Source organism: Nocardioides sediminis (assembly GCF_003047295.1).
GTDB lineage: Bacteria > Actinomycetota > Actinomycetes > Propionibacteriales > Nocardioidaceae > Nocardioides > Nocardioides sediminis.
The window spans coordinates 1-54,758 of sequence record NZ_PZYZ01000012.1 but is presented as its reverse complement, the minus strand read 5'-3'; the positions used below and the strand labels follow the sequence as shown (position 1 = coordinate 54,758).

General features: G+C 73.9%; 57 protein-coding genes, 1 pseudogene and 1 riboswitch (1 of these 59 running past the window's edge). Of the genes and pseudogenes, 13 read left to right on the top strand and 45 right to left on the bottom strand.

All coding sequences use genetic code 11. From position 1 onward, the window contains the following. The 7 genes from folP to dacB form a co-directional block, all read right to left on the bottom strand. Nucleotides 1-706 carry the 5' portion of a dihydropteroate synthase gene (gene folP / locus DAI17_RS20000; RefSeq protein WP_107775003.1) on the bottom strand. It extends 146 nt beyond the left edge of the window, so 706 of the gene's 852 nt are visible here — the first part of the coding sequence; the start codon lies at nucleotides 704-706; the stop codon falls past the left edge of the window. Further along, entirely contained in the window at nucleotides 703-1,314 is a 612-nt protein-coding gene (gene folE, locus DAI17_RS19995; protein WP_107775002.1) for a GTP cyclohydrolase I FolE, read from the bottom strand. Before folE ends, folP begins: the two co-directional genes overlap by 4 nt. 4 nt (nucleotides 1,315-1,318) lie before the next feature. After that, nucleotides 1,319-3,385 (bottom strand): ATP-dependent zinc metalloprotease FtsH, encoded by a 2,067-nt coding sequence (ftsH, locus tag DAI17_RS19990; protein WP_107775001.1) that lies wholly within the window; start codon nucleotides 3,383-3,385, stop codon nucleotides 1,319-1,321. Between the two features lie 97 nt (nucleotides 3,386-3,482). Continuing rightward, on the bottom strand, nucleotides 3,483-4,034 hold the full coding sequence (gene hpt / locus DAI17_RS19985; RefSeq protein ID WP_107775000.1) for a hypoxanthine phosphoribosyltransferase: 552 nt from the start codon (nucleotides 4,032-4,034) through the stop codon (nucleotides 3,483-3,485). A gap of 175 nt (nucleotides 4,035-4,209) precedes the next feature. Next, nucleotides 4,210-5,205 carry a tRNA lysidine(34) synthetase TilS gene (tilS, locus tag DAI17_RS19980; protein ID WP_107774999.1) on the bottom strand — a complete coding sequence of 332 codons (996 nt, stop codon included), beginning with the start codon at nucleotides 5,203-5,205 and terminating at the stop codon, nucleotides 4,210-4,212. Next, nucleotides 5,202-6,266: a zinc-dependent metalloprotease gene (locus tag DAI17_RS19975; RefSeq protein WP_234412624.1), complete on the bottom strand. Its 1,065-nt coding sequence runs from the start codon at nucleotides 6,264-6,266 to the stop codon at nucleotides 5,202-5,204. Before DAI17_RS19975 ends, tilS begins: the two co-directional genes overlap by 4 nt. Before the next feature lie 110 nt (nucleotides 6,267-6,376). Beyond that, nucleotides 6,377-7,849: a D-alanyl-D-alanine carboxypeptidase/D-alanyl-D-alanine endopeptidase gene (dacB, locus tag DAI17_RS19970; protein WP_107774997.1), complete on the bottom strand. Its 1,473-nt coding sequence runs from the start codon at nucleotides 7,847-7,849 to the stop codon at nucleotides 6,377-6,379. Between the two features lie 122 nt (nucleotides 7,850-7,971). On the opposite strand from dacB, the gene DAI17_RS19965 reads away from it, so the two are divergent. Further along, on the top strand, nucleotides 7,972-8,499 hold the full coding sequence (locus DAI17_RS19965; RefSeq protein ID WP_456093758.1) for an inorganic diphosphatase: 528 nt from the start codon (nucleotides 7,972-7,974) through the stop codon (nucleotides 8,497-8,499). A gap of 9 nt (nucleotides 8,500-8,508) precedes the next feature. Here the strand turns inward: DAI17_RS19965 and DAI17_RS19960 are convergent, their stop codons facing one another. The 4 genes from DAI17_RS19960 to DAI17_RS19945 form a co-directional block, all read right to left on the bottom strand. Next, entirely contained in the window at nucleotides 8,509-9,381 is an 873-nt protein-coding gene (locus tag DAI17_RS19960) for an RNA polymerase sigma-70 factor (RefSeq protein ID WP_107774996.1), read from the bottom strand. Next, nucleotides 9,378-9,956 carry a carboxymuconolactone decarboxylase family protein gene (locus tag DAI17_RS19955; protein WP_107774995.1) on the bottom strand — a complete coding sequence of 193 codons (579 nt, stop codon included), beginning with the start codon at nucleotides 9,954-9,956 and terminating at the stop codon, nucleotides 9,378-9,380. The genes DAI17_RS19960 and DAI17_RS19955 overlap by 4 nt, the downstream gene beginning before the upstream one ends. 75 nt (nucleotides 9,957-10,031) lie before the next feature. Continuing rightward, complete coding sequence (locus tag DAI17_RS19950) at nucleotides 10,032-10,688, bottom strand: class I SAM-dependent methyltransferase (protein ID WP_107774994.1); 657 nt, start codon at nucleotides 10,686-10,688, stop codon at nucleotides 10,032-10,034. Next, nucleotides 10,685-12,676, bottom strand: a complete 1,992-nt coding sequence (locus DAI17_RS19945; protein WP_107774993.1) for an acyl-CoA dehydrogenase family protein — start codon at nucleotides 12,674-12,676, stop codon at nucleotides 10,685-10,687. Before DAI17_RS19945 ends, DAI17_RS19950 begins: the two co-directional genes overlap by 4 nt. Before the next feature lie 23 nt (nucleotides 12,677-12,699). Here DAI17_RS19945 and DAI17_RS19940 point away from each other — a divergent pair, with 23 nt between their 5' ends. Further along, complete coding sequence (locus DAI17_RS19940) at nucleotides 12,700-13,578, top strand: sulfotransferase domain-containing protein (RefSeq protein ID WP_107774992.1); 879 nt, start codon at nucleotides 12,700-12,702, stop codon at nucleotides 13,576-13,578. A gap of 101 nt (nucleotides 13,579-13,679) precedes the next feature. Here DAI17_RS19940 and DAI17_RS19935 read toward each other — a convergent pair whose 3' ends face one another. From DAI17_RS19935 to DAI17_RS19915, 5 genes are all read right to left on the bottom strand, one after another. Next, on the bottom strand, nucleotides 13,680-15,209 hold the full coding sequence (locus DAI17_RS19935) for a C40 family peptidase (RefSeq protein WP_159081662.1): 1,530 nt from the start codon (nucleotides 15,207-15,209) through the stop codon (nucleotides 13,680-13,682). Nucleotides 15,210-15,519: 310 nt separating this feature from the next. Further along, nucleotides 15,520-16,566, bottom strand: coding sequence for a phosphatase PAP2 family protein (locus tag DAI17_RS19930; RefSeq protein ID WP_234412623.1), 1,047 nt, complete (start codon nucleotides 16,564-16,566; stop codon nucleotides 15,520-15,522). Between the two features lie 45 nt (nucleotides 16,567-16,611). Then, on the bottom strand, nucleotides 16,612-17,586 hold the full coding sequence (locus DAI17_RS19925; protein WP_107774989.1) for an ABC transporter ATP-binding protein: 975 nt from the start codon (nucleotides 17,584-17,586) through the stop codon (nucleotides 16,612-16,614). After that, nucleotides 17,586-19,220 carry an ABC transporter permease gene (locus DAI17_RS19920; RefSeq protein WP_234412622.1) on the bottom strand — a complete coding sequence of 545 codons (1,635 nt, stop codon included), beginning with the start codon at nucleotides 19,218-19,220 and terminating at the stop codon, nucleotides 17,586-17,588. Before DAI17_RS19920 ends, DAI17_RS19925 begins: the two co-directional genes overlap by 1 nt. Next, nucleotides 19,217-20,302: a thiamine ABC transporter substrate-binding protein gene (locus tag DAI17_RS19915; protein WP_107775013.1), complete on the bottom strand. Its 1,086-nt coding sequence runs from the start codon at nucleotides 20,300-20,302 to the stop codon at nucleotides 19,217-19,219. The genes DAI17_RS19920 and DAI17_RS19915 overlap by 4 nt, the downstream gene beginning before the upstream one ends. After that, nucleotides 20,293-20,399, bottom strand: a riboswitch (TPP riboswitch). It overlaps the preceding gene by 10 nt. A 78-nt stretch (nucleotides 20,400-20,477) precedes the next feature. Here DAI17_RS19915 and DAI17_RS19910 point away from each other — a divergent pair. Beyond that, entirely contained in the window at nucleotides 20,478-20,906 is a 429-nt protein-coding gene (locus DAI17_RS19910; protein ID WP_107774988.1) for a GNAT family N-acetyltransferase, read from the top strand. On the opposite strand, the gene DAI17_RS19905 is transcribed toward DAI17_RS19910, so the two are convergent. Together DAI17_RS19905 and DAI17_RS19900 are read right to left on the bottom strand one after the other, a co-directional pair. Then, nucleotides 20,834-21,940 (bottom strand): MBL fold metallo-hydrolase, encoded by a 1,107-nt coding sequence (locus tag DAI17_RS19905; protein WP_199905227.1) that lies wholly within the window; start codon nucleotides 21,938-21,940, stop codon nucleotides 20,834-20,836. The genes DAI17_RS19910 and DAI17_RS19905 overlap by 73 nt on opposite strands. A 123-nt stretch (nucleotides 21,941-22,063) precedes the next feature. After that, a complete protein-coding gene (locus DAI17_RS19900; RefSeq protein ID WP_159081661.1) occupies nucleotides 22,064-22,870 on the bottom strand; it encodes a glycerophosphodiester phosphodiesterase in 807 nt (268 codons plus the stop codon). Nucleotides 22,871-22,990: 120 nt separating this feature from the next. On the opposite strand from DAI17_RS19900, the gene DAI17_RS19895 reads away from it, so the two are divergent. After that, entirely contained in the window at nucleotides 22,991-23,656 is a 666-nt protein-coding gene (locus DAI17_RS19895) for a hypothetical protein (protein WP_107774986.1), read from the top strand. A 6-nt stretch (nucleotides 23,657-23,662) separates the two neighbouring features. Here DAI17_RS19895 and DAI17_RS19890 read toward each other — a convergent pair whose 3' ends face one another. From DAI17_RS19890 to DAI17_RS19875, 4 genes are all read right to left on the bottom strand, one after another. Beyond that, complete coding sequence (locus tag DAI17_RS19890; protein WP_107774985.1) at nucleotides 23,663-24,064, bottom strand: hypothetical protein; 402 nt, start codon at nucleotides 24,062-24,064, stop codon at nucleotides 23,663-23,665. Between the two features lie 52 nt (nucleotides 24,065-24,116). Next, entirely contained in the window at nucleotides 24,117-25,013 is an 897-nt protein-coding gene (locus DAI17_RS19885) for a cation diffusion facilitator family transporter (protein WP_107774984.1), read from the bottom strand. A gap of 68 nt (nucleotides 25,014-25,081) precedes the next feature. After that, complete coding sequence (locus tag DAI17_RS19880; protein ID WP_107774983.1) at nucleotides 25,082-25,909, bottom strand: hypothetical protein; 828 nt, start codon at nucleotides 25,907-25,909, stop codon at nucleotides 25,082-25,084. A gap of 172 nt (nucleotides 25,910-26,081) precedes the next feature. Then, nucleotides 26,082-26,372: a DUF1330 domain-containing protein gene (locus tag DAI17_RS19875; protein WP_107774982.1), complete on the bottom strand. Its 291-nt coding sequence runs from the start codon at nucleotides 26,370-26,372 to the stop codon at nucleotides 26,082-26,084. Between the two features lie 51 nt (nucleotides 26,373-26,423). On the opposite strand from DAI17_RS19875, the gene DAI17_RS19870 reads away from it, so the two are divergent. Next, nucleotides 26,424-26,765, top strand: coding sequence for a TraR/DksA family transcriptional regulator (locus DAI17_RS19870; protein WP_107774981.1), 342 nt, complete (start codon nucleotides 26,424-26,426; stop codon nucleotides 26,763-26,765). Between the two features lie 6 nt (nucleotides 26,766-26,771). On the opposite strand, the gene DAI17_RS19865 is transcribed toward DAI17_RS19870, so the two are convergent. The 8 genes from DAI17_RS19865 to DAI17_RS19830 form a co-directional block, all read right to left on the bottom strand. Further along, entirely contained in the window at nucleotides 26,772-27,905 is a 1,134-nt protein-coding gene (locus tag DAI17_RS19865; protein WP_107774980.1) for an NAD(P)/FAD-dependent oxidoreductase, read from the bottom strand. Between the two features lie 41 nt (nucleotides 27,906-27,946). Next, entirely contained in the window at nucleotides 27,947-28,534 is a 588-nt protein-coding gene (locus DAI17_RS19860; RefSeq protein ID WP_107774979.1) for a LutC/YkgG family protein, read from the bottom strand. Next, nucleotides 28,531-30,066: a lactate utilization protein B gene (locus DAI17_RS19855; protein WP_107774978.1), complete on the bottom strand. Its 1,536-nt coding sequence runs from the start codon at nucleotides 30,064-30,066 to the stop codon at nucleotides 28,531-28,533. The genes DAI17_RS19860 and DAI17_RS19855 overlap by 4 nt, the downstream gene beginning before the upstream one ends. Next, nucleotides 30,063-30,848, bottom strand: a complete 786-nt coding sequence (locus tag DAI17_RS19850) for a (Fe-S)-binding protein (protein ID WP_107774977.1) — start codon at nucleotides 30,846-30,848, stop codon at nucleotides 30,063-30,065. Before DAI17_RS19850 ends, DAI17_RS19855 begins: the two co-directional genes overlap by 4 nt. Before the next feature lie 136 nt (nucleotides 30,849-30,984). Next, complete coding sequence (locus tag DAI17_RS19845; protein WP_107774976.1) at nucleotides 30,985-31,365, bottom strand: universal stress protein; 381 nt, start codon at nucleotides 31,363-31,365, stop codon at nucleotides 30,985-30,987. Nucleotides 31,366-31,411: 46 nt separating this feature from the next. Further along, nucleotides 31,412-33,460: a tripartite tricarboxylate transporter permease gene (locus DAI17_RS19840; protein ID WP_107774975.1), complete on the bottom strand. Its 2,049-nt coding sequence runs from the start codon at nucleotides 33,458-33,460 to the stop codon at nucleotides 31,412-31,414. A gap of 8 nt (nucleotides 33,461-33,468) precedes the next feature. Continuing rightward, nucleotides 33,469-34,665 carry a type 2 periplasmic-binding domain-containing protein gene (locus DAI17_RS19835; protein ID WP_107774974.1) on the bottom strand — a complete coding sequence of 399 codons (1,197 nt, stop codon included), beginning with the start codon at nucleotides 34,663-34,665 and terminating at the stop codon, nucleotides 33,469-33,471. Nucleotides 34,666-34,722: 57 nt separating this feature from the next. Continuing rightward, nucleotides 34,723-35,814 carry a PrpF domain-containing protein gene (locus DAI17_RS19830; protein ID WP_107774973.1) on the bottom strand — a complete coding sequence of 364 codons (1,092 nt, stop codon included), beginning with the start codon at nucleotides 35,812-35,814 and terminating at the stop codon, nucleotides 34,723-34,725. A gap of 211 nt (nucleotides 35,815-36,025) precedes the next feature. Here DAI17_RS19830 and DAI17_RS19825 point away from each other — a divergent pair, with 211 nt between their 5' ends. Beyond that, on the top strand, nucleotides 36,026-36,928 hold the full coding sequence (locus DAI17_RS19825) for a LysR family transcriptional regulator (protein WP_107774972.1): 903 nt from the start codon (nucleotides 36,026-36,028) through the stop codon (nucleotides 36,926-36,928). Between the two features lie 6 nt (nucleotides 36,929-36,934). Here DAI17_RS19825 and DAI17_RS19820 read toward each other — a convergent pair whose 3' ends face one another. Further along, nucleotides 36,935-37,261 (bottom strand): putative quinol monooxygenase, encoded by a 327-nt coding sequence (locus tag DAI17_RS19820; RefSeq protein ID WP_107774971.1) that lies wholly within the window; start codon nucleotides 37,259-37,261, stop codon nucleotides 36,935-36,937. A gap of 54 nt (nucleotides 37,262-37,315) precedes the next feature. Continuing rightward, a complete protein-coding gene (locus DAI17_RS19815; protein WP_107774970.1) occupies nucleotides 37,316-37,999 on the bottom strand; it encodes an SGNH/GDSL hydrolase family protein in 684 nt (227 codons plus the stop codon). A 146-nt stretch (nucleotides 38,000-38,145) separates the two neighbouring features. On the opposite strand from DAI17_RS19815, the gene DAI17_RS21110 reads away from it, so the two are divergent. Further along, entirely contained in the window at nucleotides 38,146-38,298 is a 153-nt protein-coding gene (locus DAI17_RS21110) for a hypothetical protein (protein ID WP_159081660.1), read from the top strand. A 7-nt stretch (nucleotides 38,299-38,305) separates the two neighbouring features. Beyond that, a complete protein-coding gene (locus tag DAI17_RS19810) occupies nucleotides 38,306-38,674 on the top strand; it encodes a DUF1622 domain-containing protein (protein WP_107774969.1) in 369 nt (122 codons plus the stop codon). Between the two features lie 202 nt (nucleotides 38,675-38,876). Here the strand turns inward: DAI17_RS19810 and idi are convergent, their stop codons facing one another. From idi to DAI17_RS19765, 9 genes are all read right to left on the bottom strand, one after another. After that, on the bottom strand, nucleotides 38,877-39,458 hold the full coding sequence (gene idi, locus DAI17_RS19805) for an isopentenyl-diphosphate Delta-isomerase (protein ID WP_107774968.1): 582 nt from the start codon (nucleotides 39,456-39,458) through the stop codon (nucleotides 38,877-38,879). Further along, nucleotides 39,455-40,495 carry an NAD(P)/FAD-dependent oxidoreductase gene (locus tag DAI17_RS19800; protein ID WP_107774967.1) on the bottom strand — a complete coding sequence of 347 codons (1,041 nt, stop codon included), beginning with the start codon at nucleotides 40,493-40,495 and terminating at the stop codon, nucleotides 39,455-39,457. Before DAI17_RS19800 ends, idi begins: the two co-directional genes overlap by 4 nt. Beyond that, on the bottom strand, nucleotides 40,488-41,057 hold the full coding sequence (locus DAI17_RS19795) for an isoprenylcysteine carboxyl methyltransferase family protein (protein ID WP_234412621.1): 570 nt from the start codon (nucleotides 41,055-41,057) through the stop codon (nucleotides 40,488-40,490). Before DAI17_RS19795 ends, DAI17_RS19800 begins: the two co-directional genes overlap by 8 nt. After that, a complete protein-coding gene (locus DAI17_RS19790) occupies nucleotides 41,054-42,109 on the bottom strand; it encodes a type III polyketide synthase (RefSeq protein ID WP_107774966.1) in 1,056 nt (351 codons plus the stop codon). The genes DAI17_RS19795 and DAI17_RS19790 overlap by 4 nt, the downstream gene beginning before the upstream one ends. A 67-nt stretch (nucleotides 42,110-42,176) precedes the next feature. Continuing rightward, on the bottom strand, nucleotides 42,177-43,004 hold the full coding sequence (locus tag DAI17_RS19785) for a UbiA family prenyltransferase (RefSeq protein ID WP_107774965.1): 828 nt from the start codon (nucleotides 43,002-43,004) through the stop codon (nucleotides 42,177-42,179). 97 nt (nucleotides 43,005-43,101) lie between these two features. Next, nucleotides 43,102-43,470 (bottom strand): hypothetical protein, encoded by a 369-nt coding sequence (locus DAI17_RS19780; RefSeq protein ID WP_107774964.1) that lies wholly within the window; start codon nucleotides 43,468-43,470, stop codon nucleotides 43,102-43,104. Between the two features lie 34 nt (nucleotides 43,471-43,504). Further along, entirely contained in the window at nucleotides 43,505-44,287 is a 783-nt protein-coding gene (locus DAI17_RS19775) for an SDR family NAD(P)-dependent oxidoreductase (RefSeq protein ID WP_159081659.1), read from the bottom strand. 71 nt (nucleotides 44,288-44,358) lie between these two features. Further along, entirely contained in the window at nucleotides 44,359-45,015 is a 657-nt protein-coding gene (locus tag DAI17_RS19770; protein ID WP_107775010.1) for a DedA family protein, read from the bottom strand. 391 nt (nucleotides 45,016-45,406) lie between these two features. Then, nucleotides 45,407-46,189: a SurA N-terminal domain-containing protein gene (locus tag DAI17_RS19765; RefSeq protein ID WP_159081658.1), complete on the bottom strand. Its 783-nt coding sequence runs from the start codon at nucleotides 46,187-46,189 to the stop codon at nucleotides 45,407-45,409. Nucleotides 46,190-46,403: 214 nt separating this feature from the next. Between DAI17_RS19765 and DAI17_RS19760 the strand changes: the two genes are divergently transcribed. Then, nucleotides 46,404-47,090, top strand: coding sequence for a GAF and ANTAR domain-containing protein (locus DAI17_RS19760; protein WP_107774961.1), 687 nt, complete (start codon nucleotides 46,404-46,406; stop codon nucleotides 47,088-47,090). 9 nt (nucleotides 47,091-47,099) lie between these two features. On the opposite strand, the gene DAI17_RS19755 is transcribed toward DAI17_RS19760, so the two are convergent. Continuing rightward, a complete protein-coding gene (locus tag DAI17_RS19755; RefSeq protein ID WP_107774960.1) occupies nucleotides 47,100-48,272 on the bottom strand; it encodes an enolase C-terminal domain-like protein in 1,173 nt (390 codons plus the stop codon). Between the two features lie 91 nt (nucleotides 48,273-48,363). Between DAI17_RS19755 and DAI17_RS19750 the strand changes: the two genes are divergently transcribed. From DAI17_RS19750 to DAI17_RS21735, 3 genes and pseudogenes are all read left to right on the top strand, one after another. Beyond that, the gene (locus tag DAI17_RS19750; RefSeq protein WP_107774959.1) at nucleotides 48,364-49,041 is read left to right on the top strand and encodes a GntR family transcriptional regulator; all 678 of its coding nucleotides are present in this window, start codon (nucleotides 48,364-48,366) and stop codon (nucleotides 49,039-49,041) included. A 125-nt stretch (nucleotides 49,042-49,166) separates the two neighbouring features. Then, nucleotides 49,167-49,535: pseudogene (locus DAI17_RS21640) on the top strand (VOC family protein); the annotation flags it as partial. 269 nt (nucleotides 49,536-49,804) lie between these two features. After that, nucleotides 49,805-49,951 carry a VOC family protein gene (locus DAI17_RS21735; protein ID WP_325049884.1) on the top strand — a complete coding sequence of 49 codons (147 nt, stop codon included), beginning with the start codon at nucleotides 49,805-49,807 and terminating at the stop codon, nucleotides 49,949-49,951. A 10-nt stretch (nucleotides 49,952-49,961) separates the two neighbouring features. Here the strand turns inward: DAI17_RS21735 and DAI17_RS19740 are convergent, their stop codons facing one another. Beyond that, nucleotides 49,962-51,833, bottom strand: a complete 1,872-nt coding sequence (locus DAI17_RS19740) for an alpha-amylase family protein (RefSeq protein ID WP_107774958.1) — start codon at nucleotides 51,831-51,833, stop codon at nucleotides 49,962-49,964. Nucleotides 51,834-51,920: 87 nt separating this feature from the next. On the opposite strand from DAI17_RS19740, the gene mmuM reads away from it, so the two are divergent. Further along, entirely contained in the window at nucleotides 51,921-52,844 is a 924-nt protein-coding gene (gene mmuM / locus DAI17_RS19735; RefSeq protein WP_107775009.1) for a homocysteine S-methyltransferase, read from the top strand. Between the two features lie 42 nt (nucleotides 52,845-52,886). On the opposite strand, the gene DAI17_RS19730 is transcribed toward mmuM, so the two are convergent. Together DAI17_RS19730 and cofH are read right to left on the bottom strand one after the other, a co-directional pair. Next, nucleotides 52,887-53,504 (bottom strand): hypothetical protein, encoded by a 618-nt coding sequence (locus DAI17_RS19730; protein ID WP_107774957.1) that lies wholly within the window; start codon nucleotides 53,502-53,504, stop codon nucleotides 52,887-52,889. After that, nucleotides 53,501-54,758: 5-amino-6-(D-ribitylamino)uracil--L-tyrosine 4-hydroxyphenyl transferase CofH (gene cofH / locus DAI17_RS19725; RefSeq protein WP_107774956.1), on the bottom strand; the 1,258-nt coding region annotated here is incomplete at its 5' end. The genes DAI17_RS19730 and cofH, both read right to left, overlap by 4 nt.

The following is a 54,758-nucleotide window of genomic DNA, read 5'->3' as shown; positions in this document are numbered from 1 at the left end:
GCCCCGTCGGCGGCCGGGGGGTGCCATCGGGACCGGCCAGCACGGCCCCCAGGAACGTCTTTCGGCTCGCGCCGACGAGGAGCGGCAGCCCCAGCGCGGTGAGCTCGTCGAGGTGGGCCAGCAGCTGCCAGTTGTGCTCGCCGCGCTTGGCGAAGCCCAGGCCGGGGTCGAGCACCAGCCGGTCGCGGTCGATGCCCGCCGTCGTCGCCGCCTCGACCCGCTCGGACAGCTCGCGCACCACCGCGGCTACCACGCCGCCGGGCTCGTCGTAGGTCGCGAAGTCGGCCATCCGGTCGCTGTGCGCCCGCCAGTGCATGGCGACGTACGTCGCGTCGGAGGCCGCGACGACGTCGAGGACGGCCGGGTCGGCGAGCCCGCCCGAGACGTCGTTGACGATGCGGGCGCCGGCGTCGATCGCCGCGGCCGCCACCTCGGCGCGCATGGTGTCGACGGAGACGATCGCACCCTGCGCCGCCAGCCCGGTGATGACCGGGACGACCCGGTCGAGCTCCTCGGCGACCAGCGGCCGGGTGGCGCCGGGCCGCGTCGACTCGCCGCCGACGTCGAGGATGTCCGCCCCCTGGGTCAGCAGGTCGCTGCCGTGCGCGAGCGCCGACTCCGTGTCGGCGTACAGCCCGCCGTCGCTGAAGGAGTCCGGCGTGACGTTGACGATCCCCATCACCAGGGGTCGCACGACGGTGCTCATCCGCGCCGGGAGTGGATCAACGCCATCGCCTCGGCCCGGGTGGCGGCGCTGTGCATCTGGCCGCGGACCGCCGAGGTGATGGTGCGGGCGCCGGCCTTGCGCACCCCGCGCATGGTCATGCACAGGTGCTCGGCCTCGATGACGACGATGACGCCGCGGGCCTCGAGGAGCTCCATGAGCGCGTCGGCCACCTGCGTGGTCAGCCGCTCCTGCACCTGCGGGCGCTTGGCGTAGACGTCGACGAGCCGGGCGAGCTTGGACAGGCCGGTGATCTTGCCGCTCTCGGCGGGGATGTAGCCCACGTGCGCCACGCCGGTGAAGGGCACGAGGTGGTGCTCGCACATCGACCACAGCTCGATGTCGCGCACCAGCACCATCTCGTCGTGGCCGATGTCGAACGTGGTGGTCAGCACCTCCTCCGGCCGCTGGCGCAGGCCGGCGGTGAGCTCGGCGTAGGCCCGCGCGACCCGTGCGGGGGTGTCGGCCAGCCCCTCGCGGTCGGGGTCCTCGCCGATGGCGTGCAGCAGCTCGCGCACGGCCGCCTCGGCGCGGGCGTGGTCGAAGGGCGCGAGGTCGTCGCGCTCCTCGAGGCTGATCGGGTCGGTCATCGGCTCAGGTCGACGAGGGGGTCGGGGGCGTGGGCTCGTCGCCGCCGCCCACCGTGTCGCCGTGGGTGTCGCCACCGGCGCCGGGCGGGGTCAGCACGATGCCGCCCTCCTGCCGCTCCGGCGACGTCCCGTTGGACGCCTTGGCGCGCTCACGGATCTCCTGGGGGATGTCCACCGGCGGGATCGTCGAGGGGACGCGCTGGGGCGATCCGGTCCAGGCCGGACGGGACGGGCGCAGGCGCAGGGGCTCGAAGATCCGGGCGACCTCGGCCTTGTCGAGCGTCTCCTTGTCGAGCAGCGCGAGCACGAGCGCGTCGAGGACGTCGCGGTTCTCCTCGAGGATGTCGAAGGCCTCCTGGTGGGCGTTGCCCAGCAGCGCCTTGACCTCGGCGTCGACGACGGCGGCGACCTCCTCGGAGTAGTTGCGCTGGTGGCCCATGTCGCGGCCCAGGAACGGCTCGGAGTTGCTGTCACCGAGCTTGATCGCGCCGAGGCGCTCGCTCATGCCGTACTGGGTGACCATCGCGCGGGCGAGGTTGGTGGCCTTCTCGATGTCGTTGCCCGCGCCGCTGGTGACGTCGTGGAAGATCAGCGCCTCGGCGGCCATGCCGCCGAGCATGTAGGCCAGCTTGTCGAGCATCTCCGAGCGGGTCTGGCTGTACTTGTCCTCGTCGGGCAGCACCATCGTGTAGCCCAGCGCACGGCCGCGCGGGAGGATCGTGACCTTGTGCACCGGGTCGGTGCCGGGCACGGCGGCGGCGACGAGGGCGTGGCCGCCCTCGTGGTAGGCGGTGATGAGCTTCTCCTTCTCGCTCATCAGGCGGGTACGCCGCTGGGGCCCGGCGATCACCCGGTCGATGGCCTCGTCGAGCGACGAGTCGGTGATCAGCTTCTCGTTGCTGCGGGCGGTCAGCAGGGCCGCCTCGTTGAGGACGTTGGCCAGGTCGGCGCCGGTGAAGCCCGGCGTACGACGGGCGACGCTCAGCAGGTCGATCTCGGGGGCCATCGGCTTGCCGCGCGAGTGCACCTTGAGGATCTGGTGGCGACCGTTGAGGTCGGGGGCGTCGACCTGGATCTGGCGGTCGAAGCGGCCCGGTCGCAGCAGCGCCGGGTCGAGGACGTCGGGGCGGTTGGTCGCGGCGATGAGGATGACGCCGCCGCGGACGTCGAAGCCGTCCATCTCCACGAGCAGCTGGTTGAGGGTCTGCTCGCGCTCGTCGTGGCCGCCGCCCATGCCGGCACCACGGTGCCGGCCCACGGCGTCGATCTCGTCGATGAAGACGATCGCCGGAGCGTTCTCCTTGGCCTGCTCGAACAGGTCGCGGACCCGGCTGGCGCCGACGCCGACGAACATCTCGACGAAGTCGGAGCCGGAGATGGAGAAGAACGGAACCCCGGCCTCGCCGGCGACCGCGCGGGCCAGCAGCGTCTTGCCGGTGCCGGGCGGGCCGTAGAGCAGGACGCCCTTGGGGATCTTGGCGCCGACGGCCTGGAACTTGGCGGGCTCCTGGAGGAACTCCTTGATCTCCCCGAGCTCCTCGACGGCCTCCTCGGACCCCGCGACGTCGGAGAACGTCGTCTTGGGCATGTCCTTGGTGATCAGCTTGGCCTTGCTCTTGGCGAACTGCATCACGCCGCGGCCGCCGCCCTGCGCCTGGTTCATCAAGAAGATGAACAGCAGCACGATCAGCGCGAACGGGAGCAGCGTCACCAGCAGCGACCCGATCACGCTGGGCTGCGGGTTCTCCGAGGTGGAGTCCTCGATGGTGCCCTCGGTGACCTGCTCGTCGACGGCCGCGAGGATCGACTCCTGCTGGCCCTGGATGTAGTAGGTGACGACCTTGTCGCTGCCCTCGCGCACGCCCTCGTCCAGGGTCGCGCGGATCTCCTGGTCACCGTCGATGAAGGTGATCTCCTTGACGTCGCCGTCCGCGATCCAGGCGTTGAGCTCGGAGGTCTTGACCTCGTCGTACCCGCCGTTGGGGATGAGGAACTGGATGGCGAAGAGGGCGGCGACGCCCGCCACGAGCGCCACCAGCCATGGGCCCTTGAATATGCGCTTCACAAGCATCTTTCGCGACGAGGGGTTCGGGGGTTGTGACCGTACATCGTCACGACCGTCCGTGGTTCTGACCCATCCTCTCAGGCGGGGTGAAGCCCGGGGGCGCTCAGGAGTAGACGTGGGGGGCGAGGGTCCCGATGTCGCGCAGGTTGCGGTAGCGCTCCTGGTAGTCCAGCCCGTAGCCCACGACGAACTCGTTGGGGATGTCCCAGCCGACGTACTTGGGCTCCACCGGCATGCTCAGCGCCTCCGGCTTGCGGAGCAGCGTGGCGATCTCGACGCTGGCCGGGCCGCGGCTGCCGAGGCTGTTGACCAGCCAGCTCAGGGTGAGGCCGGTGTCGATGATCTCGTCGACGATCAGCACGTGCCGGCCCGTGATGTCGGTGTCGAGGTCCTTGAGGATCCGCACCACGCCGCTGGACTTGGTGCCCGAGCCGTAGGAGCTGATCGCCATCCAGTCCATCTCCACGTGGCGGCCCAGCGACCGGGCGAGGTCGGCCATCACCATGACCGCGCCGCGCAGGACGCCGACCATCAGGAGGTCGTGGCCCTCGTAGTCGGCCTCGATCTGCTCGGCCATCTCCTTCAACCGGGCCTGGATCTGCTCCTCGGTGAAGAGCACGTTGACCAGGTCAGACTCCACGTGGGACGCGTCCATGCCGAGCAGCCTAGGTGCACCGGCCGCTCCGGCGTCGGGGTGGTCGCGGATCAAGTGCCACCGCGCCGTAGACGCGCGGACACAACCCCGGTCGTGCACGGTGTCCCCCGCCTGGCGCGACCGGCCCGCGCGACTTGTGCCCGCGTGCCTACGCCGGCGCGTCGTCGCCGGGCGGTCAGGCGGGGCGGTCGGGCGCGGACGGCGCGCGCTCGAGGACGAGCAGGCCGTCACGGCGTACGGCGCGCAGGTGGCCGGGCAGGTCGATCCACTTCTGGCCCCGCCAGTCGGTGAGCAGGGCGTCCACGGCCAGGACGTGCTCGTGGTGCACCTCGGAGGCCGGCGCGCCGGCGGCCAGCACCGCGTTGCGCAGCACCCGGCGCCGCAGGGAGGGGTGCTGGCCGGCGAGGGCATCGACGGCCAGGCCGTCGTCGGTCGTCACCACCGCTGCGACCTCGGCGGCGAACTCATCGAGCAGGCCCATGTCGTCGCGCAGCTGGTCGGCCGTGCGGGCCAGCGTGGCCGCGACCCCGGGACCGAGCTCGTCCTCGAGGAGGGGCATCACCCGGCGGCGCACCCGCACCCGGGTGAACGAGGGGTCGGTGTTGTGGGGGTCCTCCCAGGCCCGCAACGCCTCGACCTGGCACGCGGTGACGGTGTCGTCGCGGCGTACGTCGAGCAGCGGGCGCGCGAACACGTCGAACCGCCGGCGCATCCCGGCCAGCGACCGGCCGCCGGAGCCCCGGGTCAGGCCCAGCAGCACCGTCTCGGCCTGGTCGTCGAGGGTGTGGCCGAGCAGCACGACCGCTGCCCCGGTGCGGGCGGCGACCTCCTCGAGCACGGCGTAACGCGCCTCGCGGGCGGCGGCCTCCGGCCCCAGCCCGGCGGCCTCGACGACCACGGTCGCGGTCATGGTCTCGTCGGCCCCGATGGCCGCCATCTGCTCGACCACGCGGGCCGCGGTGTCGGCCGAGCCGTGCTGGAGGCCGTGGTCCACGGTCACGCCGACCACCCGCTGGGCCCGCTTGTGCCCCTCGAAGACCGCGGCGCTGAGCAGGGCCAGGGAGTCGGCGCCGCCGCTGCAGGCCACGACGACGGTCGACCCGGCGGGCAGGTCGGCGAGGACCGCCCGCACTCCCCGGCGCACGGCCGCGACGGCGGGGTGGAGGCTCACAGCACGCGGGTGATCCAGGCGTCCGGGTCACCGATCTCGGACTTGCTCGGCAGGTGCGCGGGCTCGGCCCACACGGCGTTGAAGTCATCCATGCCGACCTTGTCGACGACGTGGCGCACGAACGCGGCGCCGTCGCGGTACTGCGCCATCTTGGCGTCCAGCCCGAGCAGGCGGCGCAGGATGCGGTCGAGGGTGCCGACGCCCTTGCGGCGCTCGTTGAAGCGGGCGCGGATCCGGTCGACGCTGGGGATGACGCTCGGTCCGACGCCGTCCATCACGACGTCGGCGTGGCCCTCGAGCAGCGACATGACGCCGGTGATCCGGTCGAGGATCTCCTTCTGCTCCGGGGTCCCCATGACGTCGATGAGGCTGCCGCCGCCCCCGCGCAGCGCCTCGGAGGCGCGGCGCACGAGGTCGTCCATCATCCGTGACGGCTCGACGGTGCCGGTGAGCGCGATCATCTCGGAGTAGAGGTGGTCCCGCATCCAGGGCACGGCGGTGAACTGCACCCGGTGGGTCTCCTCGTGGAGGCACACCCAGAGCCGGAAGTCGGTCGGGTCGACGCCGAGCTCGCGCTCGACGTGGACGATGTTGGGGGCGACGAGGAGCAGGCGGCCGGTGTCCGTGGACCCGCTGCCCGTGGTGCCGTCGGCCTCGTCCGCCAGGCCGTGGAAGGGGTCGAACTGGCCCAGCACCTTGGTGCCGAGGAACCCGAGCAGGAGCCCGACCTCGGCGCCGGTGACCCGGGACCCGATGGCCAGGGAGAGCCCGTTGGGCGTGCCCTTCTTCTCGGTCAGGCGCGCGACGACGGGCTCCAGGATCCGCGCGAAGCCGTCGGCGTTGGCCTGCACCCAGCCACGACGGTCGACGACGAGCACCGGCGCCGTGTTGTCCTGCGCCACCAGCCCGGTGAACTCACGGACCAGGCCGGTGGACCGGTCGGCGTCGGCGCGCAGCTCGGTCACGGCGGCGGCCGCGTCGGCCGCGGTCACCTCGGGTCCGTCCCCGGCGACCTTGGCGCCGAGGTTCACCGCGAAGTCCCAGTCGACCATTGACGTCATGGGGCGACCCTAGCCCGGCACCCCATCCCGGGCGCCCGTCCAGCCGACAGGCCGGGCGAGAGGCCAGGCGACCGGGCAGCCGGCAGGTCAGCCGACCGGCCGGCCCACCGTCAGCCCGCGGTGCAGCGGCAGGCGGCAAGGTCGCCGGCGAGCCGGTCGACGGCCTGCTGGGCGTCGAGCTTGTCGTCCTCGCCGGCCCTGTCGACGGCGACGACGAAGGCCATCGGCGTCCCCTCACGGTCGGTGGTGACCCCGGCCAGCGAGTGGACGCGGCTCAGGGTGCCGGTCTTGGCCCGCACCCTCCCCGGCGCCTGCGCCGAGCCGGTGTCGAAGCGGTAGGCCAGGGAACCGGTGAACCCGGCGACGGGCAGGCCGGACAGCACGGGTCGCAGGGCGGGGTTCTCGGGTGCCGCGGCGACCTGGACCACCTGGAGGAGGGTGGTGGCGGAGACGCGGTTGAGCCGGGACAACCCGGAGCCGTCGTGGATGACGTCGGTGCCGGTGTCCACACCCAGGCTGCGCAGGGTCGCCAGCACGGCGGCCGAGCCCGCCTCGAAGGACCCCACGCCGTCGACGGCGAGCCCCACGTGGCGGGCGAGGACCTCGGCCGCCTCGTTGTCGCTGACCTCGAGGACCCGCTCGACGATGTCGGCCACCGGGGCGCTGGTGACGCTGGCGAGCTCACCGGCGTCCGGGGCGGCCGTCGTGGGCGCCGGGTTGCCGCGCACACGCACCCCGGCCTCCCGCAGCGCGTCCGCGAAGGCGTCGGCGGCCGCGGCGCTCGGGTCGTCGACGTACCCGTAGCCGGTGGGCGACGCGCCGCGGTCGACCCACAGCGCGGTGATCGGGCTGACGATGTCGTCGGGCACGTAGTCCGCGCGCCACTTCGGGTTGTCGCTCGGGCCGGTGAAGAGCGAGTCGTCGTACTGCACCCGCACCCGGGCACGGTCCCCGAGGGCGTCTGCGGTCTCGCGGGCGAGCGTCACGACGTCCGCGCGCTCCGGGTAGGTCGTGCGGGCCTCCTCGGGCGTCAGCGGCCTGCTGGCGAGGTAGGGGTCGCCGCCGCCGACGAGCACGACGTCGCGGGGGGTCGCCCCGGCCACGACCCGCGTCGTGAACCGGGTGTCCGTCCCGAGCGCCTCCAGCGCGGCGGCGCCGGTGAGGAGCTTGGTGGTGGAGGCGGGGATGACCGGGCCCTCGCCGTACGTCCAGACCGGACCGTCGCCGTCGAGGTCGCCGACGGCGGCGACCACGTGCCGGCCCAGGTCCTCGTCGCGCAGCCCGGGCGCCAGCGCGGCGGCGACGGCGGCCTGGTCGACGTGGCCGCTCCGGGCCGGAGGCACGACGGACGCGACGGGCTCCGGGGTCCCCCACTCGGGGAGCTCCACCCCGGGCGGGGGTGCGATCGCCGCCGGCTCGGACTGCGGGTCGACCGAGAGCCACGGGAGGTAGCGGGGTCCGAGGTCGAGGCGGTACGACGCGAACGCGGCGGCCACGATGGCCAGCACCAGGAGGGTCGGCAGCCAATGCGCGAGCCGCCCGGGACCGCTCGGCCCCGAGGAGTGGCGTCGGTCACGTCCCACCCGTTTTCACCCCTCGCTTTGGTCGTCGGGGGCCATTGTGCGCGACACTGGCCGCCGATCACCCAACGCCCCAGGAGAGAACCGTGCCCGACGAGCAGGTAGCCGACGACGTCCGCGACGAGATCGCCGAGAGCGACGTCCACCCTCCCGAGGACGGCCAGCTGCTCTTCGACGTGCTGATCGAGATCCCCAAGGGCTCGCGCAACAAGTACGAGGTCGACCACGACACCGGCCGCCTGCGGCTGGACCGGATGCTGTTCACCTCGACGGCCTACCCCGAGGACTACGGCTACATCGAGAACACCCTCGGCCAGGACGGCGACCCGCTCGACGCGCTCGTGCTGCTCCAGGCACCGACCTTCCCCGGCTGCCTCATCGAGTGCCGCGCGATCGGCATGTTCCGCATGACCGACGAGGCCGGCGGCGACGACAAGGTCCTGTGCGTCCCCTCGCACGACCCGCGCCTGCAGCACCTCCAGGACATCGGCGACGTCTCCAAGTTCGACCGCCTGGAGATCCAGCACTTCTTCGAGGTCTACAAGGACCTCGAGCCCGGCAAGTCCGTCGAGGGTGCCAACTGGGTCGGCCGCGCCGAGGCCGAGGCCGAGGTCCGCGCGTCGTTCGACCGCTTCAAGAGCAACGGCCACTGAGCCCGTCCCTCAGCGGGCCAGGGGGACCGGTTCCCCCACCCGGCTGAGCTTGTCGGGGTTGCGCACGAGGTAGAGCCGGGTCACCACCCCGTCCTCGACCAGCATGGTGCCGACGCCGTCGCGGCGGCTGCCGACGACGAACTGGACCCCCGGGGCACCGTTGAGCCACACCGGGACCAGCTCGAGGGCGTCCGGGGTGACTGCGGTGAGGAACCGCAACACCTTGTCGCGCCCGCGGATCGGGTTGAGCGCCGCCTTGACCTTGCCACCCCCGTCGGTCATCAGCACCACGTCGGGCGCCAGGACGTCCATCAGCACCTGGAGGTCGCCGGTCTCGGCGGCCAGCCGGAAGCGCTCGATGACCGCGTCGCGCTCCGCGACGGTCACCGAGGAGCGCGGCCGGCGCGCCTGGACGTGGGAACGGGCACGGTGCGCAACCTGGCGCACCGCGGCCTCGGACTTGTCCACGGCGGCCGCGATCTCGTCGTACGGCAGGTCGAAGACCTCGCGGAGCACGAACACCGCCCTCTCGACCGGCGGCAGCGTCTCCAGCACCAGCAGCATGGCGGTGGAGACGCTGTCGGCGAGCTCGACGTCCTCCGCGACGTCGGGGACCGTCAGCAGCGGCTCGGGCAGCCACGCGCCCACGTAGTCCTCGCGCCGGCGCGCTCCGCCGCGCAGGTGGTTGAGGGCGAGCCGCGTAGTGATGCGCACGAGGTAGGCCCTGCGGTCGCGGACCTCGTCGTGCGCGACGCCCGACCAGCGCACCCACACCTCCTGCAGCACGTCCTCCGCGTCGACGGCCGAGCCGAGCATCTCGTAGGCGACCGTGAAGAGCAGGTTGCGGTGGGCGACGAACGCCTCGGTGGCCGGCGCGCTCATGGGGTGGAGGGTACGGCGAGCGGCGCCAGGTCGCAGCGGTCGGCGTAGCCCTGGCTGGCCAGTCCCAGCGCGGCGTTGAAGCGGGAGCGCTCGTTCTCGACGGCGATGATCATCGTGAGCTCGACCATCGCCTCGTGGCCCAGCGCCGCGTCGAGCCCGGCGACCATCTCGTCGGTGACCGTCGGCGGGGTCGTCGTCATCGCCTCGGCGTAGGCCATCACGTCCCGCTCGAGGTCGGTGAAGACCTCCGACTCGCGCCAGCGGGGCACCTCGCGGACCTTGTCGAGGGTGAGTCCCTCCTCGTGCGCCAGGAAGTAGCCGAAGTCGAGGCACCACGAGCACCCGATCCGGGCGGCGGCGGCCAGCTGGGCGTAGGTCTTGAGGTGCGGGTCGAGGGCCTTCCAGCGGGCGACCCGCTGCTCGAAGCCGAAGACGGCGCGGGTCACGGGCTTGTGGTGGAACAGGACGTAGGCGTTGTCGGGCACCTCGCCCCACATGCGCTCGGCGACCCTGGTCATGACGCGGCCGTAGACGCCGTCGATGCGGGCCTTCGGGATGCGGAACGTGCTGGGCATGGTCACTCCTTCGTCAGGTGGGCCTGCTGACCCTTGCTGACATGGAGACACCGGCCGAGCCGGTCCTGTGACAGGTCAGGACGCCACGGCGCGGAAGTAGCCGAGGCCGCCGCTGAGGTGCAGGTCGATCTCGCGGCACCCCTCCCGGGCCAGCTGGTCGACGAGCTCGCGGGTGCTGCACATCGGGCCCAGCACCCCGGCGAGCGTGCCCATCCGTCGCGCCGGCGCGTGCGCGAGGCCGGTGTCGGTGAACATCGAGCTGCCCGTGAGGACCCCGCCGGGACGCAGCACGCGCACCATCTCGGCCACCGCGCGGTGCGGGTCGGGGAAGCAGTGCAACCCGGTGAAGCTGGCCACCAGGTCGACGGTCCGGTCCTCGAGCGGGAGGTCGCCCGCGTCCGCGACCACAGGGGTCACCTGGTCGTCGACGCCGAGTCGTCGGGCGGTGGACAGTGCCCTTCCCAGCATGGGCGCGGAGATGTCGACGGCGAGGTAGTCGAGCCCCTGGCCGGGCACGATCCCTCGCATCGCGACGCCGTTGCCCGTGGGGACGTCGAGCACCCGCGACCCGGCGGGCAGCCGGCCGACCTCGCGCACGGCGTCGTACAGCAGGCCGAGGTCGGTGCCGAGGCCGAGCCGCCACGCCACTCCCCCGACGCGCCGGTGCTCGACGAGCCAGCCGTAGACGCTGGCCCACAGCGGGTCCTCGTGCCACCCGCCGAGGATCCTCATCGGCCCAGGATCTCCTCGGACCGCAGCATCTCGCGGGGTACGCCGAACGCGTCCACGAGGTCGACGGCGAGCGGGCGGAGCTTGCGGCACAGGTCGTCGACCTCGCGGCTGATCGCCTTGGAACGGGCGGCGGTGAGCCGGCCGTGCTCCATGAACCAGGCGCGGTCGGCCTCGATGGTGGCCAGCGCGTGCAGGTCGCACAGCAGGTTGAGAGCGACCTTGGTGTCGCCGTCGGGCAGCGCGCGCGTCTTCTCCACGAAGGCGTCCAGCACGAGCCGCTCCACGTGCGCGCGCGCCGCGGCGATGACGTGGGGCTGGACCCTCGAGAACACCTCGCCGGGGTTGAGCCCGGTGTCGATGCCCCGCTTGAGCCGGCGGGCGGCGCCGCCGAGCACGTGCTCCTCGCGGAAGCGCAGCATCGCCTGCTGGTAGGCCGGGTCGAGCAGGCCGGCCTCCTGGTCCCACTCGTCGCCGCCGGGCAGGGCGTCCTTGAGGGCCGAGAAGAGCTTGCGGGCGCTGGTCCGCTCGAGGACCGTCTCGACCGCGAGGCCGGCCACGAACCGGACCATGCCGAACTGGTCCATGTCCTCGAACTCGCTGGCGTAGTCGGTCAGCAGTCCCTTGGCGACGAGCTGGAGCAGGACGTGGTTGTCGCCCTCGAAGGTGGTGAAGACGTCGGTGTCGGCCTTGAGGGCGTCGAAGCGGTTGGCGCTGAGGTAGCCGGCGCCGCCGCAGGCCTCGCGGCACTCCTGGATGGTGCGGGTGGCGTGCCAGGTGCCGAGCGCCTTGGTGCCGGCGGCCAGCGCCTCGAGCCGGCGGCGGGCCTGCTCGTCGTCGGTGAGGCCGGAGAAGACGTCGTGCAGCTGGCCGGCGACCTGCTCCTGGGCGAAGTGCAGCGCGTAGGTGTGCGCCAGCAGCGGCAGCAGCCGGCGCTGGTGCATGCCGTAGTCGAGGAGCAGGTCCTCCAGCGGCGGCTCGGTGGCCTCGAACTGCCGGCGCCGGTCGGCGTAGCGGATCGCGATCGCCAGCGCGACCTTGGACGCGTTGATGGCCGCCCCGCCCACGCACACGCGGCCCTGGACGAGGGTGCCGAGCATGGTGAAGAAGCGCCGGTTGGGGTTGTCGATCGGGCTGGAGTAGGTGCCGTCCTCGGACACCGTGGCGAACTGGTCGAGGAGGTTGTCGCGCGGGATGCGCACGCCGTCGAACCAGATGCGTCCGTTGTCGACGCCGTTGAGGCCCATCTTGGGGCCGCAGTCCTCGATGCGTACGCCGGGCAGCACCGCGCCGTCCTCGCGGAGCGGCACCACGAAGGCGTGCACGCCGCGGGACTCCCCGCCGACCTCGAGCTGGGCGAAGACCACCGCGACGTCCGCGTGCGCGGCCGCGTTTCCGATGTAGTCCTTGCGGCTCGCGTCGTCGGGCGTCGTGATGACGAACTCGCCGGTCCCCGCGTCGTACGTCGCCGTGGTGCCGAGAGCCTGCACGTTGGAGCCGTGCCCGGTCTCGGTCATCGCGAAGCAGCCCATCAGCTCGCCGCTGACGGTCCGCGCGAGGTAGGCGTCGTGGTGGCGCCGGGTGCCGAGCTGGAGGATCGCGCCGCCGAAGAGGCCGAACTGCACCCCGACCTTGACCAGCACGCTCAGGTCACCGAGGGCGAGGGTCTCGAAGGCCGCGACGGACGCGCCGATGTCGCCGCCCCCGCCGTGCTCCTCGGGGAAGCCCATGCCGGTCTGGCCGGTCGCGGCCATCTCGAGGACGACGTCCCGGACGCGGTCGCGGAAGGCCGCGGTGTCGAGGGACTCGGCCTCCTCGAGGATGTCGGCATACTCCACCAGGTTGGTGCGGACCAGGGCGCGCACGTCGGCGTACCGGCCGTCGAGGAGCGCGGTCAGCGCGGCCACGTCAACCTCCGGCTGGGCGTAGCCGCTCGGGGTCCCCTCGGTGGTGTCGTCGGTGGCCTGCTCGGTGGCCTGCTCGGCGGTCATGGGCACAAGGTAGCGTCGCGCGCGTGAACCGCCCCGAGCCCGACGTCGATCTCGGTCGGATGCCGTACAACTTCTCGATCGTCGGCGTCCAGAAGAGCGGCACCTCCACGCTGTCGGGGACGATCAGCCAGCACCGTCTCGTGTGCCGGCCGCCCCGCAAAGAGGCGCACTTCTTCAACGACGAGACCTACGACTGGGCGCACCCCGACTACGAGCGCGACTACACCGCGCCGCGGCGCGCCAAGGTGCACACGATGGTCGGGGACTCGACGCCGGTCTACCTGTTCTGGCCCAACGCGCTGGAGCGGATGCGCGACTACATGCCCGACATGCCGCTGATCGCGGTGTTCCGGGACCCGCTCGAGCGGCTGTTCTCGCACTGGACGATGCTGCGCACGCGGCACCCGGACTGGCCCGACTGGCCGGGCTTCCTCACCGAGTTCCGGCCGACGTCGCTGCCCGACTCGGTGCCGACGGACGTCAAGCCGATGCGCTACAAGCACATGTCGGGGATCGCGCGCGGCTACTACGGCGCCCAGCTCGAGCGCGGGTTCGCGGTCTTCCCCCGCGAGCAGTGGCTGCTGCTGGAGTTCCGCTCGATGCTCGCGTCCTTCGACGCCTCCGTCGACCGGGCGACCGACCACCTCGGGCTGCCCCGCTTCGAGCAGCACCCGCCGCTGCGCAACCGGTACGCCGGCGCGGAGCTGGTCACGGGCACCGCGCCGACCGCCGAGGACCTGCAGTCGCTCGCCGAGCTGTACGCCGCCGACCTCGCCGTCTTCGACCGGCTCTCGGGCCTGGACACCTCGGAGTGGCCGACGACCCGGATCCTCGCAGGCACCCTGGACCCCGGGGAGCTGGCCGCTCGGTTCACGACCAAGGTGGCGCCGCTCCCGGCCTGACCCTCCCCCGGTGGGTAGTTTGGGACGATCTCGGTGGAGATTCGGCGTTCCGACCTACGAGTTGATCCCAAACTATCCGCGGGACCACGCCTCGGTCGGGGTCAGGGGCGGGCGAAGAAGTTGGGTGTGGTCCAGGACCAGATCGACTCCCGCACGACGGGACGGCCCGTGCGCGGGGCGTGGATCATCTGGCCGCCGCCGACGTAGAGGCCCACGTGGTAGATCGAGCTCGGGTTGCTGCTCGACCCCCAGAAGACCAGGTCGCCCGGCGCGAGCTGGGCGGCCGTGATCCGGGTCGAGCCGGTGAACTGCGCGACCGAGTAGTGCGGCAGTGACTTGCCGCCCCTGGCCCACGCCCCCGCGGTGAGGCCGGAGCAGTCCCACGCGTCGGGGCCTGAGGCACCCCACTTGTAGAGGTCGCCGATCTGGGCGGCGGCGAAGGCGATCGCCGCCTCCGCGCCCGAGCTCGCCGGTGGCGGGGGCACGGGGGCGGGTGCCGGTGGGACCGGAGCCGTGGGCGCGGGCGTCGTCGGGGCGGGAGCCGGCGGCGTCGTCGGGGCCGGGGTCGTGGGCTCGGGGGTCGCCGGGGCCGCCGGGGCCGTGGGCTCGGGCGTCGTGGGAGAGGGCGCCGGGACCTGCGTGGGCACCTTCGTCGGGGCAGGCGATGGAGTCGGGCTCGGGGACTTCGTGGGCGACGGCTCGGTGGTCGCCGCCTCCTCGGCCGCCTCGTCGGCAGCCTGGTCCGCGGCCTCCTGGGCGGCCTGCTCCGCTGCTTCTTGGGCCGCCTGCTCGGCCGCCGCCTGCTCAGCGGCCTCTTGGGCGGCGGCCTCCTGGGCCGCCTTGGCCGCGGCCTCGGCTGCCGCCTGCTCGAGGGCCGACTGGCGCTTCTCGGCCAGCCGCACGCTGATCCCCTGGAGCTCGGCGAGCTCGGCGATCAGGATGGTCTTGGAGGCTGCGATCGCCTCGGCGGTCGCGCCCGCCTCCGCCTCCGCGGCGGCCGCACCGGCCCGGGCCCGCTCGGCCTCCTCCTCGAGGCGCTCGGCCTCGGCGAGGGCGTCCTCGGCGCGGCGGCTCGCCACCTCGGCGAGGGTGGCGGCGGCGCGGAAGGCGTCGTACCGGCCGTCGAGGGCGTCCTCGGCGTTCTGCATCGTGGCCGTGCGGTCGATCATCGTCTCGATGCCGTCGGAGCCGACGACGGCGGCGAAGCCCTGCAGGCTGGGCGAGATCTCGTAGCTGCGGACCAGCGCGTCGCTGTAGTCCTCCTGCTGGCGGACCACGTCGGCCTCGGCCGACTCCGCGGCGACGGCCGCCTCGCGGGCCGCCCGTCGCGCCTCGCCAGCCTGCCACCGGGCACCGTTGTAGGCCTCGGCGGCCTGGGCCGCGGCCACGGCGGCCGCGCGCATGCGCTCGTTGGCCATGACCAGGTCTGCCTGCACGGCCGCCACGTCGCGGGCCTTGTCGCTGGCGTTGCGCTCGGCGACGGCGACGTCCTCGCGGGTCGGCACCTCGTCGTCGGCGACCGACGCGGTCATCACGCCGCCGGCGAGCACGAGGCTCAGGGCGGCGGCACCGGACCAGCGCAGTCGCCGGGACAGCCACGACGTACGTGTGGGTGCAGGCAGGGCTCGCACAGCTTGTTCCCCTCGGCTCTCACTCCGGCCTCGGGTGACTTCCCTTTCACCCGTGACACTCGCGGCACGTTAGTGCTCACGAGCCCCAAAGGGAACAAGAATCCCAACTTTTTCACGAAGTGTCGGCGTGTCGCCTTGACGTGCTACACCGTTGTAATTCGCGCGCGTCGGTCGCGACGCGGCCGACATGCTGGCCGATTCGTCCGGTTGCTGGCCGTTGCGGCGGCCAGCAAGCGCCAGATTCACCGCTGAAGCGGTGACTCCGACGGGGGTCGACGCCCGTCCCCGACCGGTCGCGGGCGTACGACGGTCAGTCGGCGTCGACGGGCACCTTGGAGGTGGTGGTCGTCGGGTGCGAGGCGAGCCCGCCGCGGTCGAACTTCTGGCCGCTGGCCAGCCCGCCGAGCCAGAAGGCGACCAGCGCGATGGCCACGCCGGCGATGTCGTCGGCGACGTAGTGCCAGCCGAAGTAGAGCGTGGCGACGACCGTGATCGCGAAGTTGGCCCAGAAGACCCAGTGGAGGACCCGGTTGCGCAGCGTGTACTGCACCATGAGGGCCACGAGCAGGGTGATGGCGACGTGCAGGCTCGCGAAGCCCGCGACGGACTGCACGGCCCCCTCGACCCCGTCCCTGAGCACGCCCTTGCGGGCGTAGAACAAGGAGTCCATCAGCGCCCCCGACCCCGTGTCGGGCAGGTCGTTGTAGAGCCACGAGTAGGCGAAGCCGGGGCCCAGGGTCGGCAGGGCGTAGTAGGACGCGGTGCCCAGGGCCCAGGCCAGGCACTGGGAGGTGGCGAACCAGTAGCCGAAGCTGATGTTGCGCGACCACACCAGCCAGGCGGCGAGCGCGAGCGGCACCAGCGGGAGGAACCACAGGTAGATCGAGGACAGCACGTGCGCGCTCCACCCGGTGCCGAAGACGGCGTGCAGCACGTTGGCGGGCTCGTGGCCGAAGAACAGCGCCCGGTCGATGAGGTGCAGCTCGCGGTCGTACTTGCCGTCGCCGAGGACGAAGGGCAGGAACGACTTGAGGTTCCGGTAGCTGACGTAGGTGATGTAGAAGCACACCAGGCCCAGCACCACCAGCGTCATCCGCTCGCGCGTCCAGTGGCTGCGGACCCGGTCCTTGGCGATGTCCGGCATCAGTCGCGGGTTGAAGCGGGACTGCCACAGCGTCCGGGGCAGCATGTCGAGGAGGAACGCCCCCAGCACCAGCATCGGCAGCCGCAGCCACGAGGGGCCGAGGAAGCCTTCGGGGTCGACGAGGGGACGGTCCAGCGTCACCGAGGCAAGCACGGCGAGCAGACCCATGACAGCGGCGACTCCGACGAGGAGCGCGTAGGCCGGGCGATACACGCAGGCCAGTCTAGGGACGCTCGGGCAAAGCGGCCCGATCGCCAGTCAGGTGATGGTGGCCACGCGGGTCGGGTCGACGTGCAGCCGCACCGGCTCCCCCGGCGCCGCGTGGCTGCCCAGGGGCGCCACGGCGTCCAGCTCGCCGAGCCCCTCCACCGCCACCACGAGCCGCAGGGTCTCGGGGGTCGCCCGGGCCGACACGACCGTCCCGGCCAGGGGGCCGTCGCCCGCCACCAGGGCGGACCGGCGCAACGCGACGCTGCTGGCGGGCGGCAGGCCGGCGGCGGCGAGGAGCCGTTGGGCGGGCACGCCGGCCAGCACGCGTGCGTAGCCCAGGAACAGGGCCGTGGGCTCGTCGACCGGCGCCGCCCACACCTCACCGATCGGGCCCGCCTGCACCACCTCCCCGGCCCGCATCACGGCCAGCCGGTCGGCGACGGTGAACGCCTCCTCGTGGTCGTGGGTGACCATCAGCGCGGTGGTGCCCGCGGCGCGGAGGATCTCGCGCAGGTCCAGGGCGAGGCGCTCCCGCAGCGAGGCGTCCAGGGCGGAGAGCGGCTCGTCGAGCAGCAGCAGCCGCGGTTCGACGGCGAGCGCCCGGGCGAGGGCGACCCGCTGTCGCTCGCCGCCCGAGAGCGTGGCGGGGAGGCGGTCGTCGTACCCCTCGAGGCCGACGAGGGCCAGCAGCTCGCGGACCCGGTCGGCGGACGGGCGCCGACGCAGCCGCAGGGCGTAGCCGACGTTGCGGGCCACGGTGAGGTGTCCGAAAAGTTGGCCGTCCTGGAACATCAGCGCGAACCCGCGCTTGTGCGTCGGCAGGTGGTCGACGGGCTCGCCGTCGAACGCGATGCGCCCGCCCGCCAGCGGCTCGAGGCCGGCCACCGACCGCAGGAGCGTCGACTTGCCGCACCCGGACGGTCCGAGCACCGCGAGCACCTGGCCGTCGGGCAGGTCGAGGTCGACGTGGCGGACGGCGGGGACGCCGTCGTACGACACCGAGACGTCGGTGAGGCTCAGCATCAGACGGCTCCCAGGCTGGGGACGCGGAGGCGCTCGACGGCCAGCACGACGACCGCCGTGGCGACGGCGAGGACGACCGAGGCGGCCAGCGCCATGCCGTAGTTGTGCTCGCCGGGGTGCCCGAGGAGGCGGAAGATCACCACCGGCACCGTCGGGCGCTCGTCGCGGGCCAGGAAGGCGGTCGCCCCGAACTCGCCCAGGGACGCCGCGAAGGCAAAGCCACTGGCGGCCAGCAGCGGCTTCCACACCACCGGCAGGTCCACGGTGAGCGAGGCCCGCCACGGCGACGCCCCCAGCGACGCCGCCGCCTGGCGCTGCTTGTCGTCGATGCCGCCCAGGACGGGGGCGATGGTGCGTACGACGAGGGGCAGGGCCACCAGGGCCTGGGCGATCGGCACGAGCATCGGGGAGTCGCGCAGGTCCAGCGGCGGGCGGTCGAGGCTGATCAGGAAGCCGAAGCCGATCGTCACGGCGCTGACCCCGAGCGGCAGCATGAAGAACAGGTCGAGCGCCCCGCGCACGCGACGCTCGGCCCGGGTCCGCGAGCGCCGGGTCACCAGCAGCGCGACCGCGAGCCCCATCAGGAGCGCCATCCAGGTCGCGTCGACCGCGGTCCGCAGCGAGGTCACCAGGGCGGTGGTCACCGGCACCAGCAGCGCCTGGTCCTCACCGGGGGTGGTGAGGCGGCGGTAGTTCTCGAGGCTCCACGCCCCGTCGACGTGCAGCGAGCCGGCGACCAGGGTGACGATCGGCAGCGCGACCAGGCCGAGCAGGAGGGTGGTCGCGAGCAGGACCGGTACGTCGCGTCGCCGGGGTCGGCGGGGACGCGGCGCGGTCCGTGCGGTCGACGCGTCGGGGGTGGCCCGGAGCCGGGCGGCGACGACGAGCAGCACGACCACCACGACGAGCTGGACCAGCGACAGCGCGGCCGCCGCCCGCAGGTCGAACAGCGTCGTGGTGAGCAGGTAGATCTCGGTCTCCACGGTCGCGTGCCGCACTCCACCCAGGGTCAGCACCACGCCGAAGGCGGTCGCGCAGAAGAGGAAGACGACGCTCGCCGCGCTCACGATGGCCGGCCGCAGCGCGGGCAGGGTGACCGTGAGGAAGACCTGCCAGGGCGCGGCGCCGAGGGCGGCGGCCGCCTCGCCGGGACGCGGGTCCAGCGACTCCCAGGCGGCGCCGACGGCGCGGATCACCACGGCGACGTTGAAGAACACGAGGCCGGCGACGATCGCGACCGGGGTGCCGTCGAGGCCGAGGAAGCCGAGCGGCCCGGACTCCCCCAGCAGCTGCCGGAAGGCCACGCCCACCACGACGGTGGGCAGCACGAACGGCACCAGCAGCGCCGCCCGCACCACGCGACGGCCGGGTAGCGCCAGCCGGTGCAGCGCGTGGGCGGCGGGCATCCCCAGCAGCACCGCGACCACCGTGGCGACGGTCGAGGACCACACCGTGAACCACGCGACCCGCAGCACCCGGGGCCGGGTGAGCACGTCGAGCACCCCGCCCACGTCGAGCCGCCCGTCGACCCAGAAGCCACGCGACACCATGCCGCTCACCGGCAGCACGAAGAAGACGCCGAGCAGCAGCACCGGCCCGAGGGCCAGTGCCGCCAGGGCGACGAGCCGCCTCACCTGCTGATGACGTCCGTCCACTCGGTCAGCCACTGCTCGCGGTTGGCGGCGATCTCGCCGGGGTCGACCTCGTAGGGGTCGGCCGGCTGCTCGGCGTGCCGAGCCCAGTCCTCGGGAACCTCGACGGCGTCGCTCACCGGGAAGACGTACATGCTCGTCGGCAGCGCCGCCTGCACCTCGTCGGAGAGCAGCCAGTCGACGACCGCCTCGGCGCCCGCCGGGTTGGCGGCGCCCTCGAGCACGCCGGCGTACTCCACCTGCCGGAAGCAGGTGTCGAGCAGCGCGGCCGTGGTCGAGCGGCCGCCCTTGACGGTGAAGGCCGGGGAGGAGTCGTACGACAGGACGATCGGGCGCTCGCCCCCGCCGCCGCCCTGGGTGAAGTCGCCGTAGTAGGCGTCCTCCCAACCGTCGACGACCTTGGCGCCGTTGGCGAGCAGGTCGGCCCAGTAGTCCTGCCAGCCGTCCTCGCCGTACTCCGCGATCGTGCTCAGCAGGAAGGCCATGCCGGGGCTGCTGGTCGACGCGCCGGAGGTGACGAAGAGGCCCTCGTACGTCGGGGCGGCGAGGTCGTCGAGCGTCTGCGGCGGCTCGATCCCCTCCCTCTCGAACCACGTGGTGTCGACGTTGACGCACACGTGCCCGACGTCGACCGGGGTGAGGCGGTCCTCGCCCTCGAGGGCGTACTGCTCGGCACCGTCGGGCAGCTCCGCGGCGTACGACGCGAACACGCCCTCGTCGAGCGGCCGGGAGGCGAAGGTGTTGTCGACCCCGAACGCCACGTCACCGGTCGGGTCGTCCTTGGTCAGCGACAGCTTGGCGGTCAGCGTGCCGCCGTCCCCGGCGGAGCGGGTCTCCAGGTCGAGGCCGGTCTCGGACTCGAAGTCGCGGACGAGTCCCTTGGGCAGCGAGAAGGACGAGTGCGTGACGAGCACGACCTTCCCGGTGGGCTCGCCGTCGGCGCTGGTGGAGGGGCTCGACGGCTCGCTGGCCGACTCCCCGCCCATCGTGCTGCAGCCGGTGACGGCGAGCAGCAGTGCTGCGGTGGCGGTGCTGGTGAGCGCGCGTGCGCGCACGGTCTTCATCATGGACTCCCTATCGCCGGTGCTAGCCGGATCAGGTTCGGAGGGTCTGCGGTCTCCCGCACTCTCAGCACGCTGGCGTGCTCCCCTGTCTGTGTGCTGAGGACTCTACGCCGACCACGGGCGCGTTCCCCGCCTCGCCCGCCGTCCCGCGGAAGGCCGGCCGTAGGGTCGCGCCGTGGCGACGATCGACACCCTGGCCTTCGACGACCTCGACGCGCGGACGGCGTACGCGCTGTGGCGCCTGCGCCAGCAGGTCTTCGTCGTCGAGCAGGCCTCGCCCTACCCCGACCTCGACGGCCGCGACCTGGATCCGGCGACCCGGCACGTGCTGGCCCGCGACGGCGGCGAGCTGGTCGGCTGCCTGCGCGTCCTGGACGACGGGTCGCACGCGCGCATCGGCCGGGTGGCGGTGACCCCGTCGGCCCGCGGTCGCGGGCTGGCGCGCGACCTGATGGACGTGGCCCTGGCCGGCATCGGCGAGCGGGACGTGCGGCTGGACGCGCAGACGGGGCTGACGGCGTTCTACGAGTCCTACGGCTTCGCGGTGTCCGGTCCGGAGTTCGTCGAGGACGGCGTCGCGCACGTGCCGATGGTGCGGCGGTAGACCTCGACCCCGTCGTCCTCGCCGCGCTCGAGCGTGCCGCGCGCGACCAGCAGCTCGAGGTGGGCGCGCGTCTCGAGGGTGGCGAGCGCCGAGTTGAAGACGTCGAGCGACGCCAGGGTCCGCTCGTGCCGCGTCCAGGGCAGCGCGCCCGCGACGTCGTACGACGACACCGCACCGTCGCCGACCGACTCGAGGCAGAGCGCGAGCCGGTGCTCGTGGTGCGCCAGCAGCTCGTCCACGCGGGCGTGCGAGGACGGCGCGACCGGGCCGTGGGCCGGGAGCAGGGCCAGGTCGGGCAGGCCGCGCACCTTGGTCAGCGACGCCATGAAGTCCCCCAGCGGGTCGTCCGCGAGGGCCGGCTCGAAGCCGATGGACGGCGTGATGGTCGGCAGGACGTGGTCGCCGGCGAAGAGCAGGGACGCGGTCCGGTCGGCGAAGACGTAGTGCCCCCGGGTGTGGCCCGGCGTGTGCACGGCGTCGAGGGCGCGGTCGCCCACCTCGAGGCTGACGTCGCCCTCAAGCCAGGTGTCGGGGTGCTCCCACAGCGCGAGGTCGAGGGTGTGCGTGCGGGTGAACTCGCCCCAGGCGCGGGCGAGGGACGTGGCGCCGGTGCGCGCGAGGAGCGCGACGTGGGGGTCCGTCCCGCCCGGGTCCCGGTCATGGATCAGGTCCAGGGTCGCGCGGTCGCCGATGCCGAGGCTGACGTGCGACCCGACCTCGCGGCGGATGGTGACCGCCTGCGTGTAGTGGTCGCGGTGCACGTGGGTCACCAGGAAGCGCCGGATGTCACCGACCTCGCGGTCGATCTCCTTGAGGGACTGCTCGAGCTGGGTGCGGGAGACGTCGATCGCCCAGCCGCCGTCGATGAGGGTCAGGCCGTCGTCGGTCTCCAGGACGTAGACGTTGACCGCGCGCAGCCCGTCCATCGGCAGGGGCAGCGGGATGCGGTGCACCCCGGGGGCGACCGGCCATGCCCCGGGCTCGGTCCAGTGGGTGCCGGAGTCGGGCGAGATCGCCTGCGCGGTCGAGGTCACCGGACGGACTCTAGGCGGCCGGCGTCGTCGGCTCGGCGGTGAGGCGGTGGCAGGCGCCGCTGGCGGTGAGCAGGAAGGCCGGACAGCCGGACAGCCGGGCGCCACGCGAGCAGGCGCGCGGCCTCAGCCCAGCCAGGCGCGGTAGCCGGCCACGTCCGTGGTGACGACCCCGTCGGCCCCGACGCGCGAGAGCCGGCGCCACTCGGACCGGGTCTGCGCGTAGCCGCCGAGGACGACGACGCCGCGCCGCTGCAGCCGACGCACCCGCTGCTCGGTCAGCACCCGGGCGGGCACGTTGTAGCCGCCGACGAGCCCCCTGGTCTGCCGCACCTTGCGCCAGCCGCCCACGATCAGCTGGTTGCCCATCCGCGGGGAGAGGCGTCGTACGCGCTCCAGCACGGTCGGTCGCAGCGACGAGATCGCGGTCAGCTCGACGAGCCCGGCGTCCTTGACCAGGTTGACCACCCGCCGGACCTGGATGACGGACCAGTTGCTGCCCTTGAGCTCGAGCATCAGCGAGAACGGGCTGCCCCGCTCGGCCCGGACCGCCGCGAAGGCCAGGAGCTCCTCGACGTGCGGGACGGGCTTGCGGGTGGTGCGCTCGACGCAGCGGCGGTCGAGCCGGCGACGCGTCCAGGCGCCGATCGGGCCGGTGCAGGTGGTCGTGCGCCCCACGCCGCTGTCGTGCAGCACGACGAGCTCGTCGTCCTTGGTGCGGCGCACGTCGGTCTCCAGCGCCGTCGCGCCCGAGCGGAGGGAGTGCTTGAACGCCGCCATCGTGTTCTCGCCCAGCGAGCGCGTCGGCCCGCCGCGGTGGGCGGTCACCGAGAAGTCGCGGCCCGCGTCCGCGTCAGCAGCGGCGGCAGAGAGGGGCAGCGCGAGCACGAGGGAGAGGACCGGCGTCAGGAGCAGGGTGAGGGCGCGGGACACGGCGGACATCATGCCCGCCCCGCCGCCGCCCCGATGGACCGACGCCCTTGTCCGCACCCCCGACGAGGCGCAGACTGGGAGGTGGGCAGTGCGTCCGGCCCTGCCCGTCGGGAGTCAGCGATGGACACGCTCGTCCCCGGTCTCCGGGTCACCCACCAGATGCTCGTCGAGCGCCTCGACCTCGCCGCCGTGGCACGCCCCACGACCGATCCGGAGCACCCGCGCGACCAGTACCCGGCCATCGACACGTTCCTGGCCAGCGCCAGCCGGCACAACGCCGCGGCCCTCGCCGTCGTCGTCCCGGCCGCGCGCTCGCACCTGTCCGACGGCCCGGCGCGGGCCCACGACTACGTCGTCCAGAGCCGGCGCCTCGAGGTCGCGCTGTCGCAGGTCAAGGCCAAGCTCTACGGGTCGACGTACGCCGTGCGGCGGCCGTGGTCGTCCATCTGGAGCGACGTACGCCGCGAGCTCGCCGAGACCTGCGAGCTCGAGCGCCAGCTGGTGACGGACCTCGCGGCCGCGCGCCGCGACGACGACCCCGACTGGGGCGAGAAGCTCTACCGCGCCGAGCTGGCGGCCCCGACGCGACCGCACCCCTACATCCCCCACCAGGGCGTCCCCGGCCGGGTGGCGCGCACGGTGGCCAGGCGGATCGACGGCTTCTGGGACGCGGCCGAGGGACGGATGGTGCCCGAGCCGCTGCGCCACCACGAGCGGTCCCACGACGGCCGGTTCACGCAGTACCTGCTGGCCGACCCGCACCTGCCCGACGAGGACGAGGACTGACCCGGGTCAGAGCGAGTCGGGCACCTGCAGCGCGTCCGGGTCGCTGCGCGGCGGCAGCCCGGCGAGGGCCGCCTTCACCAGGGCCACGCGCGCGGCGACGACGACCTTGCGGCGCACCCGGCCGCCCGGGACGTCCCCCAGCGTCTCCTCGACCGCGGCGAGCACCTGGTCGTCGGTGAAGGTGGGACGCGTGCCGCTGGCGACCTCGACGTCGGGCAGGGCGACCAGCGCGGGCAGCAGCTGCCCGCCGAGGGCGTCGAGGAGCTGGTAGCGCTCGTAGCCGCTGAGGCCGTTCCACACCTCGTCGGGGTCCTGGCGGGACTTGCGCAGCCCGCGGCCGCGGGAGGCGGCGACCGGCTTGGCCGCGGCGGTGAGGGCGACGGTCAGCTCGTGCTCGGTGAAGCGCATGCCCCCAGCATGCCGCCCGGGCGCAGCGTCCGCCTCACCAGCCGGGCCCGCGTCACCAGTCGAGCTCGTGGCACTCCCGCGAGGCCTGCGACTCGACCTGCAGGGTCGCGTGGGCGATGGCGTGGTCGCGCCGGAGCAGCTCGCGTGCCTCGTCGAGCACCCGCTGCGTCCGCCCCTCCTCGGCGACGAGGTGCGCGGTGGCGACGAGCATCCCCGACGTCAGCGTCCACACGTGCACGTCGTGGACGTCGGCCACGCCGTCCAGCGCCGCGAGGTCGGCGACGACGTCGTCGACCTCCATGCCGGCCGGCACGTGCTGGCCGAGCACGGCGAGGACCTGGCGGCCGAGCAGCACCGCCCGGACGGCGACGAAGACGCCGATCGCCAGCGCCACGACGGTGTCCCAGACGCCGTCGCCGGTGGTGGCGACCAGCCAGCCGGCGACCAGCACGCCCACCGAGCCGAGGGTGTCGGCGACCACCTCGAGGTAGGCGCCCCGGACGTTCAGCGACTCCCCGGCACCCCCGCGCAGGAGCACCAGCGCGACGAGGTTGACGACAAGCCCGAGCACGCCGACCACCAGCATCGGGGTGGCGGCGATCCCCACGTCCGTGCCCCGGCGTCCGAGCGCCTCAAGGACGACGTACGCCGAGACGCCGAGCATGAGGAGCACCGCGAGGCCGGAGGCGAAGACCTCCGCCCGGTAGGAGCCGTAGGTGCGCCGCCCGGTCGTGTCGGGCCGCGACGCCACCCGGGTGGCGACCAGGGCGGCGCCGAGGGCCACCACGTCGGCGGCCATGTGCCCGGCGTCGGAGAGGAGCGCGAGCGACCCCGAGACGAGGCCGGCGACGAGCTCGACCCCGAAGAAGGCGGCGACCAGGCCGAAGGCGACGGCCAGCCGCCACCGGTGCCGCTCACCGGCGTGGCCGTGGGAGTGGCCTGCGCCCATGTCGCCCTCCCGTTGGTGCCGGTCGCCCGGGTGGTCCCGGTGTCGTGGTCACGGTAGCCAGAAGACGCTCAGTCGCGGCGCCGACCCCAGCGCGATGTACGTGGCTGGGCGGCGCGGAACCGCATGCCCGCCGGTTGGACCGGGACGGGGGCTGCGACCGGCGGCGTCTCGACCGGCTCGACCGGGTCGATCGCCTCCTGGCCGGTCGCGATGGTGTCCGCGTCGGCGACCTGGGCGGGGACGAGGATCGCGCGCACCTCGTCGACGACCTCGGAGACGACCCGGGCGTCCAGCTTGTCGGCGAAGGCGTAGAGGGCGTGGTCGCCGATGGCGGCGACCAGCATCGTGCCGCGCTGGTAGTCGAGCAGCACGCAGGTCTCGCGGTAGCGCTCCTCGAGCGCGCCCAGGACGGCCAGCGCCCGCACCCCCACCTCCGGGAGCGCGGCCATCGAGTCCAGGACGCCGCTGCCGGACTGGGGCACGGCCGCCCCGACGACCCGCTTGTCGCCGGTGATCACCGCGCTCCAGTGGGTCCCGAGGAGCTGGCGCACGCGCTGCATGCAGTGCCCCAGCGCCGCGTGCACGTCGGCGCCGCCGACGACGGTGAACTCCTTGGAAGCGCGGGGCTCCCCCGCCTCCACCTCGGCCGACAACGTCACCTCGCGAGCCAGGGTCCAGCCCACCCGGGCGGTCACGGTGGTGCTGCTGACCGTGCTGACCCACTCGAGGTCGCCGGCCCCGGTGAGGAACTCGAGCTGGCCGGCCACCCGGCAGGCATACCTCAGGGAGGCGGCGAGCCCGCCGGAGGCGCCGTCGTCGCCTTTCGTGGTGCCGTCGGCCGCGACGGTGAACCGGCGGGCGGGCTGCTGCGGCGGGGTCACGTCGTGCTTGGTCATCGGGTCTCCAGGACGTCCGGGGGGCTCACACCTGGCAGCGACGTCCGGTCGTCCCGAGACCCTTCACCGCCCGGACGCACCGCCCTGGACCCGATCATGGCGGACGCGAGCCGTCGACGGTGGGATCGCGCCGGAGAATCCCGGGACCGTCACCGGGCGACGCGCGGTCCGGCTACTCCGCGCCGGGGATGATGCGCATGTCGCGGACCGCGCCGCCGTCGAGCGCGGCCAGCGCCTCCCGGTAGTCCGGGCTGTCGTGCGCGGCCCGGGCGGCGTCGACGGAGTCGAAGACGATGACCACGGTGCGGGTGGCCTGGCCTGCCTCGTAGGTCTGCTCCGGCAGGCCGCGGGCGACGAACGTGCCACCCGCCGCCCGCAGGGCGGGCCCGGCCAGCTCGGCGTACGCCGCGACCTTGGCCTCGTCGGTGATCTCCTTGTAGGTGGTGACCCAGTAGGCGCTCATGGACCCCATCCTGTCCTGTCGCGGGCCGGACCTGCGTGGCAGCATGCCGGGGTGGACGGGGCCCGGGCACTGCTGGACGCCGAACGAGCGCGGGTGCTCGAGCGGCTGGCGGCCCTCACCGGCGACTACGACGCCGTGGTGGCGGCCTCGCTGGACACCAACGCCGACGACGAGCACGACCCGGAGGGCGCCACCATCGCCTTCGAGCGCTCGCAGATCGGCGCGCTGGTCGCCCAGGCGCGCGAGCACCTCGCCGAGGTCGACCGGGCCGTCGCGCGGCTCGACGACGGGACGTACGGCACCTGTGAGCGGTGCGGCGAGCCCATCCCGGCCGCGCGGCTCGAGGCGAGGCCCACCGCGCGCCGGTGCGTCGCCTGTGCGTCGCTGCCCTGACGCCGGTCAGCGGCGTACGAGGCCGTCCAGCAGCCTGCCGGCGAGGCGCGGTCCGATCAGCCCGTCGCCCAGCCCCAGCTCGACGAGCGTGTCGAACACGTGCCGGTCGCGCCCGGCGGCCCGGATGCCCGCGTCGACCACGGCCGGCGACCGGGACAGCCGCGAGGCCAGCCACGTGTGGCGCAGGTGCCGGGCCAGCAGCCGGCGCACGTCGTGGCGGTGCGCCGCGCCCGCGTCGTGCGGCCGCCCGGCGGCCAGGGTCCGGGCGGCGGTCCGGCCCGCGATGATCCCGGTCGCCACGGCGTAGTAGATCCCCTCCCCCGTCATCGGGTTGACCAGCCCGGCCGCGTCGCCGGCGAGCAGGACGCGACCGTCGGGCTGCTCCCAGCGCCACGTGCTGAGCGGCAGGTGGTGGCCGCGCCACCCGGTGCCGGTGGCGGCCGCGCCGGGGACGAGCGCCTCGAGCTGCTCGAGCAGCAGCCGCCGGCTGGGCTGCTCGCGGCCCTCCCCGTCGCCGGGCAGGAGCTCGCCGTAGCCGACGTTGGCGAGCCCGTCGCCGCGGTCGAAGGCCCAGGCGTACGACGGCTGGTGCCGGTCGCCGTACCGGATCACCTGGCGTCCCCGCAGGCCCGGCGTGGTGGGCGCGTAGCCGCGGATCGCGATCGCGCGGGGGTGCGCCCGGCGACCCAGCAGGTGCTGGCGCAGGACCGAGTAGGCGCCGTCCGCGCCGACCACGACCCCCGCCCCCGCGAGCAGCGGGTCGGCCGCGGAGGTCACCCGGTGCCGCCGCAGCGTGGCGCCCGCGGCGCAGGCGCGCTCCACGAGACGGGCGTCGAGCACCTCGCGGGGCACCACGTGCACGGGGCGCGCCATCGGGCCCTCGACGCGCACGTCGCCGTGCGAGAGCTCGAGGTGGCGCAGCGGCGCCCAGCCGTCCACCACGTCGCCGGCGCCGACCGTGGCCAGCGCGTCGAGGACGTGGGGCGCGATGCCGTCGCCGCAGGACTTGTCCCGCGGGAAGTCGCTGCGGTCGAGCAGCAGCACCCGCAGCGACGGGTCCTCGGCCAGCGCGCCCAGGCCCGCTGCCGAGCCGGCGGGCCCGGCACCGACGACCACCAGGTCCCAGGCCTCCGCGGTCACCGGCGCTCCTGCCTCGCGAAGTCCCTCATCGCGCGGGCCGCTCAGCCCACCACGACGACGTGCAGCGTCCGGGGTCCGTGCACGCCCTCGACCCGGTCGAGCTCGATGTCGCTCGTGGCGGACGGCCCGCTGATCCAGGTGAGCGGACGCGTCGGGTCGAGCAGCGCCACGGCGTCGGGCACGTCGGCGACGACCTGGTCGACGCCCACCACGCACACGTGCAGGTCCGGGACCAGGCTGATCGCCCGACGGCCCTGGTCGGGCGCGTGGTCCAGGACGATCGTGCCGGTCTCGGCGATCCCGACCCGGGCCCGGGTGACCACCGCGTCGATGCCGTCCAGCTCGACCGCGGACAGGTTGTCATCGACGACCGCGCCGGCCACGTCGATGCCGAGGTCGGGGGGTACGACGGCGCTGCCGCCGGCCAGCGCGGCGGCCACCGTCGCCTCGAGGTCGTCGGGACCGCAGCGGGTGACGACCGCGCGGTAGTCCTCGACGCGCTCGACGAAGAGGCCCACCAGGTCCTCGACCGGGGTCACGGTCGGCGGGGCGGGCAGCGGTCCGGCCGGCTCCACGCCGTCGAGGGCGGAGCGGACCCTTGCCAGGACCTCGTCGCGGGCGCTGGTCATCGTCGTCCTCCGTCGGTGCGCTTCCACCAGGCCCGGAAGGACTCCGGCGGCGGGGCGGGCAGGTCGCGGGCCGAGGTCCAGCCGCTGGCCGGTCCGGGCAGGCGTCCGGCGGCGCGCCGGCCGCCCGGGAGCGTCGTACGACCGAAGCGGTCGAGCACGCGGCCGCCGAGGCCGGACGCCTTCTCCGCCCACGCCAGCCGGCGGGCGTCGGAGAACGCCCAGGCGGCCGCCCTCATGGCGAGGGCCTCCGCCTTGGGCACGGTGTCGCCCCGGTGGCTGTCGACGACGGCGGCGCGCTGGTCGACCAGGACCGAGGGGATGTCGATGCGCACCGGGCACACCTCGAAGCAGGCGCCGCACAGCGACGAGGCGTAGGGCAGCGACGCGGTCTGCTCGTCGGACACGCCGTTGAGCAGCGGGTTGAGGATCGCGCCGATCGGGCCGGGGTAGACCGACCCGTAGGCGTGGCCGCCCACCCGCTCGTAGACGGGGCAGACGTTGAGGCAGGCCGAGCAGCGGATGCAGCGCAGCGCCTGCCGGCCGACGTCGTCGGCGAGGGCGCGGGTGCGGCCGTTGTCGAGCAGCACGACGTGCACCTCCTGGGGCCCGTCGCCGGGCGTGACGCCGCTCCAGGTGGAGGTGTAGGGGTTCATCCGCTCGCCCGTCGACGACCGCGGCAGCAGCCGCAGCAGCGGGTCGAGGTCGGGCCAGGAGGGCACGACCTTCTCGATGCCCACGACGCTGACCAGCACCTCGGGCAGGGTCAGGCACATCCGGCCGTTGCCCTCGGACTCGACGACGACCAGCGTGCCGGTGTCGGCGACGGCGAAGTTGGCGCCGGAGACCGCGACCTTGGCGCGCAGGAACTTCTCCCGCAGGTGGGCGCGGGCGGCGCCCGCCAGCACGGCGGGCTCGTCGGTCAGGTCGTCGGGGGCGGGCCGGCCCACGTCGGCCATCCGGCGCAGGAAGATCTCGCGGATCTCCGCCCGGTTGCGGTGGATCGCCGGCACCAGGATGTGCGAAGGCAGGTCGTCGCCGAGCTGCACGATGAGCTCCGCGAGGTCGGTCTCCCAGGCGAGGATCCCCTCGGCCTCGAGGGCCTCGTTGAGGCCGATCTCCATGGTGGCCATCGACTTGACCTTGACGACCTCGTCGGCGCCGTGGTCGCGGGTGATGCGGGCGACGATCGCGCACGCCTCGGTCGCGTCGCGGGCCCAGTGCACCGTCGCGCCCTGCTTGGTCAGCGAGGCCTCGAGCGTCTCGAGGTGGGTGGCGAGGTCGCGGAGCGCGGCCTCCTTGACCGCGGCGCCGCTGACCCGCAGGTCCTCCCAGCCCTCGACCTCCCCGACGACCCGGGCGCGCTTGGCCCGGATGGTCCCGGTGGCGTGGGCGAGGTTGTGGCGCAGCTGGGTGTCGGCCAGTGCCTCGCGGGCGGCCGTGGGGAACGCCGGCATCCCGACGAAGGTGCCGGTCGGCTTTTCGGGGTCCCCGCGGCGTTCGGAGCGCAGCGGAGAACGTCGTGGGGTGTTCATGCTCGGTCTCCTGCCCGGGCGCCGACGGCCGGTCCGGTCGTCCGCCCCTGGGACTCCTCGGTCGCGGCGAGCACCTCGGCGAGGTGCAGGGTGCGTACGCCGCTGCGCTGGCGCGAGAGCATCCCGCCGACGTGCATGAGGCACGAGTTGTCGCCGGCGACGAGCACCTCGGCGCCGGTGTCCCGGACGTGGCGCGCCTTGTCGGCGCCCATCGCGACCGAGGTGTCGGCGTTCTTGACGGCGAAGGTGCCGCCGAAGCCGCAGCACTCCTCGGCGGCGGGTAGGTCGACGAGGGTGAGCCCGCGGACCTTCTCGAGCAGCTGTCGGGGCCGGTCGCCGACGCCGAGCATCCGCAGGGAGTGGCAGGTGGGGTGGTAGGTCACCCGGTGCGGGAAGTAGGCCCCGACGTCGGTGACGCCCAGCACGTCGACGAGGAACTCGGTCAGCTCGTAGGTCCGCGGCCCCGTCTCCGCGACGGCCGCCTCGAGGCTCGCGTCCCCGGAGCGGCGGGCCACGATCGAGTGCTGGTGGCGGGCCGACCCCGCGCACGAGCCGCTCGGCGTGACGATCGCGTCGTACCCGGCGAAGGCGTCGACGAAGGTCCGGACGACGGGCACGGCCTCGTCGAGGTAGCCGGTGTTGACCATCGGCTGCCCGCAGCAGGTCTGGGTGTCCGGGAAGTCCACGTCGACCCCCAGCCGGCGCAGCAGCGTGACCACCGCCTTGCCGGTGTCCGGGAACATCGCGTCGTTGACGCAGGTCACCTGCAGCGCGACTCTCATGTCCGGCACCCTTGCACGTCCCCGGTGGAACGGGAATGCACCTGCACCCCTGTGGTGGGGCGGGCGGGCGGCCGGTCCGGCACGACAGCGGCCCCTGCGGTCCACCGGGTGGATCGCAGGGGCCGCCGTCCCGGCCTCAGTCGCGCTCGTCCGGCGGCGGCTTCACCGCCAGCACCGGGCAGGTGGCGTCGAGCAGGATCCGCTGCGCGGTGCTGCCGAAGACCATCTTGCCGACCGGCGACCGGTGCCGCAGCCCGAGCACCAGCAGCCGCGCGCCCCGGCGCTGCGCAACCTGCACGACCGCGTCGCTCGGGTCCCCGAGGTCGCCGCGCTCGACCTGCACCCGGCCGGCGAGCCCGGGCCAGCGGGCCTCGAGCTCGGCCGAGTCCGGCACCGGCTCCCCGCGGACCGCGGGGACGAGGACGACGGGCTCGCCGGGCTCGCCGGGGGCGGCGAGCGCGGCCGTGACGGCGGCGTGCCCGGGGGCGGTGTCGGCGAAGGCCACCACGATGGTCATCGGGATCCTCTCGGGGAGTCGGTCGGGGACGTCGTACGGCGCGTGCTCACTGGAGCCAGCCCATCGGGAGGTCCACCGGCAGCAGGGACGGCAGCGAGAGCAGCACGAGCCCGAGCACCAGGGTGTAGACCACCGCGGTGCGCGGCCGGGCGCGGGCGGCGTACAGCAGGAACACCGGGACGAACACCAGCGTGGCCGCCAGGTAGCCGCCCAGGGCGACCAGCACCAGGAAGGTCGCCATCGCCGCGAAGGTGCGACCGGCGATCACCAGGTCGCGGCGCCGGGCCTCGACCCGGGGGTCGGCGGCCGTGTCCACCCGGCTGGCGACCACGGTCGACCCCGACGAGGGCAGGGGCTCGGGCTCCGCCGCCGCCGGCGGTCGGGGACGGGCGTTGCGGCGCTCCTGCCAGAGCAGGGTGCCGGCGGCGACCAGCCCGCAGAACGAGACCAGGCGGGGCATCAGCTGCGCCTCCTCGGAGAAGGAGCCGCTGACCCACAGGGCGCCGACGAAGAGCAGGACCGCGACGAGCGCGACCGTGAACGACCAGCGGGTGCCGGCCATCGAGCCCTCGAGGTCCTCGCCGGGCAGCTCCTCGAGCTCGCTGCGGTGCCCGTCGTCGACGGCACCGTAGGCACCGCGGACCTTCTTGACCAGCGCCCACAGGAGCGGGCCGACGAGCAGGGCGGCGAAGACGAGCACGCCGGGGCGCGCCATCCAGCCGGCGCCGTCGTACAGGCTCGTGGTCAGGTAGTAGTAGCGCTCCATCGGGATGGCCAGCACGAAGCCGATGAGGAACGGGGCGCGCGGCATGCCGGTGGCCTTGAGGAAGAACCCGACGACGCCGAGCACGACCATCACCCACAGGTCGCCGAGCTGGCCGCCCTCCTGGTAGGCGCCGAGGAGCATGACCACCAGCAGGCCGGGGCCGAGGACCGCGAACGGCACCTTGGTCAGCTTGGCCAGCGACGGCGTCGCCATGAAGCACAGGAACGCGCCGACGACGCTCGCGATGGCGAAGGCCCAGATGATGAGGTACATCAGGTCGAGGTGCTCGGTGACGATCGCCGGACCGGGCTGGATGCCGTAGGTCAGCAGCATCCCGAGGAGCATCGCCGACGGCACGCCACCGGGGATGCCGAAGAGGAACGTCGGGATCAGGTCGCCCGCCTCGACGGAGTTGTTGGCGCTCTCGGGGCCGACGATGCCGCGCGGGTCGCCCTTGCCGAACTTGCGCTTGTCCTTGGCGGTGGCGACCGCCTGGCCGTAGGCCAGCCAGGTCCCGGCCGTCGCGCCGACGCCGGGCAGCACGCCGGCCCAGATGCCGATGAGGGCACCCCGGACGACCTGCGTCCAGTGGGTCAGCCACTCACGGATGCCCGAGCCCCAGCCGCCGGTCAGCTCGACCGGCCGCTCGGTGACGCGGCGCTGGCCGACGCGGCTGGCGATCTCGGCGAGGCCGAAGATGCCCAGCGCGACCGCGACCAGCGAGACGCCGTCGCTGAGGAACAGGGAGCCGAAGGAGAACCGCTCCTCGGCGGTCGTGGGCGAGGTGCCCACGAGCCCGAGCAGCAGGCCGAGGAAGCCGGCGGTCAGGCCCTTGACGACGTTGCCGCGCGAGAGCACCGCCGCCAGCGAGACGCCGAGGATGGTCAGCATGAACAGCTCGGGGCTGCCGAAGGACAGCACCAGCGGCCGGGCCAGCGGGATCGCCACGGTCAGCCCGACCGCGCCGATCAGGCCGCCGGCCATGGAGGAGAGGAAGGCCAGCGACAGCGCGCGCTTGGCCTGCCCCTGCCGGGCCATCGAGTAGCCGTCGAGCATCGTCACGCTCGCCGAGGCAGAGCCCGGCGCGCCGAGGAGCACCGCGGCGACGGTGTCGGAGGTGTGCACCACCGCCAGCGCGCCGATGAGCATGGCCAGGGCCTGCTCGGGCTCCATGCCGAAGGTGACGGGGAGCAGGATCGCCACGGCGCCGGTGCCGCCGAGGCCGGGGATGAGCCCGATCACGAGGCCGGCGACCACGCCGACGGCCAGCATGACCAGGAGGGAGGGATCGGCCAGCGAGGCCAGGGCGGAGAAGGCTGCGTCAGTCATGGGAAGCCTCAGTCGATCGTGATGTCGTAGTCGGACTCGAGCAGCTCGAGGACGTCCTCACGGACGTCGTCGTCCACCCGGTAGGCCTCGCCGATGCGCTCGGCGAGGTCGGGCGAGGCGTCGATCGGGTAGCCCCCGAGCACCTCGGCGGCGGACTTCTGGAACGCCGGGTCGGCGCCGAGCTCCTCGGCCGTCGAGCGGAGCAGCTCGACCGCCTCGTCCGGCGTCTCCTCGGGCACCCAGAGCGCCTTCTGGTAGGTGTAGGTGAGGGCCAGGATCGAGCGGTACGTCGCGAGCGCGTCGGCGTCGGGTTGCTCGCCGTACAGCTTCTCGTGGACCTCGACGACGGTCGGGATCTCGGGGAAGTTGGGGTCCCGGACGATCTCGCCGCCCTCGTCGACCTGGCCGAGGGAGAACAGCGGCACGGCGGTGCCGTCCTCGACGAGCGGGTCGACCGCGGGGCCGTACGACGACGTCGTCTGGTAGTCGATGTCGACCTCGCCGCGCTGGAGCGCCAGGTTGACCGGGCCGCGGCCCTCGAAGCCGAAGGTGGAGTCGATGTCGGCGTCGAGCAGGTCGAAGGCCAGCAGCGTGGTCAGGTCGAGCCCGGTGGCGGCGATGCCGCCGAAGACGAGCGGCTTGTCGCGGTCGACGAGGTCCTCGACCCCCTTCACGCCGGCGCCGGTGCGGGCGTAGACGACCGCCCCGGTGCCGTTGGCCAGGATGGGCCGCAGCTGGCTGAAGTCGTAGCGCACCGCGGGCACGTCGAGGAGGTAGGGCACCACGGTCGAGGCGGTGCTGACCAGCACCTCGGTGCCGTCGGTGCGGGCCGAGGACATGAAGTGGTTGGTGCCGAGGATGCCCTCGCCGCCGTCGTCGTTCTCCGGCGCGAGGCCGGGCGAGCCGGGCACCGCCTCGGTGAGCTCGGCGGACACGAAGCGCGCCCAGGTGTCGGTGCCACCACCCTCCGCCAGCGGGATCATCAGCTCGACGGTCTCTCCCTCGTAGTCACCGTCGGCGGTGGAGGCCGGGGGGTTGAGCAGGTCGCCCCCGAGCACCGAGACGCCCACCGCGAGCGCGGTGAAGCACGCCACGATCGTTCCTGCGACGCGCGGGCTCGGGGCGGGGCGGTCGGGCTCGGCCGCGGGGGGCGCGGGCCCGTCGCCGGTCGTCACGACGTCCTCGTCATGGACGTGCTGGGTCATCAGTTCCTCCAGGTGTAGCGAGCCCCGCGACGGGGGCAGGTGTCAAGTGGGGGCTGCTCAGGCCGAGGCGGAGGGCAGCAGCGGGGGGTCGGGCAGCAGGACGGTGCCGTGGGCCAGGCGGCGGTAGGTGCGGACGACGCCCACGACCGGCGCGCCGTCGTGGTCCTCGACGAACGTGGTCACCGGGCCGGCGGGGGTGCCGATGCGCAGGCCCGCGCTCGCGTCGCCGGTGACGACGCGCTGCACGACGGTGCCGGGCGTGGCCGCCGCGAGGGTCAGCGCGACCGAGCCGGTGACCGGGACCGCGGGGTGGAAGCGGCCCATCGAGAGCATCCGCACGGTGAGGTCCTCGGACTCGTCCCCGGCGGCGGAGACCATCGCCAGCTTGGGCACCGCACGGGCGACCGCGGCCGGCTCGGGGGCGAGGCCCATGAGGACCCCGGCCTCGCGGCGTACGACGTCGAGACGGGCCAGCAGGCCGGGCACCGCGTCGAGCACGTCGGTGCCCTCGTCGCCGCGCACCCCGAAGTCGGCCGCGTCGACGGCCACCACGGGCGCGCCGGCGTCGACGAGCGTCACGGTCACCCCGGCGCCGGGGAGGTGGTCCCTGACGTCGCCCGTGGGGAAGAGCCGGCCGGTGCTGCGCCCCGCCGGGTCGACGAAGCCCATCCGCACCGGAGAGCCGGGGAACGGCACGCCGGGGATGCTGTCGGTGGCCGCCTCGGAGAGCACCCCACCCGGGGTGGGGACACGCTGGACGATGAGCTGGCCGGTGTTGGTGTTGAGCACGCGGACGGCCGTCTCGTCCTCGCCGGCGGGCACCCAGCCCTCGCGGATCGCGAAGGAGGCGACGACGGCCGAGCAGTTGCCGCAGTTGCTGCCCCAGTCGACCTTGGCCTCCTCGATGCCGACCTGCGCGAAGGTGTACTCCACGTCGACGCCCGCGTCGGCGGACGGCGCGAGGATCACGGCCTTGCTGGTGGTCGAGGTGCCGCCGCCCACGCCGTCGACCTGCCGGTGGTCGGGGCTGCCGTAGACGCGGAGCAGCACCTCGTCCACGGAGAGGTCACCGACGCGGAGGTCGTCACGGCGGAAGACCCAGCACTTGCTGGTCCCGCCGCGCATCCACGTCGCGGGGATCTCGTGCATCTCGCCTCCTGGCTGCAGGCCCGGACGGGTTCCGGACCACCTCAGCGTGGGGCGCCGTGAGGTGAAGCACAATCACGACTTCGAACACGTGCGTGTAGGAATGCTTCATCCAATTCCGACACGTCAGCTCGTCACGAGCCCGGCGCGTGCGTCCAGCGGTGCTGGAGGCTGCTACATGGCCATGAAGCAGGACTTCAGGCAGAATCGAGCCGTGCTCGACGTCAAACGGCTCCAGGTCCTGCTGGCCATCGTGGAGGAGGGCTCCGTCACCGGCGCGGCCACGGCGCTGGGCTACACGCCCTCGGCGGTGTCGCAGCAGCTGCTGCGCCTCGAGCGGGAGGCCGGCCAGCCGCTGCTGGACCGGCACGCCCGCGGGATGACGCCGACCGAGGCCGGGCTGGTGCTCGCCCGGCACGCGCGCAAGGTGGTGCGCCAGCTCGCGGCCGCGGAGTCCGACCTCGCGGACATCGCGGGCCTACGCCGCGGCAGCGTCACCCTGGGCACGTTCCCGACCGTGGGGAGCTCGTTCCTCCCGCTGGCCGTGCGCCGCTACCGCGAGCTCTACCCGGCCATCGAGCTCACCATCCACAGCGGCCGCGAGGACCACCTCGTCCGGATGCTCGAGGAGGGCAAGGTCGCGGTGTCCCTGCTGTGGGACTACGAGTGGCAGCGCGTCGACAACGAGGAGCTGGTGCTGACCGAGCTCTTCACCGACCCCACCGTGCTGCTCGTCGGCGCCACCCACCGGCTCGCCCGGCGGCGCACGGTCAGGATGGCCGACCTCGCCGACGAGCCGTGGATCATCCGGGCCGGCGGGCACCCCGTCGTCGAGGTGCTCGAGCGCAGCGCGGTCGCGGCGGGGTTCACCCCGTCCATCGCCTTCCACGCCAACGACTACCAGGAGGCCCAGGCGATGGTCAGCGTCGGGCTGGGCATCGCCCTCGCGCCGCGCACGGCCACCGTCAACCAGCACCCCGACGTGCGGGTGGTCTCGCTGGGCGACACCGCCCCGTCACGTCGGGTGCTGATGGCGCACCGGCCGGGCCGCGTGCGCGCTGCTGCCGAGCTCGCCCTGCACGACGTGCTCGTGGAGACCGCGGCGTCGTACTCCTGAGGCTCTTCAGCCCTCGACGGCCATCTCGCCGAGCTCGGACCAGTCCGAGCCATCGATGGTGGTGTTGATGATCTTCGGCGTCGCGGCCAGGTGCGGCGGCAGGTCGCGCTGCGCGTCCGCGAAGTGCTGGGACCCGACGTGGGCGGCGCCGGCGGCGCCGTCGGCGAAGGCCTCCACGAGGACGTACTCGTCCGGGTCGTCGAGGCTGCGCGACCAGTCGAACCAGAGACAGCCGGGCTCGGCCCGGGTCGCCTCGGTGAAGGCCCGGCTGATCTCCGGCCACTTCTCGGCGGACTCGGGGCGGACCTGGAACTTGGCGGTGATGAAGATCAAGGGTCTCTCCTTCGGGACGGGGGTCGGGGACAAGTCTGCTGGAGGGCGCGCTCCTCAGCGCAGCACGCCCTCCTCGACCAGCGCCTCGGCCACCCGGGTGCCGAAGACGTCGTGGCTCTCCGGCGTCAGGTGCAGCCGGTCGGGCAGGTAGGACAGGTCGTCCCAGGCGAGGGTGGACACGTAGGGCACGCCCGCCTGCTCGGCCGCGCGGGCCAGGGCGGCGTCGGTGTCGGCGGTCAGCGCGAGCCCGCGGTCGGGCGCGGGTGGCGGCCCGACGACGACCTCGGCCCCGGAGGTCTCGACGACGGCGACCGCCGCGGACTCGATGAGTCCCGCGTCGGCGTTGACGTCGTTGAGACCGCCCTGGATCACGAGCAGCTCGTCGTCGCCGCGCGCCAGCCGCTGGGCCCGGGAGCCGAACTCCTGGCCGTCGCAGTAGGCCGACCCGGTGAACCCTGAGCCGGCGAACCCGTCCACGCGCACCGTCGCCTGCGCCTCCCGTGCGAACGCGGTCGGCCACGAGGCGCGCTGGTCCCGCAGCCCCCAGCCCTGGGCGTAGGAGTCGCCCATGACCACGACCGTCCGCTCCCCCGACCCGACCGGCGCGGTCCCGCGGCGCTCCACGCTGGCACGGATGACCTCGCACGCCTCCCCCTGGGTGTGCTCGCGCCAGAGCCACGCGCCGCCCGCCACGACGGCGAGGGTGAGCACGATCCCGGGGACGACTGCCTTGACCACCGCGAGACCGTACCGACGGTCGCGCCCCGACGCCCGATCGCGATCCCCCGCAGGGGTACTTCCCTGCCGCCGCGGGACGGTCCTAGGCTGCTGGAGTCCGGAGGCCGGCCGGTGTCGGAGGCACCACGACCCTTGAGGAGCGCGACATGACCGACCAGAACCCCGAGCCCCTGAGCGAGACGCCCGCCCACGACGACGACCTCGACGAGGAGCAGCTCAGCGACGAGCTGGACACCGACCCCGAGACCCCGGCGCACCCGCCCGGCGACGAGGTCGAGGACGAGGACGTCGTCGGGTGACCTGCCGATGAGCTTCGACGAGCTCATGGAGCTGGTCGTCCACGGCTTCGAGATCGGCGGCGTCGCGATCCTCGTCGTCGGCTCGCTCACGGCCTGCGTGCACGCGCTGTGGTCGGCCCGGACGACCGGCGCCCAGTCGGCCTACGAGGCCGCGCGGCGCAACGTCGGCCGCGCCATCCTGCTGGGTCTGGAGTTCCTCATCATCGCCGACATCGTGCTGACCATCACCGTCGACCCGACGCTGGAGAGCGCCCTGGCGCTCGGCCTCATCGTGCTGGTCCGGACGTTCCTCAGCTTCTCCCTCGAGGTCGAGCTCGAGGGGACGCTGCCCTGGCGCCGGGCGACGCGGCGCGAGGCAGGCACGCCCGCAGGCTGAGTGGCTGTCGGGCCTCGCGTGGGCCCCGATCCGGGCGCTACGAGCTGAGTCACGCCGTGACTCAGGTCGCCGGCGCGACCAGCCCCGCCCGAGCGCTGCGAGTTGAGTCACCCGGTGACTCAGGTCGCAGCTCCGACCCGATCGGTCGAGGTCCGACGAGTTGAGTCACCCGGTGACTCAGGTCGCACGCCCCGGCCGGACGTCAGTAACGCGCGGCGGGCGGCACCTCGTCGTACGACGCAGGGGGTGCGGTGAGCGGGTCGGCCGGTAGCGCCGCCACCTGCTCGCGGCACCACGGCGAGATGTCGCGGCTGCCGTCCAGCACCCCGGCGCGGAAGGCGTCCCATGGCTCCCACCGCACCTCGTCCACCTCGGCGGGGTCGGGCCGGACCGTGTCGGTGGTGCTCGCGGCGAACACGGGGCACATCTCGTGCTCGACCGTGCCGTCCGCCATGACGGCGCGGTAGCGGAACCGCGGCAGCAGCAGCCGCAGCCCCTCCAGCCGCACGCCGAGCTCCTGCTCGACCCGACGTCGTACGGCGTCCTCGAGCGGCTCCCCCGGGGCGGGGTGGCCGCAGCAGCCGTTGGTCCACACCCCCGGCCAGGTCGGCTTGTGCAGCGCCCGCCGGGTCACCAGGACCGAGCCCTCGCCGTCGAAGAGGTAGCACGAGAACGCCAGGTGCAGCGGGGTGTCGGCGTGGTGCACGGCCCGCTTGTCGGCGGTGCCGACGGCGCGGCCCTCCTCGTCGAGAAGGACGACCTGTTCGAGGGGGGCGGACGTCATGCGGGCACCTCGATCGGTCGGGCGAGCTGGTTGACGGCGGCGGAGAAGAGCCGGGGCGAGCGGGCGGCCGCCGGGACGATGCGGCGGCGCACCGGGCGGTGCGCGGTCGCACGCAGCAGGGCGTGGGTGAGCAGCTCGTGGCGTCGGCCCAGGCGGGCCGCGACCCCCTCGAAGCGCTGCGGGTCGTCGGCGACGACGCAGGCCACGACGGCCCGGGCCTGCGCCAGCCCGAGGGCGATCCCCTCGCCGGTGAGCGCGTCGACGTAGCCGCCGGCGTCGCCGACGAGCAGGGTGCGGCCCGCGACCCGGCGGCTGGCCCGCTGCCGCAGCGGACCGGCGCCCATCACCCGGGTCCGCGGGCCGTCCAGCCGGGCCGCCAGCGCCGGGAAGGAGGCCAGCACGTCGTCGAACGGCCCCCCGGAGTCCGTGAGCACCGCGACCCCGACCAGGTCGTCGGCCACCGGGGTCACGTAGGCCTCGGCCCGCGCCGACCAGTGCACCTCGACGAAGGGCGTCCACGGCGCCTGCTCCACGTGGCAGCGCAGGCCGAACCGGCGGCGACCGCGAGCCGTGACGTCGAGGCCGAGCAGGCGTCGTACGGGTGAGTGGAGGCCGTCCGCGGCCACCAGGTAGCGGGCGGCCTCGCCATCGACGAGCACGTGTCCGCCGGCGTCGCGGACCGACCGCACCGGCTCGGCCTCCACCGGGACATCGGCGCGTGCGAGGGCGTCGGAGAGCGCGGCGTGGAGCGTCGTACGACGCACGCCGAGGCCCGGCCCGGCCTCGAAGGTCGCCTCGGCGGCGGCCCCCCGGCCGGAGGCCGCGACGTAGCGGATGCCCACCAGCGGGTGGCCGTCCGGGTGCACCCCGAGCGCCGCCAGCTCGGCCACGGCGCCGGGCATCAGCCCCTCGCCGCACGCCTTGTCGACCGGGCCGGTGCGGGGCTCCCGGACGACGACGTCGAGCCCGGCACGGGCGGCGTGCAGGGCGACGGCCAGGCCGACCGGTCCGCCGCCGGCGACGACGAGGTCACGCACGGCCCGCCTCCGCGCCCGTCCCGCTGTCCGTCCCCGTGCCCGCGTCGGGCAGCGTCGCCAGCGCGGCGTCCTCGGCGCGGATCCGCACCGCCAGCAGCCCGGCGTTGAGCACGGTGAAGACGACCGCGGTGATCCACGCCGCGTGCACGAGCGGCAGGGCGACCCCCTCGACGACCACGGCGACGTAGTTGGGGTGGCGGAAGATCCGGTAGGGGCCCGAGGTGACCGGGGGCAGGCCGGGGACCACGATGACGCGGGTGTTCCAGCGGCGGCCCAGGGTGGTGATGCACCACCAGCGCAGCGCCTGGGAGGCCACGACGAGCGCGAGCATCGACCAGGCCAGCGCGGACGGCACGTCGGGCCGGCGCAGCCACGCCTCGGCCAGCGCGCCGACCAGCAGGCCGGTGTGCAGGACCACCATGAACGGGTAGTGGCCCTGGCCGGTCTCCACCCCGCCCTGCTCCTTGCTCCAGGCGGCGTTGCGGGTCGAGACGACGAGCTCGGCGATCCGCTCGAGGCCCACGAGGGCGACGAGGACGGTGAACGCGGCCAGGGTGGTCACGCGGCGCCCCGCAGCAGCACGAGCTCGGAGCAGAAGCCTGGCCCCATCGCCAGCAGCACGCCGTGGCTGCCCGGTGCCGGCGGCCGCTCGCGCAGCGTGTCCTCGAGGACGTGCAGGACCGAGGCCGACGACAGGTTGCCGACGCGCGCCAGCGACTGCCACGTCAGCTCGACCGCGTCCCGCGGGACCTCGAGCGCCGACTGCAGCGCCTCGATCACCTTGGGCCCGCCCGGGTGGCACACCCACCAGCCGATGTCGGCGCGGGTGAGCCCGTGGTCGGCGAGGAAGCCGTCGACGTCGCCGCGCAGGTGGCGCTCGACGAGGGTCGGGACCTCGGCGTCCAGGACGATGCGCAGGCCACCCCCGGTGACGTCGAAGCCCATGGTCCGCTCGCTGTCGGGGTAGAGCCGGCTGCGGGAGGCGAGCACCTCGACGGGACCGTCCGCCCCGCGCGCGCCGGTCGCGACGACGGCCGACGCGCCGTCGCCGAAGAGCCCGCTGGCGACCAGGTTGGGGACCGACACGTCGTCGCGCTGGAGGGTCAGCGAGCACAGCTCGACGGCCACCAGCACCGCGGTGTGGTCGGGGTGGCCCAGGAGGTAGTCGTGCACCCGGGCGATCCCCGCCGCCCCGGCCACGCACCCGAGGCCGACCAGCGGCATCCGGCGGACGTCCTCGCGCAGCCCCACGACGGCCGCGATGCGAGCGTCGAGGGAGGGCACCGCGAGGCCGGTCACGGTGGCGGTGACGACCAGGTCGACGTCGGAGGGGGTGAGGTCGGCGGCCTTGAGCGCGTCGACCAGCGCCTGGGCGCCCAGCTGGACGGCGTGCTCGATGAAGAGGTCGTTGGCCTGCCCGAAGTCGCGCAGCCCGGCGTACTCCTCCAGCGGCAGGACGGTGTGCCGCCGCTCCACGCCGGCGTTGCGGTGGAAGCGGCGCAGCAGCGCGCGGTCCACGCTGCGCTCGGAGATCACCTCGCCGAACGCCTCGGTGATCTCCTCCTGTGGGTGGGAGTACGCCGGCAACGCGCCGCGGGCGGACAGGATCCTCATGACAGCCTCCAGGGGCGTGGGCAGGAGCGGGGACGGGGACGAAGGCACGGACGTGGCCGCGGGCGGGTCATCGGGCGGCCACCAGGAGGGCGGCGTCGACCAGGGCGATGCCCACGGCCGCCAGGAAGGGCGTCCGGCCGCGACCGCGCACGACCAGCACCACGAGGGCGAGCACCACCGCGCCCACACCGACCGCGAGGGCCGGTGGCGGCGCGGCGCCGGCCAGGGCGACCGCGCTCGCGGCACCCAGGACGAGGGCGGCGACCGGCGCGATCCACCGGGCACCGAGCCGGTGCGGCAGGCCACGGACCCCGGTGGCCGCGTCGTCGTCGAGGTCGGGGAGCACGTTGAGCAGGTGTGCGCCGACGCCCAGCAGGGCCGCCCCCACCGGCCACCACCACGGCGGCGCCTCCCCACCGGTCAGCGAGACGAAGACGGTCAGCCCGCCGAACGCCACGGCGTAGGGCAGCCACGACCAGGCCGTGCCCTTGAGGCCGAGGTTGTAGGCCCAGCCGGCGGCGACGCACCCGAGGTGCACCAGTCCCGCCGCGAGCCCGCAGGCGAGGGAGAGGACGACGCACGCCGCGACGGCCACGGCGCAGGCGACGCGCACCGTGGTGACGGACACGGCGCCGGTGGCCAGCGGCTTGTCGTCGCGACCGGTCCGCCGGTCGCGGCCGAGGTCGACCAGGTCGTTGCTCCACCCGATGGAGAGCTGCCCGGCCAGCACCGCGCCGACGACCAGCGCGACGTCTCCCGGCGACAGCTCCTGCGCGAGGGCCAGCAGGCCGGCCAGCAGCGTGACGGCCGCCGTCGGTCCCGCGTGGGCGGTGGCCAGCAGCGCGCCCGCGCGCGAGGACGACCGCGCGCGACCCCGGGCGACGTCAGCGGTCATGGGCCTCCCCTTGTCCGCCCCGACCCGGGGCTCGGTGCCGAACCTACCCATCCCGGCCGCCGCTGGGTACGCGCGTCGCGGGCCGGGACGATCCGGGTCAGGCCCGGCGGCGCCGCTCGTCGACGACCAGGGCGAGGGCGTTGACGACGCCGTAGCCGGCAGCGACCGCCGCGGCCTTCTTCCGCGAGGCCGCCGACGACGCGGTCGTGCCCAAGGTGAGGGCGTCGGTCAGGTCGCCCGCGATGCGCAGCAGGGCGGCCGTGCGGGCACCCTGGGCGCCCCCGAGCAGCGCGAGCGTCGAGACGGGCACGTCGCGCCCGGCGTAGGTGAAGGCCAGGCGAGAGACCGGCTGCCGCCACTCGGCGGGGTCGTCGAGCTGGGCCCGCAGGGCGTCAGGCCGCGCGACCGCCCAGGCGCTGTAGCCCAGGGTGGCGACGGCGAGGGCCTTGGTGAGGGGGTAGTCCATGTCCTCGAACGTAGGCGGTGCCCGGTGACCGGGGTCAGACCCCGAGGGGTGCGGACGACTCCCCGGCGGCGGTGGTGGCCCCCAGGGCCTTGCGGGCGGACCCGGCCACGACCTGGTCGCGGCCCGCCATCATCGCGTCGTACCCCTCCCGCGCGACGTCGTACGGGTCGTCCTTGGGGCCGCGCGCCACCACGGTGTCCTGCATCCCGGCCCGCTCGAAGAAGGCGGTGTCGGTGGGCCCGGGCAGCAGCGAGGTGACGCTGACCCCCGTGCCGGCGAGCTCGTGACGGGTCGCCTCGGCGAAGGAGTGGACGAAGGCCTTCGACGCCGCGTACGCCGCGTGGCCGGGGCCGGGCCCCTTGCCCGCGATCGAGGACACGAACAGCAGCCGCCCCTCCTCGCGCAGCACCATGTCGCGGGTCAGCAGGGTGGCGAGGTGCACGGTCGAACGGACGTTGAGGTCGATCAGCTGCAGCTGCCGCTCGAGGTCCACCTCGTCGAACCGGCCGTGCACGCCCATCCCGGCGTTGAGCACCGCGACGGTCACGGGGACGCCCTGAGCGGACGCCTGGTCGTGCAGGTGCTCGACGCCCGGCCCCCCGGAGAGGTCGACGTGCAGCGGCACGACCCGGCGCCCGCTCGACGCCGCCAGCTCGGCCCCCACCTCGAGGATGTAGGTCTCGTCGGCCGCGATGACCAGGTCGAAGCCCTCCCGGGCGAGGATCTCGGCGAAGGCGCGACCGATGCCGGTCGAGGCCCCCGTGACCACGGCCAGGCCACGCTCGGACGGTCCGGGGCCGTCGGTGCTGTCGCTCATGCTCTGTCTCCCTCCACGCGCCGCCACCGTCCGGCGGGGCACGGGGAGGTCGTTCCCCGTCGGCCCGCGGGTCATGCACCCCCGGTGGTGCCGAGGTGGGCGCGCACCCGTCGTACGACGAACCACAGCACGGCGGCGGCGAGCGCCGCGTAGATGACGACCGACGCCTCGCCGACGTACGCCTCCACACGGTGCCACTGCGCGCCGAGCTCGTAGCCGGCCACGATCAGGGCCGCGTTCCACAGCAGGCTGCCGGCGGTCGTGTAGAGCGTGAACTGCAGCAGCGGCATGCGGTCGATGCCGGCGGGGATCGAGATGAAGCTGCGCACCCCCGGCACGAGCCGGCCCAGGAAGATCGCGGACCGGCCGTTGCGGCCGAACCACGCGATGGCCCGCTCGACGTCGCGGGCGTGCAGCAGCGGGATCCGCTCCGCGGTCGCGCACAGCCGCTCGGCCCCCCACAGGGCGCCGAGGCGGTAGAGCACGAACGCACCCGCCACCGAGCCGACGGTCGCCCAGAGGATCGCCGGCACCAGGCCGTAGTGACCCTGGCTGGCGGTGTAGCCGGCCAGCGGCAGCACCACCTCGCTGGGGACGGGCGGGAACACCGTCTCCAGGGCCGTGGCCACCCCGACCCCGGGCGCTCCCAGGGTCCGCATGACCATCACGACCCAGTCGAGCACGGAACCCATCAGGAACCCTTCGTCGTCGGCGGTCGCGGACAGCATGCCGGAGCGGTGGGTGACCGGGACCACGCACCCGCCCGGACCGCCCGGCGTGGGTGTTCCACCCAAAGGGCTGCGAACACGTTCTACCTGCTCTACCATCGCGGTGCTGCTCGGGGCCCGCCCTGAGCGCAGGGCCTGTGTCGCCACCCCCCCATGTCCCGGCGTCCCGGGCCCACCGCGCCGGCGTACCGTCGACCCCCCGTCGTCGATCCGCCGGCGCGGACCTCGGCCCTTCTCGACGGCTCCGGCCACCCCGCACCGGGTTACCCCATCGGGGGAATGTCGCCCCGTCGGCGATGGCCGTACCGTCTATCAAGACGCGTCTGGCGACGCACCCATCCCCCGGGGTTCCGCCAGGCGCGTCGAGCTTGTCGGGCCGATCGCCACGACCTCAGAGGTTGATGGTGATGTCCGCGTCCTCGCGGAGCTGCTCGACGAGCTCGGTCGCCACCGTCCCGACTCGCTGGGACTCGGCCTGCTCCTCGAGCTGGGGCTTGACCTTCTCGTACGGCGGGATCTCCTGCTGCTGCCCGCCCTGCTGGCCCATCTGCGCCTGCTGCTCCTTGGCCTGCTGGTAGAGCGCGCGCAGCTCCTTCTCGGTGGCCTTCGCGGGCCCGGCCTCGTCGGCGACGAGCTGCTCGATCATGACCTGCGTCTCGAGCTGGGCCCGGGCCTGGTCCTCGGTCGTGCCCTGCTGCTCCAGCGCCTCGAGGAGCTCGTCGGCCGAGCCCATCTGGTTGTCCTCGGCGATCGAGGCGAGCTCGTCGTCGACGTCCTGGTCGGTGACCTCGATCCCGCGGGACTCGGCCTCCTGGGCGAGCAGCTCGGTGTCGACGAGGTCGTCGGCGGTCTGCTCCTTCAGCGCCTCCTCGTCGGGCTTCTCCCCGCTCATCTGCGCCTGCATCGTGGCCTGCTGGAGCTGGGCCTGGTAGATCGGCGCGAACTCCTCCTTGGTGACCTCCTCGCCGTTGACCTCGGCGACGACGTCGGGGATCCCCTCGAGGTCGGCGGCGTCACCCGCCGTCTGGTCCGACTGCTCGGACTGCTCGGCGGACGAGGCCTCCGCGGCGGAGTCGGCGGCGTCACCGTCGCCGCCTCCGCAGGCGGCGAGCGAGAGCATGGCGGCGGCCAGGGTGAGGCCGAGGGCGTGGCGGGTTCGGATCGCAGTAGTCATCCGTCCCGACCGTACGGACCGACCCTGAACGGCTCCTGAACGGGTCCCACGATGCAGACGGGCAGGACCCTGCGTGAATAGGACTCGACCTCGGGGGTACCGCTCGCCCAGGACGGCACGCGACCCCGGGACGTGCCGCTGTCCTAGGCTTCCAGGTCTTGAGACCAAGGGCCTGGAAGCCGCCCCCAGCCCACGACCGAGAAGGTGGTGCGCCATGGACGCCGCGCGTGAGATGACGAACGCGAGCCGTCGCCTGTCCGAGGCCCTGTCCCCCGGGGACCTCGACCGGACGCTCGAGCAGATCACCCGGGCCGCCGTCGAGGTCATCCCCGAGGTCGAGCACGCCAGCATCACCGTCAAGCACGCGGACGGCCGCCTGGAGACGATCGCCCCCACCGCACCGCTGCTCCTCGGCCTGGACGCGGCGCAGTACGAGCTCCACGAGGGGCCCTGCTACGAGGCGGCGGTCGACACCGTGCACGTGTTCGCCCCGCACCTCGCCGAGGACCCGCGGTTCCCGCGATACGCCCCGGTCGCCGTTGCCGCGGGCATCGAGGCCCAGGCAGGGCTGAGGCTCTTCGACGCCAACGGCTCGCAGGGTGCGCTCAACCTGTACGCCCCGCGGGCGGGCGTCTTCGCCGACATCGACCCCCTGGCCGACCTCTTCGCCCACCAGTCGGCCATGGCCATCGCCTACGCCCGTGAGATCACCCAGCTGCGCGAGGCGGTCGCGACCCGGCAGCTCATCGGCCAGGCGGTCGGCGTGGCGATGGAGCGCTTCGAGCTGGACGAGGCCCGGGCGTTCGGGTTCCTGGCGCGGCTCTCCCAGGACAACAACGTCAAGCTGCGTGAGGTCGCGCGGCGGTTGCTCGAGGAGTCCGCGGCGCGCCGCACGCCCTGAGGACTCCGATCACCCCTCGGCGTGCAGCCCGCGCAGCACCGCGTGGAACGCCGCCTTCCCCTCCAGGCCGATGCCCGGACGCTCGCCCGGGCTGACGCGACCGCGCTCGACGACCGCGTCGTCGGCGAAGCCCCCGGTCGGCTGGAACTCGCCGGGGTAGGACTCGTTGCCGCCGAGCTTGAGCGCCGCGGCGATGTGGAGGGAGAACTGGTGGCCGCCGTGCGGGATGCAGCGTCGCGAGGACCAACCGTGCCGGGCGAGCATCTCCTGGATGCGGACGTACTCCACGAGGCCGTAGCTCAGCGCCGGGTCGACCTGGATCCAGTCGCGGTCGGGACGCATCCCACCGTGGCGCACCAGGTTGCGCGCGTCCTGGAGCGAGAAGAGGTTCTCGCCGGTCGCGATCGGGTGGGGGTAGTGCTCGGACAGCACGGCGTTGAGCCGGTAGTCGAGCGGGTCGCCGACCTCCTCGTACCAGAACAGGCTGTAGGGCTCGAGCGCGCGGCCGTAGGCCAGCGCGGTGTCGAGGTCGAAGCGACCGTTGACGTCGACCGCGAGGCGCGAGCCGTCGCCGTCGAGGACCTCCAGCACCGCCTCGACCCGGCGCAGGTCCTCGGCCAGGTCGGCGCCGCCGATCTTCGTCTTCACGACCTCGTAGCCGGCGTCGAGGAAGCCGCGCATCTCGTCCTGCAGGTCGCGGTCGGTCTTGCCGGGCGCGTAGTAGCCGCCTGCGGCGTAGACGAAGACCGACTCGTCCGGGTCGCCGTCGCCGTAGCGGTCGGAGATCCAGCGGTAGAGCGGCACCCCGGCCGCCTTGGCTGCGAGGTCGTGCAGGGCCATGTCGACGACACCGACCGCGACGGACCGCTCCCCGTGCCCGCCCGGCTTCTCGTTGCGCATCATCAGGTCCCAGGCGCGAGCGGGCGAGAGCTCCCCGTGCTCGTCGAGGAGCGCGTCGGCGGGCGCGGCCGTCAGCCGGGGCAGGATGCGCCGGCGCAGGATCTCGCCCGCGCTGTAGCGCCCGTTGGAGCTGAACCCGTAGCCGACCAGCGGCTCACCGTCGACCACCACGTCGGAGACCAGCGCCACCACGGAGCAGTCCATCGTGCTGAAGTCGATGAACGCGTTGCTCATCGAGGAGCTGATCGGGATGACTCCCTCATGGACGGAGACGATCTTCACGGGCTGCCCTCTCGGTCGATCTTATAAGATGTGAGACCGACCTTACGGCGCCTTCGGCGGATTCCGCAACCGGGCCTTATAAGATCCGGGCATGACTGCGAGCGGGTACTCCAGCAAGAGCGACGTCGCGTACGCCGAGCTCCGCGGCCGCATCCTCGACGGCCGGATCGAGGCCGGGTCGGCCCTGAAGCAGTACGTGCTGGCCGACGAGCTCTCGATCAGCATCACCCCGCTGCGCGAGGCGATCCGCCGGCTCAGCGGCGAGGGCCTGGTCGTCCTGGACGCGCACCGCAACGCACGGGTCGCGGCCATGGACCCCGTGGAGGCGCGCGAGCTCGTCGAGGCCCGGCGGGCGCTGGAGTCGGAGGCGGCCGGACTGGCGGCCACGCGTCGTACGGACGAGGACGTCGAGCGCATGCGCGAGGCGCTCCGCCACCTGCTGCCGGTCACCCGCGAGTGGGGCGAGCCCGCGCTGGTGGCCCACCGCGAGGTGCACCGGGCGATCTACACCGCCTCGCACAGCTCGGTGCTCGTGCACCTGCTCGACGACCTGTGGGACAAGTCCGACCGCTACCGCCGCGCGGGCCTCCAGGTGCCCCCGGACGGCGAGGCCCGGGCCCGCGACTTCGAGGAGCACGGGCGGCTCGTCGACCTCGTCGTCGAGCGGGACTCCGAGGGTGCAGCCGCCCTGATGCGCAGCCACGTCGACCGAAGCGTCGCGGCCACCGCGATCGCCGACGGCGTCGACGAGGAGGCGTCGGGCACCTGACGGGCGCGGTCGGTTCGTGATCGACACGTCGACGCGCTGAGCCGGCGCACAGCGTCGGCAGTTCGCGGGCGGGATCGTGCAGGCACGCCTGCGACGCGGTCCCCGCCGTCCCAGCTGCCGACGCTGTGCGCCGGTCGGGCCGGAATCCCGGTCGCGCGTCCGGCGTCGTCGGCCTAGCGTGGCCGGGTGATGCTCCGGACGGTGGTGCGCTCGTGTCAGTGAGGCTCGACGTCCTGTGCATTCGCGCCAGCGACCCGCACCGGCTGGCCCGCTTCTGGGCGGAGCTGCTCGGCTGGGAGCCCGACCTCGCGGACGCCACCCGGCTGCGGGCCACCGACGACACCGGGTTCGGGATGCGGTTCGAGGCGACCGACTCGCCGCGGGTGGGCCTCAACCAGACCCACCTGCACCTGACGAGCGCCGTCCCCGGCGACCAGGAGAGGACCGTCCAGCGGGTCCTCGACCTCGGCGGGCGGCACCTCGACGTCGGGCAGCTGCCGGAGGAGGGGCACGTGGTGCTCGCCGACCCCGACGGCAACGAGCTGTGCGTGATCGAGCACGGCAACCGCTGGCTCGCCGGGTGCGGGTTCCTGGGCGAGTTGGCCTGCGACGGCACCCCGGAGGTCGGCCGCTTCTGGTCGCAGACCCTGGACTGGCCGCTGGTGTGGGACCAGGACGGCGAGACAGCCGTCCGCTCGCCGCACGGCGGCCCAAGATCGCGTGGGGCGGTCCGCCGCTCGACGAGCGGCACGGGCCCAACCGGATGCTCCTCGAGCTGGTCGTCGACGCCGACCTGTCGGACGAGGTCGACCGGCTGGTCCTCCTCGGTGCCCGCGTGCTGGACCGGGAGCCGACACGGGTGGTGATGGCCGACCCCGACGGCAACGAGCTGCGCGTCCTGCCGGCCTGACGGCACCCGGTCACGGGGCCGTCAGCCACACCGCCTGGTAGGGCGCCAGCCGCACGTCCCCGGGACCGGCCAGAGCGGGCGTCACGCCGCTGACCCGGTCGACGCTGTGGTGCGGGTCGAGGCCCACGGCCCGGAGGCGGTCGCCCCACACCCACCGCTCCGTGGCGGTCACGTTGTAGGCCCCGACCATCGGGCCGAGCGGGTGCTGGCGCAGGGTCAGCAGGACGCCGGTGTCGTGGGGGTCGAGCACCTCGGTGCCGGTCGACGCGTGCAGGTGCGGGGTCCGGCCGCGGGCCCGGACCAGGCGTCGTACGGCGCGGAGCAGGTCGTGCTCGTCGACCACCGGCCAGGGCAGGACGGGCCGGTGGACCCACCGGTTGTCGTCGGCGTGCGCGGGGTCCTCGGCCCAGTGCGCGTCGTTGAGGAGGCCGACCTCGTCACCCATCCACAGGACCGGCAGGCCGCCCCAGCCCAGGACGAGCGCGTGCAGGAGCAGGATCCGGTCGACCGCGTGGGGGTCGCCGCACTCGAGACCCGCGAGGCTGGCCAGCGACCCGGAGATGCGCCGGTCGCCGGTGGCGGGGTTGTGCTGGAAGACCAGCCCCCGCGCCCACGAGCCGGGGAACTCGCCGCTGTAGAAGTCGGCGAGGAACGACCGGTGCGCGAAGCCGTCCACGCCCACCGCGGCCGCGTCCCCGTCGTCGATCGCCCAGCCGATGTCGTCGTGGCAGCGCGCGTAGGTGACCCAGGCCGTGGAGGCGGGGACCGGGTCGAGCTGCTGGAGGGCGTGGCTGGCCAGCCGCACGTCGCCGGAGGCGAGCATCGACCAGCCCTGCACCATCAGGCCGTTGTGGTAGGCGAGATCGCTGACCTTGCCGTGGTGGCGGCCGGTGCCGAGGTACTGCACGAGGTCCCGCGGGCCCACGATCGCCTCGGCCTTGAACACCGTCGCGGGGCAGGCGATCCGGGTGACGGTACGCAGCGCCTGGGTGAGCGCGTGCACCTCGGGCTGGTTCTGGCACGAGGTGCCCAGCCGCTTCCAGATGAAGGCGATCGCGTCCAGCCGGATCGCCTCCACGCCGTGGTTGGCGAGGTTGAGGACGATGTCGGCGTACTCGCAGAAGACGTCCGGGTTGGCCCAGCTGACGTCCCACTGCCAGCGGTTGAACGTCGTCCACACCCAGCCGTCGAGGTCGTCGTCCCACGTGAAGCTGCCCGGCGCGAAGTCGGGGAAGACCTCGGGCAGCGTGGCCTCGTAGGCGTCGGGCACGGTGCGGTCGGGGTGGACGAGGAAGTAGGCCCGGTAGGTCGGGTCGCCGGCGCGGGCCCGGACCGCCCACTCGTGCTCGGCCGCCACGTGGTTGAGGACGAGGTCGAGGCAGACCGAGATGCCCTGTGCGCGCAGCGTGCGGGTCAGGTCGCGCAGGTCGTCCATGGTGCCGAGGTCCGGGCGCACGGCCCGGTAGTCCTTGACCGCGTAGCCGCCGTCGTTGTCGCCGTCGCGCGGCTCGAGGAGCGGCAGCAGGTGGAGGTAGGTGACACCGAGGTCGCGGAGGTACGCCGCCCGGTCGGCCACGCCGCGCAGCGTGCCGGCGAAGCGGTCGACGTACGCCGCGTAGCCCACCGTCTCCGGCCGCTGGAACCAGTCGGGGGCCAGGGTCCGCCGGAGGTCGAGGGCGTGCAGGTCGTCGTCGCGCTCCGCGTAGGCCCGCGCCGCCAGCGCGACCACCCGGTCGGCCACGGCGTCCGCGTCGTCGTACACCTCGGCCAGGCCCTCGAGCAGGTCGGGCCACCAGCGCTCGAGGCGGGCCTCGAACACCTCGCGCCGGTGCGCGGGCAACGCCGCGAGGACCGTCTCGTGGGATCGCGGCGCGGCCGTCATGGAGACATACAACCGCACCGGCGACCCCTCCGGCCCGGTCCGCGGACGATGACGGGGGTCGAGGAGGTGCCGCCTACCGTGGTGGCCATGAGCCGCACGGACGACGCCCGGGACCTCACGACCGACTCTGTCCCGGTCACCGTCCTGGACGGCGGCCTGTCCACGGCCCTCGAGGCGCTCGGCGCCGACCTCGGGTCGGAGCTGTGGACCGCCCGGCTGCTGGCCGACGCGCCGCACCTGGTCGCCGCCGCCCACCGGGCCTACTTCGACGCGGGCGCGCAGGTCGCCATCGCCGCGAGCTACCAGGCGAGCGTGCCGGGGCTGGTGGCCGCCGGCCTCGACGAGCGCGAGGCAGCACGGCTGATCGCCTCCAGCGTCTCGGTGGCCCGGGAGGTCCGCGACGAGGTCGCCGCGTCGACCGGGCGGGAGGGCCTGCTCGTCGCCGCGTCGGTCGGCCCGTACGGCGCCGTGCTCGCCGACGGGTCGGAGTACCGCGGCCGCTACGGGCTCACGGCCCGCGAGCTGCGGGACTTCCACGCCCCGCGCCTGGAGCTCCTCGCCTCCGCCTCCCCCGACCTGTTCGCCGTCGAGACGATCCCCGACGTCGACGAGGCCCGGGTGCTGGTGGAGCTGCTGGACGAGATCGGCGTCCCGGCGTGGTTCACCTACTCCGTCGCCGACGACCGCACCAACGCCGGCCAGCCCCTCACCGAGGCGTACGACGCCCTCGCAGGGTCCACCTCGCTGGTCGCCGCGGGCGTCAACTGCTCCCGCCCCGAGCACGTGCTCGGGGCGGTCGAGGCCGCCGTCCGGGCCACCGGCCTCCCGGCCGTCGCCTACCCCAACAAGGGCGGCAGCTGGGACGCCGCGACGCGCACCTGGGAGGGCCCGTCGGGCTTCGACCTCGGGCTCGTGGACGCGTGGGTGGGGGCCGGCGCGCGCTGGGTCGGCGGGTGCTGCGGCACCGGCCCGGCCGACATCGCGGGGCTGGCGGCGGCGCTGGCGGACTGACGCCGGGCGTCCTGCTCAGCCCTGCAGGCGCGGGCGCTCCACTCACCAGGCGCCGGGGAAGCGTGCCGATCCCGCGACGCCGAGGAAGAGGACGAGCACCGACACCCCCGCGGCCAGCAGCAGCTCGCGACCGAGGTGCCGCCACGACACGACCAGCAGCAGGCCGAGGCCGGCCGCCGCCACGACGGCGGGCAGGGCGAGGACCGGTCCCCACGACTGGCCCACACCGGCGAGGAGGCCGAGCACGACGCCCGCGACGACCGCGCGTCGTACGGCCACGGCCCGGTCGGGTCGCGGGAGCCCCACGACGGTCACCGCTCCCGCGGTCGGCAGCTGGTCGGGCGCCAGCACGCGGAGCAGCAGGGTCACCGTCGCGGGGTCGACCACGACGACCACGTCACGGAACCGGTCCGTCAGGGCGTGGCGGCGTACGAGGTCGTCCAGGCGGTGACCCCGGTCGGCGTCAGGGAAGCGCACCGGCGCCAGCAGCACCTCCGGCCGGGGCTCGACGCCCAGGGCGGTCGCCACCCGCTTGGCCTCGGCCGTCGGGGCGCTCAGCACGACCGGGTCGCGGCCGAGGTCGTCGCGGAGGCGCTGCACGTCCGCCGCGCTCGCCGCGGTGCTGACCACGAGGATCGGCTGGCGTCCCGTGCCCCTCACGGCGTGGCCGTCCGTGCCGCCCGGACCGGGGCGCCGTACGTCGTGGTCCGCTCGCGCACGGGACGCCCGATGCCGGCCGCGATGTCGGTGAGGTCGGCGACGGTCTTGGCCGAGCCGTGGTCAGAGCCGGCCATCCGGGAGATGGTCTCCTCCATCAGCGTGCCACCGACGTCGTCGGCGCCGGCGCGGAGCATGGCCCGGGTGCCGTCGACGCCGAGCTTGACCCAGCTCGTCTGGACGTGGCGGATCGAGCCGTGCAGCATGATCCGGCCCATCGCGTGGACGGCGAGGTTGTCGCGCATCGTCGGGCCCGGGCGGGCGACGCCGGCGAGGTAGATCGGCGAGGAGGTGTGCACGAACGGCAGCGGCACGAACTCGGTGAAGCCGACCACCCCAGATTCCAGCGCTGCGTCCTGGATGCGGCGCAGCACCCGCAGGTGCTGCACCCAGTGACGCGGGTTGTCGACGTGGCCGTACATCATCGTCGAGCTCGACGGCAGGCCCACGCGGTGCGCCGTGGTCACGACGTCGATCCAGGTGCGGGTGGGGAGCTTGCCCTTGGTGAGGATCCAGCGCACGTCGTCGTCGAGGATCTCCGCGGCGGTGCCCGGGATCGAGCCCAGGCCCGAATCCTTCGCCTTCACCAGGAAGTCCTCGACCGACAGTCCGGTGCGGGTGGCGCCGTTGACGATCTCCATCGGGGAGAAGGCGTGCACGTGCATCCCCGGCACGCGCGCCTTCACGGCGGCGACGAGGTCGAAGTACGCCGTGCCCGGCAGCTCGGGGTCGATGCCGCCCTGCATGCAGACCTCGGTGGCGCCGAGCTCCCACGCTTCTTGCGCCCGGTCGGCGACCTGGTCGAGCGACAGGGAGTAGGCGTCGGCGTCCGTGCGCCGCTGGGCGAACGCGCAGAACCGGCACCCGACGTAGCAGACGTTGGTGAAGTTGATGTTGCGGTTGACGACGTAGCTCACCTCGTCGCCGACGGTCTCGCGACGCAGGTCGTCGGCGAGGCGGCACACCTGCTCGAGGAGGTCGCCGTCGGCGGTCATCAGGGCCAGCGCCTGCTCGTCGGTCAGGCCCGCGGGGTCGGCCTCGGCGGCGCGCAGGGCGGCCCACCCCTCCCCGGTGACGGCGACCGCCGCGCCCCCGGACGACACGGCCTCGCGCAGCGCGTCCCAGTCGCCGTACACGTCGTCGAAGTCCCCACGCCGGTCGGCCGAGCGGCCCTCGGTGTCGATGGAGGCGTGCAGG

Bases quoted from the DNA above. Each gene is read 5' to 3' on its own strand.
- folE (WP_107775002.1), bottom strand. From the start codon at position 1,314: ATGACCGACCCGATCAGCCTCGAGGAGCGCGACGACCTCGCGCCCTTC.
- ftsH (WP_107775001.1), bottom strand. From the start codon at position 3,385: ATGCTTGTGAAGCGCATATTCAAGGGCCCATGGCTGGTGGCGCTCGTG.
- hpt (WP_107775000.1), bottom strand. From the start codon at position 4,034: ATGGACGCGTCCCACGTGGAGTCTGACCTGGTCAACGTGCTCTTCACC.
- DAI17_RS19975 (WP_234412624.1), bottom strand. From the start codon at position 6,266: ATGACGTCAATGGTCGACTGGGACTTCGCGGTGAACCTCGGCGCCAAG.
- DAI17_RS19960 (WP_107774996.1), bottom strand. From the start codon at position 9,381: ATGAGCGCGCCGGCCACCGAGGCGTTCGTCGCCCACCGCAACCTGCTC.
- DAI17_RS19955 (WP_107774995.1), bottom strand. From the start codon at position 9,956: ATGCCCAGCACGTTCCGCATCCCGAAGGCCCGCATCGACGGCGTCTAC.
- DAI17_RS19950 (WP_107774994.1), bottom strand. From the start codon at position 10,688: ATGAGGATCCTCGGCGGGTGGCACGAGGACCCGCTGTGGGCCAGCGTC.
- DAI17_RS19945 (WP_107774993.1), bottom strand. From the start codon at position 12,676: ATGACCGCCGAGCAGGCCACCGAGCAGGCCACCGACGACACCACCGAG.
- DAI17_RS19925 (WP_107774989.1), bottom strand. From the start codon at position 17,586: ATGCTGAGCCTCACCGACGTCTCGGTGTCGTACGACGGCGTCCCCGCC.
- DAI17_RS19915 (WP_107775013.1), bottom strand. From the start codon at position 20,302: ATGAAGACCGTGCGCGCACGCGCGCTCACCAGCACCGCCACCGCAGCA.
- DAI17_RS19895 (WP_107774986.1), top strand. From the start codon at position 22,991: ATGGACACGCTCGTCCCCGGTCTCCGGGTCACCCACCAGATGCTCGTC.
- DAI17_RS19890 (WP_107774985.1), bottom strand. From the start codon at position 24,064: ATGCGCTTCACCGAGCACGAGCTGACCGTCGCCCTCACCGCCGCGGCC.
- DAI17_RS19885 (WP_107774984.1), bottom strand. From the start codon at position 25,013: ATGGGCGCAGGCCACTCCCACGGCCACGCCGGTGAGCGGCACCGGTGG.
- DAI17_RS19880 (WP_107774983.1), bottom strand. From the start codon at position 25,909: ATGACCAAGCACGACGTGACCCCGCCGCAGCAGCCCGCCCGCCGGTTC.
- DAI17_RS19875 (WP_107774982.1), bottom strand. From the start codon at position 26,372: ATGAGCGCCTACTGGGTCACCACCTACAAGGAGATCACCGACGAGGCC.
- DAI17_RS19860 (WP_107774979.1), bottom strand. From the start codon at position 28,534: ATGACCAGCGCCCGCGACGAGGTCCTGGCAAGGGTCCGCTCCGCCCTC.
- DAI17_RS19855 (WP_107774978.1), bottom strand. From the start codon at position 30,066: ATGAACACCCCACGACGTTCTCCGCTGCGCTCCGAACGCCGCGGGGAC.
- DAI17_RS19850 (WP_107774977.1), bottom strand. From the start codon at position 30,848: ATGAGAGTCGCGCTGCAGGTGACCTGCGTCAACGACGCGATGTTCCCG.
- DAI17_RS19845 (WP_107774976.1), bottom strand. From the start codon at position 31,365: ATGACCATCGTGGTGGCCTTCGCCGACACCGCCCCCGGGCACGCCGCC.
- DAI17_RS19840 (WP_107774975.1), bottom strand. From the start codon at position 33,460: ATGACTGACGCAGCCTTCTCCGCCCTGGCCTCGCTGGCCGATCCCTCC.
- DAI17_RS19835 (WP_107774974.1), bottom strand. From the start codon at position 34,665: ATGACCCAGCACGTCCATGACGAGGACGTCGTGACGACCGGCGACGGG.
- DAI17_RS19830 (WP_107774973.1), bottom strand. From the start codon at position 35,814: ATGCACGAGATCCCCGCGACGTGGATGCGCGGCGGGACCAGCAAGTGC.
- DAI17_RS21110 (WP_159081660.1), top strand. From the start codon at position 38,146: ATGACCGACCAGAACCCCGAGCCCCTGAGCGAGACGCCCGCCCACGAC.
- DAI17_RS19810 (WP_107774969.1), top strand. From the start codon at position 38,306: ATGAGCTTCGACGAGCTCATGGAGCTGGTCGTCCACGGCTTCGAGATC.
- idi (WP_107774968.1), bottom strand. From the start codon at position 39,458: ATGACGTCCGCCCCCCTCGAACAGGTCGTCCTTCTCGACGAGGAGGGC.
- DAI17_RS19790 (WP_107774966.1), bottom strand. From the start codon at position 42,109: ATGAGGATCCTGTCCGCCCGCGGCGCGTTGCCGGCGTACTCCCACCCA.
- DAI17_RS19785 (WP_107774965.1), bottom strand. From the start codon at position 43,004: ATGACCGCTGACGTCGCCCGGGGTCGCGCGCGGTCGTCCTCGCGCGCG.
- DAI17_RS19780 (WP_107774964.1), bottom strand. From the start codon at position 43,470: ATGGACTACCCCCTCACCAAGGCCCTCGCCGTCGCCACCCTGGGCTAC.
- DAI17_RS19775 (WP_159081659.1), bottom strand. From the start codon at position 44,287: ATGAGCGACAGCACCGACGGCCCCGGACCGTCCGAGCGTGGCCTGGCC.
- DAI17_RS19770 (WP_107775010.1), bottom strand. From the start codon at position 45,015: ATGCTGTCCGCGACCGCCGACGACGAAGGGTTCCTGATGGGTTCCGTG.
- DAI17_RS19765 (WP_159081658.1), bottom strand. From the start codon at position 46,189: ATGACTACTGCGATCCGAACCCGCCACGCCCTCGGCCTCACCCTGGCC.
- DAI17_RS19760 (WP_107774961.1), top strand. From the start codon at position 46,404: ATGGACGCCGCGCGTGAGATGACGAACGCGAGCCGTCGCCTGTCCGAG.
- DAI17_RS19750 (WP_107774959.1), top strand. From the start codon at position 48,364: ATGACTGCGAGCGGGTACTCCAGCAAGAGCGACGTCGCGTACGCCGAG.
- DAI17_RS21735 (WP_325049884.1), top strand. From the start codon at position 49,805: ATGCTCCTCGAGCTGGTCGTCGACGCCGACCTGTCGGACGAGGTCGAC.
- DAI17_RS19740 (WP_107774958.1), bottom strand. From the start codon at position 51,833: ATGACGGCCGCGCCGCGATCCCACGAGACGGTCCTCGCGGCGTTGCCC.
- mmuM (WP_107775009.1), top strand. From the start codon at position 51,921: ATGAGCCGCACGGACGACGCCCGGGACCTCACGACCGACTCTGTCCCG.